54 protein-coding genes and 1 pseudogene (2 of these 55 running past the window's edge) are annotated in these 57,671 nt (G+C 41.3%); 27 read left to right on the top strand and 28 right to left on the bottom strand.

The window, feature by feature from the left end; all coding sequences use genetic code 11:
* The 4 genes from tamB to ABWV72_RS00800 all read right to left on the bottom strand — a co-directional run.
* Window positions 1–840 carry the beginning of an autotransporter assembly complex protein TamB gene (gene tamB / locus ABWV72_RS00815; RefSeq protein WP_353368342.1) on the bottom strand. The gene continues 2,907 nt to the left of window position 1, outside the view, so only the first 840 of its 3,747 coding nucleotides appear in the window; its start codon is at window positions 838–840; the stop codon falls past the left edge of the window.
* Window positions 837–2,585, bottom strand: coding sequence for an autotransporter assembly complex protein TamA (locus tag ABWV72_RS00810; RefSeq protein WP_342805369.1), 1,749 nt, complete (start codon window positions 2,583–2,585; stop codon window positions 837–839). The genes tamB and ABWV72_RS00810 overlap by 4 nt, the downstream gene beginning before the upstream one ends.
* A gap of 109 nt (window positions 2,586–2,694) precedes the next feature.
* Complete coding sequence (locus ABWV72_RS00805; protein ID WP_216049090.1) at window positions 2,695–4,032, bottom strand: magnesium transporter; 1,338 nt, start codon at window positions 4,030–4,032, stop codon at window positions 2,695–2,697.
* A 16-nt stretch (window positions 4,033–4,048) separates the two neighbouring features.
* Window positions 4,049–5,038 carry a zinc transporter ZntB gene (locus ABWV72_RS00800; RefSeq protein ID WP_342805367.1) on the bottom strand — a complete coding sequence of 330 codons (990 nt, stop codon included), beginning with the start codon at window positions 5,036–5,038 and terminating at the stop codon, window positions 4,049–4,051.
* A gap of 356 nt (window positions 5,039–5,394) precedes the next feature.
* On the opposite strand from ABWV72_RS00800, the gene ABWV72_RS00795 reads away from it, so the two are divergent.
* On the top strand, window positions 5,395–5,907 hold the full coding sequence (locus tag ABWV72_RS00795; protein ID WP_216049088.1) for a hypothetical protein: 513 nt from the start codon (window positions 5,395–5,397) through the stop codon (window positions 5,905–5,907).
* Between the two features lie 77 nt (window positions 5,908–5,984).
* Here ABWV72_RS00795 and ABWV72_RS00790 read toward each other — a convergent pair whose 3' ends face one another.
* Window positions 5,985–6,815, bottom strand: coding sequence for a mechanosensitive ion channel family protein (locus ABWV72_RS00790; protein WP_216049087.1), 831 nt, complete (start codon window positions 6,813–6,815; stop codon window positions 5,985–5,987).
* A gap of 289 nt (window positions 6,816–7,104) precedes the next feature.
* Here ABWV72_RS00790 and rimK point away from each other — a divergent pair, with 289 nt between their 5' ends.
* From rimK to ABWV72_RS00735, 11 genes and pseudogenes are all read left to right on the top strand, one after another.
* Window positions 7,105–8,010 carry a 30S ribosomal protein S6--L-glutamate ligase gene (rimK, locus tag ABWV72_RS00785; RefSeq protein WP_216049086.1) on the top strand — a complete coding sequence of 302 codons (906 nt, stop codon included), beginning with the start codon at window positions 7,105–7,107 and terminating at the stop codon, window positions 8,008–8,010.
* Entirely contained in the window at window positions 8,010–9,038 is a 1,029-nt protein-coding gene (locus ABWV72_RS00780; protein WP_216049085.1) for a succinylglutamate desuccinylase/aspartoacylase family protein, read from the top strand. The genes rimK and ABWV72_RS00780 overlap by 1 nt, the downstream gene beginning before the upstream one ends.
* Before the next feature lie 16 nt (window positions 9,039–9,054).
* On the top strand, window positions 9,055–9,498 hold the full coding sequence (locus ABWV72_RS00775; RefSeq protein WP_342805361.1) for an ATP-dependent zinc protease family protein: 444 nt from the start codon (window positions 9,055–9,057) through the stop codon (window positions 9,496–9,498).
* 171 nt (window positions 9,499–9,669) lie between these two features.
* Window positions 9,670–11,994 carry a bifunctional diguanylate cyclase/phosphodiesterase gene (locus ABWV72_RS00770; protein WP_342805357.1) on the top strand — a complete coding sequence of 775 codons (2,325 nt, stop codon included), beginning with the start codon at window positions 9,670–9,672 and terminating at the stop codon, window positions 11,992–11,994.
* Between the two features lie 148 nt (window positions 11,995–12,142).
* The gene (locus tag ABWV72_RS00765; RefSeq protein ID WP_353368341.1) at window positions 12,143–12,826 is read left to right on the top strand and encodes a spondin domain-containing protein; all 684 of its coding nucleotides are present in this window, start codon (window positions 12,143–12,145) and stop codon (window positions 12,824–12,826) included.
* Between the two features lie 9 nt (window positions 12,827–12,835).
* Entirely contained in the window at window positions 12,836–13,549 is a 714-nt protein-coding gene (locus tag ABWV72_RS00760) for a spondin domain-containing protein (protein WP_353368340.1), read from the top strand.
* An 89-nt stretch (window positions 13,550–13,638) separates the two neighbouring features.
* Entirely contained in the window at window positions 13,639–14,376 is a 738-nt protein-coding gene (locus ABWV72_RS00755; RefSeq protein WP_353368339.1) for a winged helix-turn-helix domain-containing protein, read from the top strand.
* Between the two features lie 175 nt (window positions 14,377–14,551).
* A complete protein-coding gene (locus tag ABWV72_RS00750) occupies window positions 14,552–14,743 on the top strand; it encodes a DUF2065 domain-containing protein (protein WP_216049079.1) in 192 nt (63 codons plus the stop codon).
* Between the two features lie 167 nt (window positions 14,744–14,910).
* Window positions 14,911–16,209 carry an adenylosuccinate synthase gene (locus tag ABWV72_RS00745; protein ID WP_216049078.1) on the top strand — a complete coding sequence of 433 codons (1,299 nt, stop codon included), beginning with the start codon at window positions 14,911–14,913 and terminating at the stop codon, window positions 16,207–16,209.
* Between the two features lie 144 nt (window positions 16,210–16,353).
* On the top strand, window positions 16,354–17,763 hold the full coding sequence (locus ABWV72_RS00740) for an aldehyde dehydrogenase family protein (protein WP_216049077.1): 1,410 nt from the start codon (window positions 16,354–16,356) through the stop codon (window positions 17,761–17,763).
* Window positions 17,763–18,192 (top strand): annotated as a pseudogene (locus tag ABWV72_RS00735) (VOC family protein). Before ABWV72_RS00740 ends, ABWV72_RS00735 begins: the two are co-directional and overlap by 1 nt.
* A 9-nt stretch (window positions 18,193–18,201) precedes the next feature.
* Here the strand turns inward: ABWV72_RS00735 and ABWV72_RS00730 are convergent.
* The 3 genes from ABWV72_RS00730 to ABWV72_RS00720 form a co-directional block, all read right to left on the bottom strand.
* Entirely contained in the window at window positions 18,202–18,882 is a 681-nt protein-coding gene (locus tag ABWV72_RS00730; protein WP_216049075.1) for a YitT family protein, read from the bottom strand.
* A 500-nt stretch (window positions 18,883–19,382) separates the two neighbouring features.
* Window positions 19,383–19,583 (bottom strand): helix-turn-helix transcriptional regulator, encoded by a 201-nt coding sequence (locus ABWV72_RS00725; protein ID WP_216049074.1) that lies wholly within the window; start codon window positions 19,581–19,583, stop codon window positions 19,383–19,385.
* The gene (locus tag ABWV72_RS00720) at window positions 19,580–20,002 is read right to left on the bottom strand and encodes a DUF2178 domain-containing protein (protein ID WP_353368338.1); all 423 of its coding nucleotides are present in this window, start codon (window positions 20,000–20,002) and stop codon (window positions 19,580–19,582) included. Before ABWV72_RS00720 ends, ABWV72_RS00725 begins: the two co-directional genes overlap by 4 nt.
* A gap of 276 nt (window positions 20,003–20,278) precedes the next feature.
* Here ABWV72_RS00720 and ABWV72_RS00715 point away from each other — a divergent pair, with 276 nt between their 5' ends.
* Entirely contained in the window at window positions 20,279–20,974 is a 696-nt protein-coding gene (locus ABWV72_RS00715) for an esterase/lipase family protein (protein ID WP_353368337.1), read from the top strand.
* Between the two features lie 115 nt (window positions 20,975–21,089).
* Here ABWV72_RS00715 and fadA read toward each other — a convergent pair whose 3' ends face one another.
* Together fadA and fadB are read right to left on the bottom strand one after the other, a co-directional pair.
* Window positions 21,090–22,250, bottom strand: a complete 1,161-nt coding sequence (gene fadA, locus ABWV72_RS00710; protein ID WP_216049071.1) for an acetyl-CoA C-acyltransferase FadA — start codon at window positions 22,248–22,250, stop codon at window positions 21,090–21,092.
* Window positions 22,251–22,271: 21 nt separating this feature from the next.
* Window positions 22,272–24,431: a fatty acid oxidation complex subunit alpha FadB gene (fadB, locus tag ABWV72_RS00705; protein WP_353368336.1), complete on the bottom strand. Its 2,160-nt coding sequence runs from the start codon at window positions 24,429–24,431 to the stop codon at window positions 22,272–22,274.
* Between the two features lie 292 nt (window positions 24,432–24,723).
* Here fadB and ABWV72_RS00700 point away from each other — a divergent pair, with 292 nt between their 5' ends.
* Window positions 24,724–26,688: a lytic transglycosylase domain-containing protein gene (locus tag ABWV72_RS00700; RefSeq protein WP_353368335.1), complete on the top strand. Its 1,965-nt coding sequence runs from the start codon at window positions 24,724–24,726 to the stop codon at window positions 26,686–26,688.
* A 119-nt stretch (window positions 26,689–26,807) separates the two neighbouring features.
* Window positions 26,808–28,127 carry a Xaa-Pro dipeptidase gene (gene pepQ, locus ABWV72_RS00695; RefSeq protein WP_353368334.1) on the top strand — a complete coding sequence of 440 codons (1,320 nt, stop codon included), beginning with the start codon at window positions 26,808–26,810 and terminating at the stop codon, window positions 28,125–28,127.
* A 35-nt stretch (window positions 28,128–28,162) separates the two neighbouring features.
* On the opposite strand, the gene ispB is transcribed toward pepQ, so the two are convergent.
* Window positions 28,163–29,134 carry an octaprenyl diphosphate synthase gene (gene ispB, locus ABWV72_RS00690; protein ID WP_216049067.1) on the bottom strand — a complete coding sequence of 324 codons (972 nt, stop codon included), beginning with the start codon at window positions 29,132–29,134 and terminating at the stop codon, window positions 28,163–28,165.
* A gap of 224 nt (window positions 29,135–29,358) precedes the next feature.
* Between ispB and rplU the strand changes: the two genes are divergently transcribed.
* From rplU to cgtA, 3 genes are all read left to right on the top strand, one after another.
* On the top strand, window positions 29,359–29,670 hold the full coding sequence (gene rplU, locus ABWV72_RS00685) for a 50S ribosomal protein L21 (protein ID WP_216049066.1): 312 nt from the start codon (window positions 29,359–29,361) through the stop codon (window positions 29,668–29,670).
* Window positions 29,671–29,685: 15 nt separating this feature from the next.
* The gene (rpmA, locus tag ABWV72_RS00680; RefSeq protein ID WP_216049065.1) at window positions 29,686–29,943 is read left to right on the top strand and encodes a 50S ribosomal protein L27; all 258 of its coding nucleotides are present in this window, start codon (window positions 29,686–29,688) and stop codon (window positions 29,941–29,943) included.
* A 119-nt stretch (window positions 29,944–30,062) separates the two neighbouring features.
* Window positions 30,063–31,244 carry an Obg family GTPase CgtA gene (gene cgtA, locus ABWV72_RS00675; RefSeq protein ID WP_353368333.1) on the top strand — a complete coding sequence of 394 codons (1,182 nt, stop codon included), beginning with the start codon at window positions 30,063–30,065 and terminating at the stop codon, window positions 31,242–31,244.
* A 6-nt stretch (window positions 31,245–31,250) separates the two neighbouring features.
* On the opposite strand, the gene ABWV72_RS00670 is transcribed toward cgtA, so the two are convergent.
* Complete coding sequence (locus ABWV72_RS00670; protein ID WP_353368332.1) at window positions 31,251–32,255, bottom strand: PA2778 family cysteine peptidase; 1,005 nt, start codon at window positions 32,253–32,255, stop codon at window positions 31,251–31,253.
* Window positions 32,256–32,270: 15 nt separating this feature from the next.
* Entirely contained in the window at window positions 32,271–32,648 is a 378-nt protein-coding gene (locus ABWV72_RS00665) for a PA2779 family protein (RefSeq protein WP_342805337.1), read from the bottom strand.
* Window positions 32,649–32,925: 277 nt separating this feature from the next.
* Between ABWV72_RS00665 and folA the strand changes: the two genes are divergently transcribed.
* From folA to ABWV72_RS00645, 4 genes are all read left to right on the top strand, one after another.
* On the top strand, window positions 32,926–33,420 hold the full coding sequence (gene folA / locus ABWV72_RS00660) for a type 3 dihydrofolate reductase (RefSeq protein ID WP_342805335.1): 495 nt from the start codon (window positions 32,926–32,928) through the stop codon (window positions 33,418–33,420).
* A 12-nt stretch (window positions 33,421–33,432) separates the two neighbouring features.
* Window positions 33,433–33,918, top strand: coding sequence for an AraC family transcriptional regulator (locus ABWV72_RS00655; protein WP_353368331.1), 486 nt, complete (start codon window positions 33,433–33,435; stop codon window positions 33,916–33,918).
* Window positions 33,919–34,011: 93 nt separating this feature from the next.
* The gene (gene efpL / locus ABWV72_RS00650; protein ID WP_216049059.1) at window positions 34,012–34,578 is read left to right on the top strand and encodes an elongation factor P-like protein EfpL; all 567 of its coding nucleotides are present in this window, start codon (window positions 34,012–34,014) and stop codon (window positions 34,576–34,578) included.
* Between the two features lie 27 nt (window positions 34,579–34,605).
* Window positions 34,606–35,736, top strand: coding sequence for a hypothetical protein (locus ABWV72_RS00645; protein WP_353368330.1), 1,131 nt, complete (start codon window positions 34,606–34,608; stop codon window positions 35,734–35,736).
* Between the two features lie 31 nt (window positions 35,737–35,767).
* On the opposite strand, the gene ABWV72_RS00640 is transcribed toward ABWV72_RS00645, so the two are convergent.
* Complete coding sequence (locus ABWV72_RS00640; protein ID WP_216049057.1) at window positions 35,768–36,343, bottom strand: TetR/AcrR family transcriptional regulator; 576 nt, start codon at window positions 36,341–36,343, stop codon at window positions 35,768–35,770.
* Between the two features lie 89 nt (window positions 36,344–36,432).
* Window positions 36,433–36,951 (bottom strand): hypothetical protein, encoded by a 519-nt coding sequence (locus tag ABWV72_RS00635; protein ID WP_216049056.1) that lies wholly within the window; start codon window positions 36,949–36,951, stop codon window positions 36,433–36,435.
* A 205-nt stretch (window positions 36,952–37,156) separates the two neighbouring features.
* Here ABWV72_RS00635 and tpx point away from each other — a divergent pair, with 205 nt between their 5' ends.
* The gene (gene tpx, locus ABWV72_RS00630) at window positions 37,157–37,651 is read left to right on the top strand and encodes a thiol peroxidase (protein ID WP_303500457.1); all 495 of its coding nucleotides are present in this window, start codon (window positions 37,157–37,159) and stop codon (window positions 37,649–37,651) included.
* Window positions 37,652–37,918: 267 nt separating this feature from the next.
* On the opposite strand, the gene rpoS is transcribed toward tpx, so the two are convergent.
* The 13 genes from rpoS to ABWV72_RS00565 all read right to left on the bottom strand — a co-directional run bounded on the left by rpoS (window position 37,919) and on the right by ABWV72_RS00565 (window position 51,993).
* A complete protein-coding gene (rpoS, locus tag ABWV72_RS00625; RefSeq protein ID WP_216049054.1) occupies window positions 37,919–38,905 on the bottom strand; it encodes an RNA polymerase sigma factor RpoS in 987 nt (328 codons plus the stop codon).
* A 73-nt stretch (window positions 38,906–38,978) separates the two neighbouring features.
* The gene (locus ABWV72_RS00620; RefSeq protein ID WP_353368329.1) at window positions 38,979–39,848 is read right to left on the bottom strand and encodes a peptidoglycan DD-metalloendopeptidase family protein; all 870 of its coding nucleotides are present in this window, start codon (window positions 39,846–39,848) and stop codon (window positions 38,979–38,981) included.
* Window positions 39,849–39,853: 5 nt separating this feature from the next.
* Window positions 39,854–40,795: a polyprenyl-phosphate transporter gene (locus tag ABWV72_RS00615; RefSeq protein ID WP_303500461.1), complete on the bottom strand. Its 942-nt coding sequence runs from the start codon at window positions 40,793–40,795 to the stop codon at window positions 39,854–39,856.
* A gap of 29 nt (window positions 40,796–40,824) precedes the next feature.
* A complete protein-coding gene (locus ABWV72_RS00610) occupies window positions 40,825–41,463 on the bottom strand; it encodes a protein-L-isoaspartate(D-aspartate) O-methyltransferase (RefSeq protein WP_216049052.1) in 639 nt (212 codons plus the stop codon).
* Window positions 41,464–41,489: 26 nt separating this feature from the next.
* Window positions 41,490–42,242, bottom strand: coding sequence for a 5'/3'-nucleotidase SurE (surE, locus tag ABWV72_RS00605; RefSeq protein WP_353368328.1), 753 nt, complete (start codon window positions 42,240–42,242; stop codon window positions 41,490–41,492).
* Complete coding sequence (gene truD, locus ABWV72_RS00600; RefSeq protein WP_353368327.1) at window positions 42,220–43,269, bottom strand: tRNA pseudouridine(13) synthase TruD; 1,050 nt, start codon at window positions 43,267–43,269, stop codon at window positions 42,220–42,222. Before truD ends, surE begins: the two co-directional genes overlap by 23 nt.
* On the bottom strand, window positions 43,266–43,745 hold the full coding sequence (gene ispF / locus ABWV72_RS00595; RefSeq protein ID WP_353368326.1) for a 2-C-methyl-D-erythritol 2,4-cyclodiphosphate synthase: 480 nt from the start codon (window positions 43,743–43,745) through the stop codon (window positions 43,266–43,268). The genes truD and ispF overlap by 4 nt, the downstream gene beginning before the upstream one ends.
* A 2-nt stretch (window positions 43,746–43,747) precedes the next feature.
* Window positions 43,748–44,446, bottom strand: a complete 699-nt coding sequence (ispD, locus tag ABWV72_RS00590; protein ID WP_353368325.1) for a 2-C-methyl-D-erythritol 4-phosphate cytidylyltransferase — start codon at window positions 44,444–44,446, stop codon at window positions 43,748–43,750.
* A gap of 119 nt (window positions 44,447–44,565) precedes the next feature.
* A complete protein-coding gene (gene ftsB, locus ABWV72_RS00585) occupies window positions 44,566–44,844 on the bottom strand; it encodes a cell division protein FtsB (RefSeq protein ID WP_216049047.1) in 279 nt (92 codons plus the stop codon).
* Window positions 44,845–44,932: 88 nt separating this feature from the next.
* A complete protein-coding gene (locus tag ABWV72_RS00580) occupies window positions 44,933–46,678 on the bottom strand; it encodes a TIGR03545 family protein (RefSeq protein WP_353368324.1) in 1,746 nt (581 codons plus the stop codon).
* A gap of 2 nt (window positions 46,679–46,680) precedes the next feature.
* Window positions 46,681–47,184: a TIGR03546 family protein gene (locus ABWV72_RS00575; RefSeq protein WP_353368323.1), complete on the bottom strand. Its 504-nt coding sequence runs from the start codon at window positions 47,182–47,184 to the stop codon at window positions 46,681–46,683.
* Window positions 47,185–47,377: 193 nt separating this feature from the next.
* Entirely contained in the window at window positions 47,378–51,178 is a 3,801-nt protein-coding gene (putA, locus tag ABWV72_RS00570) for a bifunctional proline dehydrogenase/L-glutamate gamma-semialdehyde dehydrogenase PutA (protein ID WP_353368322.1), read from the bottom strand.
* A 209-nt stretch (window positions 51,179–51,387) separates the two neighbouring features.
* Window positions 51,388–51,993 (bottom strand): TIGR04211 family SH3 domain-containing protein, encoded by a 606-nt coding sequence (locus ABWV72_RS00565; protein ID WP_216049043.1) that lies wholly within the window; start codon window positions 51,991–51,993, stop codon window positions 51,388–51,390.
* Between the two features lie 157 nt (window positions 51,994–52,150).
* On the opposite strand from ABWV72_RS00565, the gene ABWV72_RS00560 reads away from it, so the two are divergent.
* The 4 genes from ABWV72_RS00560 to ABWV72_RS00545 all read left to right on the top strand — a co-directional run.
* The gene (locus ABWV72_RS00560) at window positions 52,151–53,650 is read left to right on the top strand and encodes a CYTH domain-containing protein (protein WP_342805317.1); all 1,500 of its coding nucleotides are present in this window, start codon (window positions 52,151–52,153) and stop codon (window positions 53,648–53,650) included.
* Window positions 53,651–53,657: 7 nt separating this feature from the next.
* On the top strand, window positions 53,658–54,803 hold the full coding sequence (locus ABWV72_RS00555; RefSeq protein ID WP_216049041.1) for a helix-turn-helix transcriptional regulator: 1,146 nt from the start codon (window positions 53,658–53,660) through the stop codon (window positions 54,801–54,803).
* Between the two features lie 333 nt (window positions 54,804–55,136).
* Complete coding sequence (locus ABWV72_RS00550) at window positions 55,137–56,777, top strand: acetolactate synthase large subunit (protein ID WP_216049040.1); 1,641 nt, start codon at window positions 55,137–55,139, stop codon at window positions 56,775–56,777.
* A gap of 8 nt (window positions 56,778–56,785) precedes the next feature.
* A protein-coding gene (locus ABWV72_RS00545) for an aldehyde dehydrogenase family protein (protein WP_353368321.1) crosses the window boundary here: on the top strand, window positions 56,786–57,671 show its 5' portion. Its footprint extends 545 nt past the window's final position; only the first 886 of its 1,431 coding nucleotides appear in the window; its start codon is at window positions 56,786–56,788; its stop codon lies off the right edge, out of view.

Here is a 57,671-nt window from a genome sequence, read left to right as displayed (position 1 = left end):
AAGGGCCAACAGATAATTTTTGCTTAGCGCTAAATCGACTTGCACATTGATCAATTCATGTTCCAAGTCGAACTGTTCAATAGTAAGACTGCTGTCCTCAATAATTACTCCGGTTGATAAACGGTTGAATGCAAAAATTTCCTCATCTACTTGCATAATACGGGCATTGCGAATAACTATCTTTTTGCCATTAATATCAATGGGAATCATCAATGGTGGTAACTCAACGGGTTGATATTGCCAGTTAGAGATTTGCCCAATATTAATCGTGGGTTGTTGATCTGTAGCAGCTTGCTCAGGCGGTTCATTATTGGCTAAAACGATCTTTGGCTGGCGTATTTCCAATGATTCTATATTCAATACCTTGTGCATGTTTAGGTTGGCCAATAACGACTGCCAGGATATTTTGGCGACGTTTTCAATCTCTACTGAGAGATTATTGAGTTGGATGTTCGGTGCAATTACAGCCACGGGTAAGCTGATTTTTTGCAAGGCTTCTTGTGTCTCAGTTGGCTCAGACTCGCCCACAGTAATTGTGGTTTTGCCTAAGTAAAGTTCGCTCAAGCAGACTTGCATTAATAAGCTACATGACCAATCAATATTGGTTTTTAAATTGCTGGCATCAATATCTATAGTGCTAGATTGGAATTTGATTTTTTGAAACTCAAGCGTCCCTAGTAAACCACCTGATTTGTGCCTAATGTTCAGGCCATCAACGGAACTGTTGGCGATGGCTATGACGCTTGAGGTTCCCCATGGCGTGAATAAAAAGCCGATTAGACAAATTAAAATGATTAGTATGTATGCGGTCCATTTCCCCGTGCGCTTTAACCACATCATATAGAAGGCCCCATCGCTAAATGAAAACGTACTGAATTACCGTAATCACCATGTCCACTGGCAAGATAAAAGCGAATTGGACCTACCGGAGACATCCAACTTGCGCCGACACCTAGACTGTAGGCTAATTTCTCTAAAGGCTTGTTGCTTGCGCCCCCCACATCCGTGAATATTGCCGCTCGCCATTCATCTGAAACCGGGTAGCTGTATTCGATACTTGCCACATTCAAGTATTTTGCTCCAAGTAGCTCACCATCTTCACCATCATCATCGATTTGCCTAGGCGCAAGTGATTGATAGGCGAATCCTCTGACACTTTGGTCGCCACCGGTAAAATAGCGTAAATCTGATGGTACTTGGTCAAAGTCATTGGTTGATAGAGCGCCGACTTCGGCACGCATTAAGAACCGATGTTCCCCAATACTTCGTAACCACTTGGTTTGAAATGTCACTCTGGCCAAGTTGATATCTGAAACAACAGCGTCGCTTGCTGTTTCAATAGTTACCAACTGCAAATCTCCCCAATTCACATCTAAACCGCCTCTACTGCGATGACGGGATAGGGTGAAACCTGGAATTAACAGCGTGGTAGTTTGCAAAGGTGTTTCTGCTTGTTGGAAGCGAGATTGCTCTAAACGGACGAACGCAATTTTATTCCACTCATTATCTTCACCAGTCCAATGTCGCTGTAAAGCCAGTGAAATCGTGTCACTGTTAGTATCATTATCATATAGCGACTTCACACCAAGTTGGGCTGATACATAGTTATTTAACGGATCTTCAATGGGAATTTTATATTTCACACTAGCCGTTTGTTTGGGCTCAGAAACATAAATATTTGCGCTCATACTGTGCCCATCGCTATTTACCCATGGTCGCTGCCAACCCAATGTAACCCTAGGACCTGTATCCGTAGCGCCGCCTACTCCGACATTAAAAATATCTCTGGGACGACTTACTGCGACAACTTCAATTGGAATCTGATGTTGCTCAGCTTCGCCCAATAATGGACGGGCAACAACTTGCTGAAAGTACTCAGTTTGCCCCAAGCTTTGGTTAAATTCGCCTAGCTTAGACGCAAGATAGGGGTCACCCTCTTTAAATGGGAGAACTTGCATAATAAGTTCAGAGGCTCTTTGATCCTCAGGTATCTTTAATTTACCAAATTGATAACGTGGACCTGTCTGGTATTCGAGACGGATTTGCGCGCTGTTTTGTTCTACATCCACCTTTATTTCACTAATAATAAATTTACTATCAAAAAAGCCTCGGTTTAATGCAACGGAATCGAATCTAGACTTGGCAGATTTATATTTACCATGAATTAATGGCTCCCCTTTTTTGATTGGAAACTTATTGATAATACTTTTGAATCCTTCGTCTTCTTTACCATCACCAGTAACTATGACATCTAGTTGAGTAATTTTTACTTGTGGACCTGTTTTAAGTTTTAACTTGAGTGAGCTACATTTCTCGCTGGAATTGTAAGCAATCGAATCGATGGAGAGATTGTAATAGCCAAATGCGCGGCCAGCTTCAGTGACTTTGTTTTCAATGGTTATTTGCTCATCTACAGATAAATTGCAATCCGCTGGAGCTGAGAGCGTGCTTAGGTGTGCCGCAATATTGGTTTCCAAATCGCTATCATCTACGCCCTCTAAAGACACATCAATAGCAACAGCTTGGCGACAAGCCAAAACAAGCAAGAAGCTTAAAAACCAAGCATTTTTTAATTTCTTAAACACTAAATAAATAACCCTACTGATTAGACCCACATACTCGAAAACGGTTTTATATCACTGCAAAAATTATGATTAAGCAAAAACCATGACAACTTAATTAGATAGTGCGTGATTAGAGTAAGAAGAGTGCTCCTAAACCAAGAAAAGACACAAATCCGACAATGTCAGTGACAGTGGTCAAAATCACTGAGCCAGACAATGCAGGATCTAACTTTAGCTTATCTAACAGCACAGGAACCCCTACGCCAGCCAGAGCAGCGGCACATATATTGACTAAAATTGCACAACCTATTACCAGCCCTAACATTCCACTACCAAACCAATATGAAGCGACAGTGGCAATGACTATTGCCCAAATAACCCCATTTAAGCCGCCGACTTTTAGTTCTTTGATCAACAACGCTTTCAGGTTTGCAGCGTTTACTTGCTTAAGTGCTAATCCACGAATAATCAAAGTTAAAGTTTGACTACCTGCAATTCCACCCATACTTGCTACTACTGGCATTAAGACCGCAAGTGCCACTACTTGTTGCAAAGTGGCTTCAAATAAACCAATAAACCATGACGCTAAGAAGGCCGTAAGTAAATTAATGCCTAGCCACAATGCCCGATTTTTAGCGCTCTTTTTAACCGAAGAAAAAAGATCCTCATCTTCATCCATACCTGCGCCGGCCATTAATTGGCGCTCATATGATTCATTTAATAATTCACATGCTGAACCAATATCGACCCGCCCTAGAAACTTAAAGTTTTCATCTACCAATGGCAGGCTGGTAAAACCCGAACGTTGAACGCTAAGTGCGGCGCTATTACAATCATCACTGGCTTTAACAATGGTAATATCATCCTCGGCTATATCTGCCAAGGGAGTGTGCTCTGGAGTTGAGTAAATTTTGAAAAGCTTCACCGCTTCAGAATATTGCCCGGCTCTGTTTACCAAATAAATACAATCTGCATAATCAGGAATTTCTCTGCGTAAAAATCGTTTCGCATCGCTGACCTTTGCAGACAAGGGTAAAATCAAGTTTTCTGGGTTGCGCCAATGGCCTATTTGCTCTTCTGAATATTGATTTGCACCTTCGTATAATTGCCTTTGCTTCTTATCCATCGCCTCTAACGCGAGATCCAATAATCGGCTATGCAAAGAATCTGATAGCTCTAGTAGGGATTCAGCATCAACGTCGGTGAATAGTGCTTCTAATTCTTCATCAGGAGTGGCCGCGAGTAAGGTTTCCCTTGGATCGCCACGCATTTCTACCAATACATCGAGTTGCTTATGTCGGGGCAAAGCATGCCACGCGCTAATGCGTTGCTCCAGCGGCAAAGACTCCAATAGCAGTGCTATATCAGCCTCATCTTGAACTGCTATTTTACTATGTATTATCTCGCTATCGGATTCATCATCGAGATTGACGGCTTCGTGGATTAAATCGGAAATTTGATCTGCCATTTTACTTCACCTTAATTTATAACCATTTTTTCCACAGCATGGCTGCCAACATAATTATTGCGACTATCACCATTGACGACGCTAAATAATTAAACGCTTCTGGATTCTCAGTACCTGGTAACCCCGCTACATTCATACCAAATATCCCAGTTAAAAATGACAGCGGAAGAAAAATCGCAGTCACTAGGGATAAAACATACATACGCATTCCTTGCTGCTCAGCGATGCGGTTACGAAGCTCATCTTGCAGTACCATTGAACGTTCTTTAGCTAAATCGAGATCCTCAACATAGCGAGTCATGCGATCGGTCAAATCTCTTAGTTCATAGGCTTGCTCTTGACTAAAGAATTTGGCCATTCTGTATAAGTTGTCTAATGCGTCACGTTGTGGCGCTAGATAACGTCTTACGGCCGCTGATTTTCTGCGCACCATGCTCAGTGCATAACGGTCAGAACTTTCGAGTCCACCTTCCGCTTCAAATGCTGACAGCTCTTCGTCTAGCGCTTCAACGACCTCACTAATTCGACTGGCGATTTTACCTATGAGCAATAAAATAAAGTCAGCAGTATCGGTTGGCGCGTCGCCACTTTCAATCATACTCTTGGTATCTTGGACTGAATATAATATGCGGTCTCTGCGACGAGCCGTAACAACATGATGATCATTAAACCAAATGCGCAGTGACACCATGTCTTCTAATTCGGAATCTGGGTTGTAATTTATGCCACGTAGATAAATCAAAATACCATTGTCTTGTAACAACGCTCTTGGACGAGTTTCTAATGCAGACAATGAGTCACATATCACATCAGATAAGCCTAGCCCTTTCATGGTATCCCATGCGTCAGGGGTGTCAGCTTGGAGATGAACCCAGTTGTAACCAGCGCTGATCTCTGGCGTGAATATATCGGCAGTTTTCCCATCACTACTAACCCCTTTTTCATCAACAAATAGTGACCAAATGAGACTCGTTTGTGATGAATCAAGTTGACTGTGGTTAGACATCTTTATTTCTCCTTTTACAGCTTCTTCGCTACAACGTGATAGTGCCCACAATACAAACGTCCATTTGTGAGAAGGCTGTTTCAACCTTGTGCTGAATAAATATTTGTCGACATTAAATCGAACATGCTTTCTGCTTATCTACCTAGGTGATAAATAGTGGAGTTCAATAGGTTAATTATAGTCGCGCGATCATCTTCTATTAGGCATATAATAACAATATATTTTGTGGCTTTAGATGCAGTCTTACGAGACTATTTGATTGTGGATTAGGAATGCGCAATAAAATCGCCTAAAACAGCAAACAAAATTAACTTTTACTGTGCTCAAACAGAATAAAATAGGTTTAAGGAAAAGTCGTGAAATTAAGGTTGCTTGTGATACTGGGACTAATGATGTTTCTAACCTCGTTCAAAAGTTCCGCGTTTGTTTTTACCATTTCAGAAAAACAACTAAATGCAGTGCTTTTGCTGAGTTTCCCCATTGTTCGGGAATATCAGGGCGTGGAAGCAACGTTTTATGATCCTAGTGTAAAATTAGACGCACTGGACAAAACCGTCGATATCACTACCACAATAAAAGGCTTACAGGATGGTAAATTGTTTATTGCCCGTGGCACCATCGAGGGCCAGTTTGACTATGATCCGTTAAATCGACACCTCAGAATCGAAAAACCCATTCTCAAAGATTTCAAAATGATTGAAAATCAACTCGAAGATAGTGAGCATGCTGTGCGAACTATTAAACAAACTATTGGACGTAATTTACCAGAGATTATGCTGGTGGACTTCAACCAACTTAAAATGGGCTTTGGTGAGATAGCTCCAAAAGATGTTGATATTACCCCACAGGGATTAGCTATTACTTTTTAATCGCACAATCTGTGCAGTATTGACTGAATCAGATTGTTGCCTATAACGTCATATCGCGACGAATTTAGGCTCTTCAATTAACTGCTTGAAGGTTGAATTTTATTAAATTCAATAAACCATAATTCCATAAACTCTTGCATGATCTTTTGTTCGATTTCTATCGCTCTTTCTGTGGGACAAAAAATAGTACAGCGAATTTCAGTGTGACCAACATTGTTGGTAGACACTTCAATGACAGGTTCTGGCCCAGGTATTTTAACATCGAGTCTTCGCTCAATTATTTGATTGTAACGGGTTGCCACTTCGTAGAAATCTGCGCATTGTTGCTGAGCTTTTTCTCGCAAATTTTCAATGATTAAGTAAGGGTTAATGTCTTCATCACGGGTAATGGTAAAGTGGTGAGTAACATAGCGCTTTAAGAAGTTTAGGTTTTTGATAGGGCTGCTAATCAACCTATTGTTCGGTACAAACAAGGTTTTACCTGAGTATTGATAACGATCGATGTCCACTTCCAACATAGTGGTTTTAACCCAGTCGATGGCTGATACTTCACCAGCGAAACCGTCAACTTGAATCCAATCGCCAATCCTAAACGGACGCGTAGACATCACGTAAAAGAATCCAATAATACACTGAATAAATTCTCTCGTTGCAATCACAATTGCCACAGCAAATGCAGCGATGGAAAGAGCAAAATTTTGAATTTCATTTATCCAAAAGCTGAGTAGTAATACGATCAAAATGAAATTCAGTAAGTTTTTAATATTACTTACTAAATAGCGTTTATCTTGACGCTTTTTCTTGGCCCTAGAGCGCACTAAGCTAACTAACAGGTATTTGAGAGAAATCAACACAATGGCAACCGCCAAAGTGGAAATTAAACGATGTTGGTAAATCAATTCGATCATGTTGAGAATGAATTATCCTTGGTTTATGCAGTTTTATGGTTTGCAGGCGTACCGAAATTATAACTGCTAGGCTACATGACACTGCGGATTAGTACAAAACGTTTATTTATTGCACCTTCAAAGAGGAGAAATAGACATTCAAATTTAGAATGTTTTTATGCCTTTTAGAGACTATTCTTTTAATTCGTCAAAGGGGTGTTTAAATCACGCCATCAGCCCATTAAAAGTGCTTTGTAGTTTAGCTAAAGCTAAGTACTATAGGGCCCAGTTTATTATACGGAGTTTTACAATGCGTATCGCTATATTATCGCGAAATCCTAACCTTTATTCTACCAAAAGACTAAAGGAGGCCGGCGAATCGCGGGGACATACAGTTGATATTGTCGATACCATGCATTGTTATATGGATGTCACCAGTAGTCGACCATCAGTTCGTTATAAAGGTCGTGCTTTACCTAAGTATGATGCGGTTATTCCTCGAATTGGCGCGTCTGTTACTTTTTACGGTACTTCGGTTGTAAGACAATTTGAAATGATGGGCACGTTTTCCATAAACGAATCCGTTGCGATTAGTCGTTCTAGAGATAAATTACGCTCATTGCAATTGTTATCTCGCAAGGGTATTGGGATGCCAAGAACAGGTTTTGCTAATCATCCAGACCGGATCGACGATTTGATTAAAAACGTTGGTGGCGCACCAGTGGTCATTAAATTGCTAGAAGGAACCCAAGGTATTGGGGTGGTGCTAGCTGAAACTCAAAAAGCAGCGGAATCGATTATCGAAGCTTTTATGGGACTCAACGCCAGTATTTTAGTCCAAGAGTTTATTAAAGAGGCAGGCGGTTCAGATATTCGTTGTTTAGTGGTGGGTGGAAAAGTGATAGCCGCCATGAAACGTCAGGCGGCTGATGGCGAGTTTCGTTCAAATCTGCATCGTGGTGGAACAGCGAAAATAGTCAGATTATCTCCCGAAGAACGCAAAACAGCGGTAGATGCAGCTAAAACCATGGGATTGAATATGTGTGGCGTTGATTTGTTGCGTTCTAACAATGGCCCTGTTGTGATGGAAGTTAACTCGTCCCCAGGACTCGAAGGAATTGAAAAGGCAACCAACAAAGATATTGCTGGCATGATCATTGAGTTTCTCGAAACCAATGCCAAGCCCAATAGCACTAGAACTAAAGGTAAGGGCTAATGGAGCAACTCATTATAGGTGGCGTTGAAATTCTACCGGGTGAGAAAAAGCACGTACATATTGAAATGCCACCTCTTTATACCGATACCAATATGTCTATTCCCGTATATGTGCAAAGAGGAAGACGACCGGGACCAACTATTTTCGTCAGTGCCGCAATTCATGGTGACGAATTAAATGGGATTGAAATTGTTGGTCGCTTGATTCGCAATCGCTCAATAAAAAATTTACGCGGCACCTTAATTGCTGTGCCTATGGTGAATGTTTATGGCGTTTTGAATCAAAGCCGTTATTTACCCGATAGACGTGACTTGAACCGTAGTTTCCCCGGTAGCAAAAAAGGCTCTCTGGCCGGCCGAATCGCGCACACTTTTTTGAAAGAAGTAGTGGCAAAGTGCGATGTCGGGATAGACTTGCACACAGGGGCAATCCATCGCAGTAATTTACCCCAAGTTCGCGCTAATTTGGATGATGAAGACACGCTAAATATGTGTAAGGCATTTGGTTTACCAGTCATGCTCAATGCTGATATCCGCGATGGCTCATTGCGTCAAGCTGCCGCTGACTTAGGTGTAAAAGTGGTATTATACGAAGCTGGTCAGGCACTTAGATACGATGAGTTTTCTATTCGTGCGGGCGTCAAAGGTATTATCAATATAATGCGCGACATTGGCATGTTGAATAAAAGTAGCTCCAAAAAAGAACATGATATTGAGCCTTTTATAGCTCGCCAAAGTGGCTGGGTAAGAGCCCATGAAAGTGGCTTTGTACAGCACATTGCGCAGCTTGGTGATCATGTAGAAAAGGGCGACCCTTTAGCCAGAATTGCCGATCCCTTTGGCAATGAATTAGGCACGCTACTGTGCCCAGCTGAAGGCATTGTTATCGGTAAGCAAAATATTCCATTGGCCCAAGAAGGTGAAGCCATGTATCACGTTGCCTATTTTAAAAAGCCGGATACAGTCGCTGAAAATGTTGAATTGCTACAAGACAACTTAGTATTGAATGAAGCCCCAATGGTTTATTAAACGGGAACGTTAAAATATGCAGACATACCAAAATATGCCAGTAATTGGTGCTTTAGAGCTTTGTAACTTACCTGAATTAGCTATTCAGAATTTAAATATTCGAGTGGATACCGGCGCGACAACCTCTTCTTTGCATGTTGATGATATTGAAGAGTTTGAAAAAGACGGTGAAACCTGGGTGAGTTTTAACATTCATCCAGACATACACGATGTAAATGAAATTGTTAGGCGGGAAGCCAAAGTGGAGGCTGTGCGTAAAGTAAAAAGCTCTACTGCAACACGAGAACGTCGTTACTTAATTGAAACGCTTTTAGAAATAGCCGGTGCGTCTTGGAAAATTCATCTTAGCCTTACTGACCGTTCGGAGATGACCTATTTGATGTTGCTAGGCCGAGAAGCTATGAGTGGGCGATTAGTGGTAAATCCTGGGGAAGAGTATTTGCTTGGAACTAATCCGTAATGCAAACTGCCCGTCAGTTGGCGTTCAGTTTTGCGCTATGATGCACTGCAGGAATGGCTTTGGAAATTGCTGTTAGTGCTGAAAACACAATTGTTGCTATTTATTTATTAAGTAAACCGAGGGAGCCTCGCGTATATTTGGCGCTGGAAACTTTGGAAAAGTGGTTATTTGATGTCGGTTAAATCGTTAAAACAACATATTTTTAGGTTATCAAGTGGGTTGGTGTTGCTGTGTGCGATCGCCATTCTGACCAACGTTTGGATATCAACGATTGACCAAGCGAAGTTGCAATTAGCAAATAATCTTAAAGTCGCCGAATCAGTATTTACCCAAGTACTTGATGCCAGAGAGGACCTGTTGATTAGTTCAGCTGAGGTACTCACTTCTGATTATGGATTCAAAACTGCTATAGGTAGTCAAGATAGTCCAACCATTGATAGTGTTCTGAGTAATCATACAAAGCGTATTTCAGCAGATTTAATGGCCCTGATATCTCTTGACGGCACTGTTACCAACAGTACCTCTGGGCGTTTAATTGTAGGCAATGAATTTCCTTTTCCGCAATTTATAGAACAAGCTGTTTATGAAGGTGGTGCTAGCGAAATTTTGCTGATAAATGACAAATTATATCAAGCAATACTATTGCGGGTAAGAGTTCCTGGGGCACCAGCTGTCGCTCTGGTGGGCTTTGAAATAGATAGAAGTGTACTGGATTTGATGAAAAGTATTACCCAGTTAGATGCCACCATCAAAGTCTATCGTGACCAACAACAAGTGTTTGTCACCTCCACCTTAGCTAAAGAAGCTGTTGACGCTAGTGTAATGTTTGAAAACCAGGATATTTCTTGGTTTAAATTGTCTTTTATGCCAGAGCATCAAATTATATCTAAGTCATTTTTGCTGAAGGAACGAGAAAACGGTCAGATATGGGCCATGATGTCAGAAGATTCTGAACGATTGTTTGGCGAATTCAATCAATTGCAAATCAAAGTAAGCGTTATTGCATTGTTAAGTGTGCTTTTAGCTTTAATACTTGGTGCGCTGGTGGCACGAAAATTATCCAAGCCTTTGGGGCAGTTGTCTTTCGTGGCACACAAAATCGCGGCCGGAAATTATGAACAGCCCATTGATATAAAGGCTAACACCGTCGAAATTGATGAGTTGGCGTCTTCCTTTCAAACTATGCAAGCTAATATTCATGAACGGCAAAAACAAATCAGTTATCAAGCCAGCCATGACTTGCTGACAGATTTACAAAATAGGTACCAGATCAGAGATGTGATAGCTAAAAAGTTTGCGACCAATCAACAGTTTCAAGTTATTGGAGCCAACATTATAGGTTTTAGAGGTGTTAACGATATTTTCGGTTATCAAAGTGGCGACGACTGTCTACAGACCATTGCCAGTCGTTTTAAACAACTCGGTGGCGAAAGTGCAAGATTAAATGGTGGGGAGTTTTTGTGGATCCCTGAAACTCCTTTGTCACTGGAAAAACTAAAAGATATCCAAAAAGAAATCGAATTGCCGATCATAATTGATGAAGTTGTGATGAATATTAAATTGGCAATGGGCATGTTGTGTTGTCCCGAAAACTGTGACGATACCGAAAGTGTGTTTAAACGATTAAATATTTCATTGGATGAAGCGCGTATATCTCCTAGCTTACTCGTTAAGTACCAAGACGATTTTGAAAAACGTTATACCCGACGATTAGCCATAATATCAGAACTAAAATATGCACTGGTGTCGGCTAAATCTGAGTTAAACATGGTTTACCAACCAAAATTAGACTTAAAAACAGGTCAGGTAACCCACGCCGAAGCATTGATTCGCTGGAACAGCAAGTCGTTAGGATTTGTGCCGCCCGATGAATTCATTGGTATTGCAGAACAAGCTGGCCTTATTGGACAGGTAACCGACTACGTGATTCGCACGGCGATAATGGATGCAAAGCGGGTGTCTGAGAGTGGGCTGGATATTTGTATTGCCATTAATTTGTCTGCTAAAGATATCCTTAATCCAAATTTACTTGGTGCTGTTGAGCGTCATTTAAAACACTATAAAGTGGCAGCAAGCCAATTATCATTTGAAATCACAGAAAGTGATTTGGTCGCCGATCCACAAAAAGCAGTAATAGAATTAAATAAATTCAGAGAAGTCGGGTTTTCATTAGCGATCGACGATTTTGGTACTGGTTATTCTTCACTGGCCTATTTGAAACAATTGCCGGTTTCCGAACTCAAAATTGATAAGAGCTTTGTTTTAAACTTGGCAGATCAAAGCAGTGATCAACAAATTGTACAAACGATATTGGAATTGGCGCATAACTTTAACTTAGGTGTTATTGCCGAGGGAGTCGAAAACCAAGAAACCCTTAAATTATTAAGAAAGTGGGGCTGTGATTGGGTGCAGGGCTACCATGTTTGTAGGCCGATAGCGGTTGAAGATATGATTGAGTGGTGTTTGCAAAATAAACCAACTAACTGGTTTGAATAAAAACTGCTATTTGTAAAAAACCGTAATTCACTGGAAATTTCTCGCATTTGATGATGATTTGAAGGTTTCGTCATTCTTTCGTGATACTTTCGGGATAATTTCCATCCAGAATTCTTCTCGTCAACTAACTTATTGTCGAGGAAAATTTATGAAAACAAGTACTAAAATGCTTACCGCTAGCCTACTGACCGTTGCTATGCAACCTGCATGGTCTGCTGACCTTACCGTTGAAATCCAAAATCTTACCCAAGGTATCTATTTCACTCCTTTACTAGTAGCTGCGCATACGCCTGAAGCTAGTCTGTTTGAATTAGGTGAAACTGCTTCTGCTGAAATTGAAGCTATGGCTGAGATGGGAAGTTTAGACGGGCTAATGAGTATCGGGACTTCGGTTAATGCCAATATGGTAGCCGACCCCGCTGGTGGTTTACTCGCCCCATCATTATCTACAAGCACAGCTCTTACTACTGATGATTCCAATACAGTATTATCTATTACCGGAATGATTTTGCCATCCAATGATGGGTTTGTTGGACTCGATAATTGGTCAATTCCTAGCGAAGCTGGAACCTATACTTTCTACTTAAATGCTTATGATGCTGGTACAGAAGCAAATGACGAATTGCGTACTAGTATGCCTGTGCCTCCTCCACTTGACCCGCTATTAGGCAGCAATGGTTCTGGAGTGACGAGTGAAGAGTCGAACAGTACCGTTCACGTTCACCGAGGTAATATCGGGGATGCAGAAACGGATGGTGGTACAAGCGATATAGTGAATAGCATTCATCGTTGGTTAAACCCGGTTGCCAAAGTTACAGTAACCGTAAACTAGGAGGCTGTTATGTTGCAATTATTTAAAAACAAGCCGCTACGTTTGGCTATTCTTGCCTCTATTACTCTTGGTTTAGTTGCCTGTAATGACGACGATGATCCTGAAACCCCATTACCGCCTGTGGCCGTGGATGTGACTTATCAAGTTACGGTAACTAATCTAACCAATGGACAGCCACTATCACCGATTGCTGTAATACTGCACTCAGATGATAACCTTTGGATGATTGGTGATTCTGCGTCAGTTGAGTTAGAAACTATGGCTGAATCTGGTGACAACTCAAGCCTGCTTGGTTTACCCATGGTTTTAGCTTCTGCCTCTGGTGATGCACCTGTAGGTCCTGGTGTTAGCGAAACCTTTGAAGTGACTATAGAGGACGTCACCGATGCTAAACTAACCGTTGCGACAATGTTAGTGAATACAAATGATGCTTTTACCGGTCTTAATGCTTGGGATTTATCTCAATTAGCTGTTGGAGATACTTGGAAAGGCGCAATGGCTGCATATGACGCGGGCACTGAAGGTAATTCTGAAGCTGCTGGGACTATTCCTGGACCTGCTGATGGTGGTGTCGGTTTTGAAGATGCGCGCGACGATGTTGATTACGTAGCAATGCATCCTGGAGTGGTTACTTCAGCTGATAACTTAGCCACATCGGTGTTGGATTCTCAACATAAATTCGACAACCCTGTAATCAGTATTAGTGTGTCTCGAATCGAATAATAGGGCTACACTCAGTTAACTCTAGTCAATCGAGCTCTAGTAAATTGCAAGATGCTAGAGTTAACTTTGTATTTTTTAGGTAGTGTAAAATGACAGATAATGTGCTCTTGGTAGAAGACGATAACGATATTGCAAATTTGATTCGACTTAATTTATCCGAATTAGGCATTGAAACTACGCATATTGATAATGGTAAAGCTGCCTTAGAGTGTGCACTTAACGATGATTATTCGTTAATGATTTTAGATGTCATGCTGCCACAGATAAGTGGATTGGATATTTGTCGTCAGGTCAGAGATAAGAAACCTCAACAAGCGATTATCATGTTAACGGCAAAAAACTCAGAAACTGATCGTGTATTAGGGTTGGAGCTAGGTGCCGATGACTACATGACAAAACCTTTCAGCGTTAGGGAATTACAAGCAAGGGTGCGTTCGCAGCTCAGAAAAGTCGCACTGCTAGCTGATGCCGGTCGTAACATCGAACCTGAAACTGATAAACCATTGACCATAGGTAGTTTGGTGATTAATCAAAAAAATCACTTAGTACTGTTTGATAATGCAGCCCTGGATCTCACCGCTACAGAATTTGAGTTACTTTTTCATTTGGCCAGTCACCCAAATCAGGTTTTCAGTCGCAGTCAGTTACTTGAGTCAGTTTGGGGATACCATCACAGTGGTTATGAACATACAGTGAATTCCCACATAAACCGTCTTAGAGCTAAGATTGAAGAAGATGCCACTTCCCCACAAATTGTGCAAACTGTCTGGGGCGTTGGTTACAAATTTAACCCTGAAGGTGTCCATAAATATGCGACAAACAATTGATTTATAAATATAAGTAAATGTTTTTTAATTCCAATTTAATATGATTACGTCGTTTAATTTTAGTCAATATAAGGCATACTAGGTGTCGCAAATTATTGACACTGTTTACCTTTGACCCTTTTTTATCAGCGCAATGTCAATTCTTAAAGATTAACTAATTCATAGGGAAGTGACTTTGGGCAACACTATACTTATCGCTTTTTCGCTAGTCCTCGTGATAGAGGGTATTGGACCTATGTTGTTTCCTAAACGTTGGAAAAGTTATATCTATCAAATTGCCACTCAACCAAATGAACAACTTCGCACTATTGGTGGTGTGATGGTGACTATAGGTGTAGTCAGCTTGTTCTTCCTACTTGAAAAATAAAATGACGAAAAGTGTGTAAATTTGTTGTTTTTAGACGCTGCAAACATCTTTTTACTGAAAAATTACGATAAGTTAGCAATAAACCCCAGAGAAATTGAAAAAACGGATGATTTATCAGCACAAATTTTGGTAGAATCCACGCCTAATTTCCTGACAGTTTTTCTTCAATGGCTAAAAATGTTGTAGTGCTCGGTACCCAATGGGGTGACGAGGGTAAAGGTAAAGTAGTAGATTTACTCACAGATCAAGCGACCTATGTTGTCCGTTATCAAGGTGGACATAATGCAGGTCATACGCTCGTAATCGACGGCGAAAAAACCGTTCTTCACTTAATTCCTTCCGGTGTTTTACGCGACAATATTACCTGTGTCATAGGTAATGGTGTGGTGTTGAGTCCAGAAGCGTTATTTAAAGAAATGAAAATGCTTGAAGACCGAGGAATCCCGGTAAAAGAGCGTTTGGTTATCAGTGAAGCCTGCCCGTTAATTCTTCCCTACCATATAGCTGTAGATATGGCTCGAGAAGAAGCGCGCGGAGCTAAAGCAATAGGCACAACTGGTCGTGGTATAGGTCCAGCTTATGAAGATAAGGTTTCTCGTCGCGGCTTACGTGTGGGCGATTTGTTTAATGCTGAAGACTTCGCTGTTAAACTGAAAGAAATTCTTGAATATCACAACTTTGTACTGACTCAGTATTATAAAGCTGAACCTGTGGATTTTGATACCGTATTAAAAGATGCCCTAGCGGTAGCCGACGTATTAAAATCAATGGTTGTTGATGTCACTGACGTATTGGATAAAGCCAGATTGCGTGGTGATGCCATTATGTTTGAAGGGGCACAAGGAACTTTACTCGATATCGATCACGGTACCTATCCTTATGTGACTTCATCGAACACCACTGTCGGTGGTGTGGCAACCGGTTCTGGTTTTGGTCCTCTTAATCTAGATTATGTACTAGGTATCGTAAAAGCCTACACCACTCGAGTGGGTTCAGGGCCTTTTCCAACTGAATTAGATTGTGAAGTTGGTCAACATCTTGGTATCAAAGGCCACGAGTTTGGTGCGACTACAGGTCGTAAACGTCGTACGGGTTGGTTTGACGCTGTAGCCATGAAACGTGCCGTTCAAATTAACTCAATTACAGGTTTCTGTTTAACCAAACTAGATGTGCTTGATGGTTTAGAAGAGTTGAAGATTTGTATTGGTTACAAACAGGCTGATGGCTCAGTAAAAGACGTGCCTCCTATGGCTGCAGATGATTACGAATTGATCACACCTGTTTATGAATCTATGCCAGGTTGGAGCGAAAACTCCTATGGTGTAACCAACTATGATGATTTACCAGACGCTGCGCAAAAATACATTAAGCGTATTGAGGAAATCACTGGGGTACCAATAGATATTATTTCAACAGGCCCTGACAGAAACGAGACGATTATTTTACGTCATCCATTTTCTGCATAAACCTTGTTGTTCGCTATCATAAAGCCGCTTTTAAGCGGCTTTTTTTATGGCGCAATTATTAACAATAATTCATCATAACCATTGCATAATTCGGTTATAGCTATATGTGTAGTTATAGATACTTGAAAATTTTATGAGGTGCTTATGAATACTGCCAGTCAAGATACTGGAAAACCTGCGCAATCTAGCGATATTCAGGACTTAGTGTTGGGAATACGTGAAGTGTTTGCCAGTGGCTACAGTAAAGAGTATCAGTGGCGAGTAGAGCAGCTCAAGCAACTGGAGTTATTAATCCATGAGAAACAGGATGTTTTACTTGCAGCCCTAGAACAAGATTTGGGGAAATGTAAAACAGAAGCATGGATATCTGAATTAGGCTTTGTGCTAGGAGATATTCAACATACTCTTAAGCACTTAAAAAAATGGATGAAACCCCGAAAGAAATCTACTCCACTGGGGGCGCAACCGGGGAAAAGTTATATCTTGCCTGAACCCCTTGGAACTATTTTAATCATTGGTGCTTGGAATTATCCCTTTCAATTGCTTCTTGCACCTTTGGTGGCAGCGATAGCAGCGGGTAATTGTGCCGTTCTAAAACCTTCAGAGTTAGCCGCTAACATGTCTAAACTCTTAGCTGAACTCATTCCTGAATACCTTGATAATAATGCCTTTGCGGTGGTGGAAGGGGCTGTTGATGAAACCACAGAATTATTAGCCCAACGATTTGACCACATTTTTTATACCGGCGGTGAAGCGGTAGGGAAAATAGTAATGTCAGCTGCGGCTAAACACCTCACGCCAGTCACACTCGAACTGGGAGGGAAAAGTCCCTGCATTGTCGATAATTCGGCGAATATTGACGTTACTGCGGCGAGAATAGTTTGGAGTAAATGGATGAATGCCGGGCAAACCTGCGTGGCACCTGACTATGTTTTGGTTGATAAGAGCATAGCAGACCAATTGTTGGTGGCGATTGAGAGAAAAATAACGGCGTTTTATGGGGCGGCAGCTGAAACGAGTAAAGATTATGGCAAAATTATCAACCAACGACATTTTCAGCGTTTAGCTAATTATTTAGAAGGTCAAAATGTGGTTTTTGGTGGCAAGCAAAACATTCAAACGGGTTACTTCGAGCCGACTTTGGTTCTTAATCCGCCGTTAGACAGTGAGCTAATGCAACAAGAAATATTTGGACCAATCTTACCTATAGTCACATTAGATTCAATTGACCAAGCGATTCCTTTTGTTAACGAGCGATCTAAACCTCTGGCTTTGTACGTGTACACAAACAACGATGATTATGCGCAAAAAGTGTTGCATCAGACGTCAGCTGGCAATGTCTGTGTTAACGATGGATTTATGTTTATGACCAATCCTGACCTACCTTTTGGCGGTGTCGGTAATAGTGGGATGGGAAGTTATCATGGTCAATCTGGCTTTGACCGTTTAAGCCATTTGAAAACGGTGATGGAGCGTAGTTTTAAATTTGATGTTAGTTTGCGTTACCCACCTTTTAGTAAATTCAAATTATCAATTTTGAAAAGGATTTTATAATGAACGACAGTGATATCCGTCCCTTTCATTTAGCTATTCCGGTCGACGATTTGCAACAAGCTGAGCGTTTTTATGGGGAGGTCATTGGTTGCTCGAAAGGACGGCAAAGCGAACAATGGATAGATTGGAATTTTTTTTGGACATCAGTTGGTTACACATTTGGTTGAAAATATGCCCTCAGCAGCCAAACCCAATGAAGTGGATAATAAATCCGTTCCTGTACCGCACTTTGGCGTGGTGTTGAGTATGCAAGATTGGCACGCATTAGCTGAGCGAATGCAACAACACAATACCGATTTCGTTATTCAGCCATACGTGAGATTTGCCGGACAAGTTGGCGAACAAGCTACAATGTTCTTTCTTGATCCTAGCGGCAATGCTTTAGAATTTAAGGCGTTTAATGATTTACAACAATTGTTTGCGGTTTAAATAGTAAAACTAATTACCTGAAGACTGTATTGTCTCATCAAACATGAGTTCTTGCTGAGCAGTCGCTTCGGGTTGTTTCTTCTTTACCTTTTTAGTCGCAGTGTATCGACCTGGAATGTGGTTTACTGCGATTAAAATATTTAACGTAACTGCGCCTAAAACTGACAATACAACGATATTGAATTCAAACATCAACAGCGATGACAACAGAATAATACAATCAGCCACTAAACCAATGTGACCCGCTCGAAGATTAAATTTATTTTGCAGATAAAGAGCTAAAATTCCCAGCCCACCTAGGCTTGATTTATGTCTAAACATGATCAACATGCCAATACCGATGAGCATGCCGCCTACAGTTGCCGCAAACACTGGGTTAAGATCAGAAATGACAATAAAGTGATCCATATATTCTGTCATTAGCGACACCAAAGTTACCGAGATAAAGGTATTGACGGTGAAACGTTTACTGAGCTTTGTCCATGCTAAAAAATAAAAAGGGATGTTGACGACAAAGAACACAACACCAAAACTAAAGGGTACAAAATGTGTTCCTATGATTGCGATTCCCGCACTACCACCCGTTAAAATTCCCTGAGTTCCGAAAAATACAACGCCTAAGGATACGAATATACCTGCACTGAAAAGTGCCAAAACATCTTCGTAGAATCGGTGTGTAGGGAATGGCATAGCTGATGTTTTTCCTTTTCTCAATGGGGGGTCTGGAATTTGCCGCAAGTGTACCGCAATTAGCTCAGCTTAAAAGCTTGAAGAGATTATGATGCGGTGGAATTTTGACCGTTTAAGTATCGCTTTCTTTACGACTCTTTACACTAGGGTAAACGGACTGTATATAAGATGTAACTATGCATTGGCAAACGCTAATAATGTCCCAGAATTACAATTTTTTGTCCCAATTTTAATACTTTGCTTGTCCCAAAATTATAAGTTCATGTCCCAAAATTATAAATTGGTGCTCCAATTCTCATGGTGTCGCTTAAGTAAAATACATGGATAAATACGACTAAGTGCTTTTCCATCTTTGGAAAATATCGTTTCTTTTCAAAAATTGCGTATCAAAGGTATTTTATAGGTATGTAAGCACTAACTTTTTAGTGCTTCATTTATCTAAAAGGTGCAGCTAAATTACCTATATTAAACCCTAAGTTAACTGGCAGCACCTAGCAGCGTTAATCTGAATATTCATCATCAAATATTTCTTCAATGGGCATACTAAAAAGCCTCGCAGCTTTAAACGCCAAAGGTAAACTGGGATCAAATTTACCTTTCTCAATAGCATTTATAGTCTGCCTAGATACATCTAATGCGTCGGCTAAATCAGCTTGTGTCCAGTCACGCTCAGCCCGCAATACTTTTAGGCGATTTTTCACATGTATCTCCTATAACCAATGCCCACTGCAATGCCGTAACTTATCCCCATGACAAATAAAATATTAGACGGGTTAGGTTCGTGAGCGACTAGGCGTGTCGCTTCTAACAATCCGTACAGGGCTCCAAAGACCATACTTACACCCAATGAGATTGCCATCGCCTCCAATTGTATCTTCCTTTGCATTTCATCCATACAGATTAAATGTTGTTTATTTGCGATTATCATTTTGAATCCAAATCCAAGGTTGATGAAAATAGCAATAAGCGTGAAAGTAGAAGCATAATCCCAAAAAAATTTGGGGCCAAATGCTACTAACGCCAAGCTTAATACCCAACAAGATGTCCAAACGAAAAGTTGCTTTGTCGCTGATTTCCCACGTAGTTTAATATTTTGAGAGTCGTTTTTTATGGTATTCATATGTATGCCTCATTTGATATATAGTAAATAACACTTTACTTTTAGACAAGCTTAGGTGTCCTTTATGCAAAAGTCAAGCATGCTTTACAAAATGTTTGGCATTATTGATATTTATCGGCGCGCAGCACACTCTTAAACTAAGTTGCGCGCTCTTTGCCTGCAACAAATGAGACTTTATATTTTATAAAGTTTTTCCTGCGCTGCACTAAAGTACTATAGCCAATTAACATTTCATTAACTAAAAATAGAAGCTCTACTAACTCACGAGTTCTAACTATGAAAATTTATTTTACGTTGTTCGTAATGTTAATGTCGTTTGCCACTTTTAATACATTTGCAAGCAGTTGCAAAGATGCTGTTGTGCTAGTGCATGGAAATACTGCGTCTCCGGATAGCTGGGACAATACCTATGATCTGTTGCTCGATGCTGGTTATTCATCGTCAGAAATATTTCGCCCAGATTGGGGATCAAAATCCTGTGCAGTTTGTAATAATCACTCTGGGAGTGAAGAAACACCAGTGAATCAAGCCATCACCAATGCCATAGCAAGTTCTTGTACGGGGAAAATTGATGTTATTGGCCATTCCATGGGAGTCACATTAGCAGCTCAACAGATTTCTAAATTAACGGTATCGAGCAGTGTAGATACATTTGTTGGTATTGCAGGAGCTGTGCGTGGACTTTGGTCATGCGGCGTTTATCCATTTAATGTTTGGAATTCTACTTGCGGATATTATGGGTTGTCGGTGCAAAGTCCGTTTTTGGATAGTATTTACGGCGCGCCATTAGCCAGTAAAGTGTATTCAATTAAAAGCAATATAGATCAAATCGTGTGTAGCACAGGTGTTTGTTCTGTGGGGGGCGTTCATAGCAGCAGTATTTGGAATGAAGACGCAAGTTATACCTATGTGTTAGGGCATTTTGGATTACAAACTGATACGGCTAATCAACAAGTAAACTTGATTCAGTAATTGAGTTTGTACAATTCCAACAAACCAAAGGGTTGAAGTGACATAAAAAAAACACCTAATGGGCCGAACCCATTAGGTGTTTTTTAATCAATACTAAGGTTTGTTTATTAGGGTGTTAAACCCGTTCAAACACAGTAGCTATACCTTGACCAAGGCCAATACACATAGTGGCTAGACCAACAGACTTGTCGTTAGCTTCCATTAGATTAAGCAAGGTTGTGGAAATACGTGAACCGGAGCAACCAAGAGGGTGACCTAGTGCGATTGCACCACCATTAAGGTTAACTTTGTCTTCGTAAGTATCGATCCAACCCAACTGTTTAATACATGACAGTGCTTGGGCTGCAAAGGCTTCATTAAATTCAGCCAATTCAATATCGTCCATGGTCATACCGGCACGCTGAAGTGCTTTTTTGGTTGCCGGAACTGGACCAAAGCCCATAATCGCTGCATCACAGCCAGCTACTGCCATCGAACGAATTTTAGCTCTAGGTGTTAAACCAAGGGCTTTAGCGCGTTCGGCAGACATAAGTAACATCGCAGAGGCCCCATCCGATATCGCTGATGAAGTACCAGCTGTAACGGTTCCATTTACGGGATCAAATACCGGGCGAAGTGCCGCCATAGTTTCGATAGTGGAATCTGGACGAATCACTTCATCAGCCTCAATGAGTTTCAATACTCCATTAGCGTCATGGCCTTCAGTTGCCACAATTTCATTCCAGCGACCTTCTAAGTGCGCTTTATGTGCTAACTGATGCGAACGAGCACCAAAGGCATCTTGCATTTCACGGGTAATGCCGTTTTGTCTACCTAGTAATTCAGCTGTCATACCCATGTTGCCAGATGCTTTGGCAGTATATTTGGCTAAGCCAGGGTGAAAATCTAGGTTGAAGTTCATGGGTACATGACCCATGTGTTCAACACCACCAATCATGTATACATCGCCCATGCCAGTCATGATACCTTTAGCGGCATCGTGAAGAGCTTGCATCGATGAACCACATAAACGGTTTACTGTCACAGCAGCCGTTGTGCGTGGTATTTGGGTCAATAGTTGCGCGTTACGAGCAACGTTAAAACCTTGTTCTTTGGTTTGCTGTACGCATCCCCAAATGATGTCTTCAATTTCACTTGGGTCAACACCAGGGTTGCGCTCCAATAATTTCGTCATCAAATGAGCAGATAAAGTTTCTGCTCTTACGTTACGGAAAATACCGCCTTTAGAACGACCCATAGGGGTACGAATGCAATCAATAACAACAACGTCTTTCATGTTAAGTCTCCTTGGGTCAGTTTAGGCTGAAAGTTGAAAGTAAGATTTACCAGAAGCGGCCATTTCGCGAACGCCGTCAGTGATTTGGTAAATCGGCCCTAAATGCGCGTATTTATCCGCTAAGGCAACAAAATTACTCAATCCCATTGTTTCAATGTAGCGGAACACGCCACCTCTAAACGGTGGGAAGCCCAAGCCGTAAAGTAGTGCCATATCAGCCTCAGCTGCACTGCCTACTATGCCTTCTTCTAGACAACGAATCATTTCATTGGCCATTGGAATCATTAAGCGCGCAATGATCTCATCTTTGTCGAAGTCTTTTGTTTCGGCACAAATAGGTTTGATTAACTCATAGGCTTCTGGTGCTGCTGTTTTACTAGGGCGACCACGTTTATCTACGCCAAAGTTATAGAAACCTTTGCCGTTCTTTTGCCCAAGTCGCTCAGCTTTATACATAACAGTGACTGGATCATCGCCAATTTTCTGCATACGTTCAGGTATACCGTCTGACATCACACTTGAGGCGTGGTCAGCAGTGTCCATACCAACAACGTCCAACAAATATGCTGGACCCATTGGCCAACCGAAGATTTTTTCCATTACTTTATCAACGGCAACAAAATCAGCCCCATCGAGGACAATTTTGCTGAAACCTGCGAAGTACGGGAATAAAACACGATTGACTAAAAATCCTGGACAATCATTAACCACAATGGGTGTTTTACCCATTTTTAGAGTGGCAGCTACAACTGTATTAATGGTTTCTTCAGAGGTTTTTTCGCCACGAATGATCTCAACCAATGGCATTTTGTGCACTGGATTAAAGAAATGCATGCCACAAAAGCGTTCAGGCTTGTCTAAGCTCTTGGCTAATTGGTTGATGGAAATTGTTGAAGTGTTAGAACAAATGATCGCATCGTCTGCTACTGCTTGCTCTGTTTCTTTCAATACAATGCCTTTGATCTTAGGGTTCTCAACAACGGCTTCTATTACCAAGTCCACGTCTTTAATGGCTGAGTATTCTAGTGTAGGCACGATATTGTTTAAGGTTGAGGCCATCTTGGCAGCATCGACTTTGCCACGTTGCATACCTTTACCTAAGATTTTGGCTGCTTCATTTAAGCCTAGATCCAGTGCCGGTTGGGCGATGTCTTTCATGATCACAGGCGTGCCTTTAACTGCAGATTGGTAAGCTATTCCGCCACCCATGATACCTGCACCTAATACCGCTGTTCGTTTAATTTCTTTAGTAGAAGCTTTTGCTTGTTTTTTGCCTTTACTTTTTACTAACTGATCGGCAAGGAAAATTCCAACTTGTGCTTTTGCTTCATCAGATTTTGCTAACTGAGTGAAACCTTCATTTTCAAGCTTCAACGCACCTTCGCGGTCAAGGCCTGCGGCTTTAGTTACCGTATCAACCATCATATGAGGTGCAGGATAATGTTTCCCTGCTTGGGCGGCGACCATAGCTTTAGCCGTTGAGAAGCTCATTAGGGCTTCATTTTTACCAAGTGTAAGTGGTGCTTTCTTTTGAGCTCGTCGTGCTTGCCAGTCAAATTTGCCAGCAATCGCATCTAATAAAATGCTTTTACCTGCTTCAATTAAATGCTCTGGTGCCACTACGCTATCAACAGCTCCCTCAGCTAAGGCTTTCGCTGCTTTTCTGTCGCGACCTGTGGTCATCCATTCAAGGGCGTTATCTGAGCCTATCAGACGTGGCAGGCGAACCGTGCCACCAAAACCCGGCATTAACCCTAATTTTACTTCTGGTAAACCTATGCTGGCTGTGGTGTCGGCAACACGTAAGTCACAAGCTAACGTCATTTCACAACCGCCACCTAGTGCGAAACCATTTATTGCTGCGACTGTAGGGAAAGGTAAATCTTCAAATCGATCAAATACTTGAGAAGTTTTAGCTACCCAATCAAGCACTTTTTCTTGGGGCATATCAAATAAACTAGTAAATTCGGTGATGTCTGCACCAACGATAAAAGTAGATTTGGCTGAACGAACTAGAAGACCTTTAATATCACTATTTTTAGCTAATGCTTGGGTTGCTTGATCTAATTCATTTACGGTTTGCTGGTCAAACTTGTTCACAGAACCTTGTGCATCAAACACCAGTTCTGCGAGGCCATTTTCCAGTAATTTCGCGCAAAGGCTTTTGCCTTCAAAAATCATCGTTATCTCCTTCAGTTTAAGGCAGAATAAATGGCTTTCGTTAAGTAGAATAAATCGTCTAAAATACTTAAAGCCATTTAGTAGGGTTTTTAAATCTAATTATAATTGTGTAATTTATTGCACTTAAGCAGTAAATTGTTGTCGAAGATCTAGTTATTCTCAACTCTAATCTGAGCTCATAATAACATGTGGTCGGATCTCTATTATTCAATTTATTTATGTATTAATATTTTTTGAACAAAGCATGTTAGTACTTGCCATGCTTTGTACAGGTAATTTATTGTTCGGAGTTATGACAACTGTTATGAACTATTTTTTCCGAAATGTCTTTTTAGTGCTCGCCGTTTTTTGGGTTTTCAGCACTCACCTGCAAGCACAAACGTCGGCGTCTGCCGTTGACGATGCTTTAGCGCATCAACGAAACGTGTTTAAAGCGCTAGAAAATATGGTGGCCAAACCTAACTCTGCGGAATATCGCCGTTTAAGGGAACAATTAAAAGGCTATCCGTTAGAACCTTACATTGAGCAGCAAACTCTCAAAGCCCATCCATATTTAGCTAATCAAGACAAAATAGATACTTTTTTAGCCCAATATGAAGGTTCTCCTTTAGACCGATCGTTGCGTTATAAATGGTTAACTTATTTAAAAAATAAAAATTATGCTGATTTATACATGCAGTATTTTCGACCCACCTCGAATGTGGAGCTCACCTGTCAGTATTTAACGTATCAATTAGCCGATCCTGCGAATCGTGAAAGCGTATTTAAAAAAGCATCTGAACTTTGGGTAGTGGGTAAATCACAGCCAAATGAATGTGATAAGGTTTTTGCTGCTTGGACGCAAGCTGGTTTTAGAACCCAAGAACGGGTTTTGAAGCGGTTGGCGTTGGCTGGAAATGGCGGTAGTCATACCCTGATTCCTTACTTAAAGACGCTGTTACCGGTTGAACAGCAATATTTAGCTGACTTGTGGTTACGGGTCCGTCGCTCGCCCAACTATGTTAGCCATTTATCTAAATTCCCTAAAAAACACCCAGAATTAGAACTGGATATTATTCAGTATGGTTTAGGACGCCTAATTTGGCGAGATGAAGAACTTGCGATTAAAACTTGGCAATCGGTACTCAAAAAATTCGATGTTGAGCAAAGTCGGCAGTATGATCTTGCTGGCAAATTTGCGGTGGCTTTAGCGATTTCTGAACATCAAAAAGCCGATGAGTGGCTCGAAAAAGCCAGCCGTGAAAATGCCGACGAACAGTTATTTCGCTGGCACTTAGCGCACGTGTTGAAAACCGGAAATTGGCAACATGCATTGGAAGTGATAGAACAGATGCCGGAAAAAAATAGCACTGAACTGAGTGCTAGATATTGGCAGGCCCGAGCTTTGGAAAAAATGAATGCCCTTGAAAGTGCGAATCAAAATTACCAATGGTTGGCAAAGCAACGCCATTATTACGGTTTTTTAGCTAGTGGTAAGTTAGCGCAAACACCGCAAATTATAGATCGTCCGTTGGAATTTGATAAACAAACCTTAAACCATATTGCCAATATGGATTCGGCGAAACGGGCTTACGAGTTTCTTCAATTGGAACGCTTTACTTCTGCACGTCGAGAATGGTTTCATCTGCAATCGCAGCTAAATCAACAGCAAAAACTGGTATCTGCGGTTTTAGCCGATAGTTGGGGCTGGCATGACCGGGCCATTTATGGTTTTTCTAATACCGGGTATTTAGATGATATTAAACGACGTTTTCCAATGGCCTATCGCGAGGAGTTAGTTAATCATTCTGAGGCCAATCAAGTTGATCCTGCTTGGGCGTTTGCCGTTGCCCGCAGAGAAAGTTCGTTTATGGCAGACGCGAACTCCAGTGCTGGCGCAAAAGGACTGATGCAACTATTACCTGGTACGGCTCGTTATTTGGCAAAAAAACAACTCAAAACCAACGTGCTTTTTGATCCTGATATTAACGCCGGCTATGGCACTCAGTATTTACGTTACTTAATGGACAAAATGGATAATAATCCGGTGCTTGCCACAGCGTCTTACAATGCTGGCTGGCGACGAGTGCAGAAATGGATCCCCAAAGATCACAGTGTAGATATGGATGTTTGGATTGAAACCATACCTTATAAAGAAACCCGCAACTATGTGAAAGCAGTTTTAGCTTATCAGCAAATTTATGCAATGCAGTTAGGTAAAAAGTCACCATTATTCAATGAACTAGCGAATATGCAACTGGGTGGGCAAACGTTATAAATGTGTAAATTGATTTACATTTTAGAGATTAACTTTCGCCGCCTTTGTTGACCAGTTCCCTTTGGTATATGTTAATCTAGCTGCATTGAATCTAATCTATATGAAGTCCGATAAATACTATGCATACACTTTCTGAATTATATCCCAGCCACATTATTGAAATGCAAAAGCGAACTAAAGAAGCTTTGCTGCGTGAGGGCATAGATGGCTTGATTATCCACTCTGGTCAAAGCAAGCGAATGTTTTTGGATGATAATCATTACCCATTTCATGTTAACCCTCAATTTAAAGCTTGGGTGCCGATAATTGATAATCCAAACTGTTGGTTGGTCGTAAATGGTGTTGATAAGCCCAAGTTGATTTTTTATCGACCTAAAGATTTCTGGCATAAGGTGCCGCCAGAACCTACTGACTTTTGGGCGTCTGAATTTGATATAGTGTTATTGACTCAGGCGGATGCCGTAGAAAAACATCTGCCGTACGACAAGAAGAAGTATGCTTACATTGGGGAGTATTTAGAGGTCGCCAGAGCGTTAGGCTTTGATATGGTAAACCCTGATAGAGTCTTACATTATTTACATTATTATCGTGCTTATAAAACAGATTATGAATTGCTGTGTATGCGTGAGGCAAATCAATTAGCAGTTAAAGGACATTTAGCTGCTGAACAGGCGTTTAGAGCTGGCATGTCTGAGTTTAATATTAATCAAGCTTACTTAAAGGCGGTGAAGCAAGGCGACAATCAAGTGCCATATAACAACATAGTCGCGCTAAATGAAAACGCCGCGATATTGCATTATATGGAGCAAGAAACCGCTGCCCCCACTAAATCTCGTTCATTTTTAATTGATGCGGGTGCAAGTTTCCATGGGTACGCTGCAGATATTACACGTACTTACAGTCAGCAAGATGATCGTTTTGCCGAGTTAGTCGCTGCAATGGATGAGGTTACTCTCAAATTGGTTGACCTATTAAAGCCAGGTGTGGCTTATACTGAAGTGCACTTAGCTGCCCACAAGTACATTGCTGAGTTGTTGAACCGTTTTAATATTGTTAACTTGTCTGCAGACGATATTTTGCAAAATGGCATAACCAAGACCTTTTTCCCCCACGGTATTGGCCACTTTTTGGGGTTACAAGTTCATGATGTAGCTGGACATGTAGCGGATGATCGCGGTACGCCTAATCCTCCTCCTGAAACGCATCCATTCCTACGTACTACTCGTATTATCGAATCAAGACAAGTCTTCACAATTGAACCTGGTTTATATTTCATAGATAGCTTGTTGGCAGATTTACGTGCTACTGAACAGTCCAAATACCTAAATTGGGATGTGATTGATGCTTTTAGACCCTTCGGTGGAATTCGTATTGAGGACAATATAATTGTGCATCGCGACCGGAATGAAAATATGACCAGAGAAATGGGCTTAAATTAGTCTTTAAATCTTTGTTAGAGCAAACGCCGCTATTGTTAAGCGGCGCGTTCTACAGATATATTTGCCAAACCAATAAGTGCTTTTTTGTAATCTGAATCAGGCAATGGCGCTAAGGCTTCAATTGCTTGATTAGCTGCTTGCAGCGCTTTTTGTTTGGTGTAAACCAATGAACCAGTTTGTTCCATGGCGGCTAGAATCTCGTCTAGACTTTCCATGCCGTTGTTTAGTTCAATTGCTTCTTTGATAAGGGCTTTTTGTTTCTCATTACCGTTCCACATAGCATAAAGCAGAGGTAAAGTGGGTTTGCCTTCTGCCAAATCATCCCCTACATTTTTACCCATTTCGTCGCTATCAGCGGCATAATCAAGAATATCATCAACTAACTGGAATGCTGTGCCTAAGTAGCGCCCGTAATCTTGCATAGCTTGCTCAATTTCAGGCGTTTGATCGGTGATCACGGCAGCTAAAAGAGTAGCAGCTTCAAATAAGCGTGCAGTTTTACTATAAATGACTTCCATGTAGCTTTCTTCACTGGTGTTGGGATCATTGCAATTCATCAATTGCATGACTTCACCTTCAGCGATAACATTTGTCGCAGATGAAAGAATCTCCATCACTCGCATACGCTTTAAGTCGACCATCATTTGAAATGAACGGGTGTACAAAAAGTCACCTACCAACACACTGGCTTGATTGCCAAAAAGTTCGTTCGCTGTTTCTCTTCCTCTTCGCATCGTGGACTCATCTACTACATCGTCGTGTAATAGAGTCGCAGTATGAATAAATTCAATAATCGCTGCTAGTGTGTGATGCTGCTGGTTTTCAATGCCTACTGCACGGGCGGCAAGCACCGTAATAAGTGGACGTATTCTTTTACCGCCACTGTTAACAATGTAGAATCCCAATTGATTTATTAATGCCACATCTGAATTCACTTGGGATTGGATTAAGGCGTTAACAGCTTGCATGTCAGGATCAGCAAGACGGCGTATGTTATTTAAGTCCATTATTAATTAATTGGCTCATTTTTACGGTATGTTAATATGCGTGCAATTCTACATAAAAACACAGATCTATCTAGTCAAGTAACCGAATATTATGGCTGTTCACGGAAAAAGCTGAGCTTTTACCAAAATAATTACGATTTAGGCTTGCTACGATAGTTCAGTTCACGTACAATTCGCGCCCTGTTTTTGAATTGTAGCGCCGTGGGCGCAGAGCGGAGTTAAATATGTACGCGGTTTTCCAAAGTGGTGGTAAACAACACCGTGTGGCCGAAGGCCAAACCGTTCGTCTTGAGAAAATCGAAGTCGCACCGGGTGAAGCGGTTGAGTTCGATAATGTCTTGATGGTTAGTAATGGTGATGATGTAAAAATTGGTATGCCTTATGTTGATGGCGGCAAAGTAACTGCTGAAGTAGTTTCTCATGGTCGTGGTGACAAGATTAAAATTGTCAAATTCCGTCGTCGTAAGCATTCTCGTAAGACCCAAGGTCATCGTCAGTGGTTCACGGAAGTGAAAATCACTGGTATAAACGCTTAATAGGAGTACGAACTAATGGCACATAAAAAGGCGGGTGGTAGTACTAATAACGGTCGTGACTCAGAAAGTAAACGTTTAGGTGTTAAGCGTTTCGGTGGCGAGTCAGTATTAGCTGGTAATATCATTGTTCGTCAGCGTGGAACTCGTTTCCACCCTGGAGATAATATGGGTATCGGTAAAGACCACACTCTTTTCGCATTGTCTGATGGCAAAGTTGAATTTGGTGTTAAAGGTCCTAAGAACCGCAAATATGTAAGCATCGTTGCAGAGTAAGACGAGCTAACAAGTAAATTGAAAAAGCCCCGCTCTTGCGGGGCTTTTTATTGCTAGAGAAAAAAGTTGGGGCGGAGTAATATATTACTTGGCCCGTGTAAGCTTAATTGAGGTGTGAGATGAAATTTGTAGATGAAGCTGAAATACGTGTTGAAGCTGGAGACGGCGGCAATGGCGTTATCGGTTTTCGCCGCGAAAAATACGTTCCTAGGGGTGGCCCTGATGGAGGCGATGGTGGTGATGGCGGCAGCGTTTATCTGGTAGCAGATGAAAACCTTAACACCTTAATTGATTTTCGCTTTGAACGTTTTCACCGTGCTGAACGTGGCAAAAATGGCCAAGGCAGTGATTGTACAGGGCGTGCAGGCGAAGACTTAGAGCTTAAAGTACCCGTAGGTACCAGAGCCACCGATAAAGATACTGGTGAGGCTTTAGGTGACTTGACCAAACACGGTATGCGTTTGAAAGTGGCGCAAGGCGGTTTCCATGGCCTTGGTAATGCGCGTTTTAAAAGTAGTACCAACCGTGCCCCAAGACAAAAATCTAACGGTTCTCCAGGAGAGATTCGTTGGTTAAGTCTAGAATTGATGTTGCTTGCCGATGTTGGTTTATTAGGGTTACCTAATGCCGGTAAATCGACCTTTATTCGTTCGGTATCGTCTGCAAAACCTAAAGTTGCTGATTACCCTTTTACTACTCTTGTACCTAATTTGGGGGTAGTAAGACAGGATTCTCAACGTAGCTTCGTGATAGCGGATATTCCTGGATTAATCGAGGGAGCTGCAGATGGAGCTGGCTTAGGCATACGCTTTTTGAAACACCTAGAGCGTTGTCGGGTACTGTTACATTTGATTGATTTATTACCCGCTGATGAATCTGATCCGGTTGAAAATGCCAAAGCAATTATTGCTGAATTAGACAAATACAGTCCTAAATTGGCGGCTAAACCACGTTGGTTAGTCTTCAATAAGATCGATTTGTTGCTCGAAGAAGAAGCCAAAGAAATCTGCGATAAGATCATTGAAGCATTAGATTGGGATGGCCCAAGTTTCCAAATCTCAGCATTCCAGAAGAAAAACACCGACGAAGTTTGTCGCGAAGTCATGAATTACTTAGATACACTGCCAAATGAAATGGATAGTTTGGAAGAGTCTGAGGAAGAAGTTAACTTCAAATGGGATGCGTACCACAGTCAGACACAACAAGGTGATCACTTTGAAGATGATGAAGATGATGATGATGATGATTTTGATGACGACGATGACGATTACGATGTAGAAGTGGTTTACACTAGAGAGTAGATTTTTTTAATCGACTAAGCTAGGTAATTGACACTGAGCGCCTGAAGTATTTTCAGGCGTTTTTGTTTCTGTTGTTTCTGTTAAGAGTTCAGCATAGCTGCGCTTTAGCAAATCATCATCTGGAAATTTGTCTAAGGCATATTCCATCAGTTGCCGCGTTTGTACAGGGCATCCTTGATTGGCAAGAGAGTAAGCGTAATTGTTTAGGTAAGCACCCTGATCTTTACCATACTGCCAACCTTTGAAAAACCATTGATTAGCCTGTTGATAATCGAACTCGGCGAAATGATTAGCAAGCAAAAAGTAGCCTAGCCATTGTTCAGGCCACTGTTTAGTCGCAGCAACTAAGTTTGTTAAACCTGCTTCCACTTGGCCGGTTTGTAGCATGTCAAACGCTGCACTAGTGTATTTAAATGCGTCCAAATTATTATGGGTTAATCCCGCAGGTAAGGGCATCAAATACCAATAATTCCCCCTTTGCCATAGGCGCTCAAAAAGCTCAAATGACATAGTATGGCTTTCGGTGACCCCTGTGTGGAGCTGAATAGTTTGACTATCGAGATCATATCCAGTGACCAATGCATAATGCCACATAGGCAACCAAGAAATTGATTGGTTTTGAAAAACGATGACAGGCACATCATGCTCAATTGAATAAAGTAATTGTTCCAAATTTCCGCGTCCAGAATAGGCTAAATAGCCATACTGCCGAGCAGCTGAAACCATTTCCAATTGCAAGCTGCCTTCTTTTTCAGGAATAAATAGCTTAGGCGCAATATCTTCAGCGGAGACTTGCTCTCCATAATAGGTGAACACCTCCGATAAGGTTGTTGGCCCACAGTAAAATTCTTGCTGAGGATAAAAAGGAACGTCATCGAGATTCTTTTGACTCGGTATATCCGTTGGCGCAGACGCCTGCAAGGCGTCCGCTTGTGGCGTCGATTGACATCCGGTTAGCCAGAAAGCGCCAACCAATAGCAGCCACTGCACAACCAAGGTGATATTTTTCATCCGGTAAATATTATGTTAGCTGTTGATTGGACGAATGAACGGATAAACATCGGTAATTCCCAACACATCTAATACCGCAATAACCACAAGCACAGTCACAATAGTTCCTACAATACCACCTGCTGGAGCTTCGTTAAGCTGGGCATTCAGTTGATTAATTTCACTGTCCGTCATTGCATTAATTCTGGCTAGCGCGTCTTTTTTTTCAACGCCTAAATCGACGAGTTTATTCTGCACTTCTTCTCGATCAAACATAGAAATAATTTGTTGTTTGTTATATTGAGTTGATTGAGTTTGCATTACGCTTGAAGAGCTAATTGCTTCGGCATGAACCAAACCGCTGAAAAGCGTTAACGCCATTATGTTTGCAATCAATAGTTTTGTGAGTTTCATAATTACTTCCTTCAAATGGTTTATAAGAATCACGATATCTATGTCAGTAAAGCAAAAACTGAACCAAAATTGGAAAATGCTGGTATAGCATAGACTGCAGGTGGCTTAGGGGCTTTTAGATTAAAAAACTACAGAGAGTTGTTCTGAAAATTTTACCTAAGTTGTAACTATTACACGACACATTTAGATATTTAAAAGTGTTAGAATGAAGCAAGTTAACACAACCAATGCGCTACGCATTTTTTAAATTTGTATTGTTTAAAGGCTGTAAATTTATATGTTGATATCAATGATTGCTGCGATGGCAAAGAATCGTGTGATTGGGGCTGATAACAGTATGCCTTGGCACCTTCCGGCAGACTTAGGTCACTTCAAGCGTACGACTTTGGGTAAGCCCGTAGTGATGGGGAGGAAAACCTATGAGTCCATCGGTAAAGCCCTTCCCGGTAGATTAAACATCGTCATTAGCCGTGATTCTGAGTACCAGCTCGAAGATGCTATCGTTGTGTCGAGTTGTGAGGACGCTGTCAAAGCCGCTGGCGATATAGACGAACTGATGATAATTGGTGGCGGCACAATTTACAGTCATTTTTTACCATTATGCCATCGCCTGTATTTGACTCAAATTGACTTGGCCGTGGCAGGAGATACGTATTTCCCTGATTATAATCAGTCAGCTAATTGGGAAGTTATAGAAACGGAGTCTCACTTAGCCGATGAGAAAAATAAGTATAACTATCAATTTCTTACCTTAAATCGTGTAGAGAGTTAATTAGAAGATTATATGCGCCCAGAACTTAATCTCAGTGATGTGGAAATTGTTGAATTTGCCGAGTTGGATATCGCCATTTTAAGCCATCGAGGCTCACCGCGAACTTTACCGCTGAGTATTCAAAACTTCGTTGCGTGGCGAAAAGCCAACCAGCTTTCGCCTGTCAACAGTCGTACATTTAATATTATTTATGATGATCCTAGGCAGGCTACTGAAACTGAATACCGTTTCGGATTAGGCGTAGAAATTAAATCGAATTCCTATGCTCTGGCTGAAAATACGCATTTTGAAACCATTCCTAGTTGTCGATGTGCCTATTTTAGACACATAGGGTCAGAACATTTATTGTCCCATAGCTTAGAGTTTTTGTTCACCCACTGGCTCAATGCTACGCAAAATCTCCCAGGGAAATTCCCGCTATTTTTCGAACGTGTCAGCTTTGGACCCCAAGTGTTAGAAACAGAAATGATCACAGATATATATTTACCCTTAAATTAGCCTTAAAAATCGTATTTTAGCGCGCTAATTACTTCTGTGTTTTTACACTTCGTGATACTTTAATAGTAAGCAATTTTTAAGTTGAGCAAAATAATGCCAAAAGCGAGTGAAGTAAAAAAGAATGCCGCAATTGAACATAATGGTAAAGTCTATCTTGTAAAAGATATCAACAAACTTACCCCTAGTGGCCGAGCTGGTGCGAGTTTATACCGTATGCGTTTGTATGAGGTTTCTACAGGGGCAAAAGCAGATGAAAGTTTTAAAGCGGATGAGATGATCAATACCGCTGAGTTCTTCCGTCGTAAAGTCATGTTTTCTTACGTTGACGGTACAGAATACGTGTTTATGGACAGTGAAGATTACACACCATTTTCATTAGACAAAGATACTATTGCTGAAGAGTTGCTGTTTTTTACAGAGGAAACTGAAGGTCTACAGATATTGATTGTAGATGGTAAACCTGTAGGGATAGAACTACCTGCGTCTGTTGAGCTAGTCATTACTGAAACTGACCCGTCGATTAAAGGCGCATCGGCAAGTGCGAGAACTAAGCCAGCGACACTTTCAACTGGGCTAGTCGTTCAAGTACCAGAATATATTGCAGCAGGTGAAAAAATTAAAATTAATACGGCTGAACAAAAATTTACCAGTCGCGCGTAATTTTGGGTCATAAGCCATTATAATTCGATGAAAAAGATAACCAAAATAGCCTCACTTATCGGTGGGGTTATTTTGTGTTTTTTTCTGTTTAATTTCATTACAAATAAGCAAATCCAAAAAAATGACGAGGTTACTTCGTCACTCAATCCTGAAATTGCCTTTACTACTTCCTCTAATGCTACCCCGTTGAAAAAAAACACTCAGCAAGTTGCCGAACAGCAAATTGCTTCAATCGAGTCTGGGCCCGAAGCCGATCCCAACTATATTGTTGAATGCGATGTGGAGCAAATCACCGACTATCAAGGCATGAGCAATGGGGAAATATTTGCCAGTTTTGACAGTTCATTGTCAGAACACAAGCAGTTGGCTTATGCGTTATTCTCTGATTTGTCAGAACAAGCCAGTCGACTAGATAAGTTATTCTCGTTCAATCATCGTTTCCCCAATAATTCCCTAGCACTGGAACAAATTCTAGGTTTATGTACAGAAAATAAAGGTCATCAAGGTTGCAATCAGCAACTGGTTGAACAGGCGATTTCTGTTGGAGGGGATAACGCTGCAATGTGGTTCGCTGTTGCTAATTTTCACGCAAGTAGAAATGCTCTTGATTTGGTTAAAGATGCGCTTCGCCAAGTTAATAGCGCTCCGCTATTCGAAGAAAGTTTCGCAGATTATATCGGACTTTATATAGATAGCTTACAAGGTCGCCCAAATGAAAATTTTACACGAAATGCGCTTTCTGCTTTTGGGGCCGCTGCAACGCAACCGAGTTTTTTCAATATTATATCTAAGCTGTGTACCGACAAACCTAAACAGGATGTTGAGTTTTTACAACTTTGTTTATCCTTAGGGCAGACGATGGAATTTCAAGGAAAAACTAATATTACGCAAAATATCGGCATGGCTTATCAAGAAGTGATTTACGAACTTGAGGGTAATGATTTGGCACTAAAGGAGCTAGAGCTAAGAAGGGAAAAACATTTTGAACATTCGATTATTCTTTTTCATAAGGCGACAAATTTAGCGTTATTTGATCAACGTTTGTTTCGTAGTTGGTTAGAAAATCTGCGAAACTTAGGTGAGCAAGCTGCTGCGCGTTTAGTGATTGAAGAAGCAATTGAGCTATCAAAAAATACCTTCTATCAACCCTGTCCTTAAGGTTGTTGATTCGCCATTTTGGGGATTGACGTTAGCCTGCTTTGACCATGTGTAACGCCGCCGCTTTGCATGCTTCAAATTCATATCTAGATTGAGATACCCTGGAGGACACCAAACCTCCTTGCAACAAAGCAAATGCTATTATGGCTAACTCTTCAGCAGACTTATTCGTTATAGCAAATACGCCTTTGTCTCTGCCATTTTGAATCATTTTGGCTAAGGAATGTTGATGCAGATTATATAACTCTTGTACTTTTGATTTTGTCCGTTCGGGAACCGCGTCCCAAGTCGCAGCAAAACTGGCTGCAGGGCATAGTTTTTGTGCCGCTCCAATATGGTTTTCAAACCAATTAACGTAGATGCTTAGTTGATTTTCTACCGGTTCATTTTGAATCTCGAGCAAACTTTGTTGCAGCATTTTCATTAAGCGATCAATGATAGCTTCACTCAGATCTTCTTTGGTTTGAAAGTGATAATAAACACTGCCTTTTTTAATCCCTACACCTAAGGCAAGCGTTTGAAAGGAGACACTAGAAAATGACTTGGTTTGCAATATCTCTTGCGCCAAGTCCATTAAGGCAACTTTTGTCGGATTTATAGTATTCATTCGACTACCTTACGTCAGCTTTTCAGCTGGTTCAACTTTTGTTCGACGAATACTTTAACTGCTTATCACCCGCACAGTAGCAGTGGATTTTAGACGGAAGCTTCTCTGTCTTTTAGTAACGTGAAGGTATAAACGTAACCATATACACCAGTAAAAAAAATACTTGGGGCAACGGTTAACCACAGGTTGGGAGTTTGATTCAACCAATTTACTGTTATAGCAATAGTGGCCTGAACCAATAAGGGAAGAATAGGTGCTAAAAGTGTACCTGGTACCATAGTACCACTGGCTTTTTGCGCAGATAGATTCAATGCAGCGTTAAAGGTCTTAAAGATAGCAATGTTCTGGGTTGTTTTAGAATGTACTGTACAGATAATTGGTACAACAAAAATAAGCGAAAAACTACTTTGTCCAAATTTCTGCACTGATTTTTCTAATGCAAAGGTGAAAAGTAAGGTGATAGTCGCGCTCAGCGTGCCCTGAACGATAGCCGACCTTAATACTAAACTAGAATCCTCAGAGACCATATTGTTGGCCCAATAGGTCCAAGCAAAATAAAACACAAAAGAGATGAGTGCAGATAAAACTAAACGTAAATTTGATGACATAGGTAACCTTTGTTTGTGCGAAACCAAAGAATGAGTCCTTAGTCACGTATAAATTCGACTGTGCATTACTAACTGTATTATCGGCTAGTTGGAATCTTAGACCTGCAAAATCATATTTCTATTTCATAGCAATGATCTTTTGCCTCAATAGATGACTATACTGTAGTCTATTGTGAAATAAATCCTCAATAAAATGGAGAGTTAGATGGCAACTGTTACATTACAAGGCAATTCTTTTGAAACTGTTGGTGAATTACCAGCAGTAGGAAGCAAAGCACCAGATTTCAACTTAGTTAAAGTTGATTTATCATCTGCTACCTTAGCGGATTACGCGGGTAGTAAAGTTATTCTAAATATATTTCCGTCTGTCGATACTGGCACATGTGCTACCTCTGTTCGCAAATTTAATGAAAAAGCTGCTGATCTGGATAACACCAAAGTGATTTGTGTTTCTGCAGATTTACCCTTTGCTGCGGCTAGATTCTGTGGTGCAGAAGGTATTGAAAATGTTATTACCGGTTCTAGTTTCCGTGGTTCTTTTGGCGATGATTATGGTGTCGCATTTAAAACGGGTCCACTAGCGGGTTTATTATCTCGTTCAGTAGTGGTTATCGATGCTGATGGTACGGTAATGTTTACTCAACAAGTAGCTGAAACAACTGACGAGCCTGATTACGACGCGGCATTAGCTGCACTATAGTTTGGTTAATTGACCAACCCCTAAGCCGGTGTTTAAGGGCAGGTTAAGCGAAAAATTTCGGCCTGAAACAAATCGTTGCAGGCCGCATCTTTAGCTCTAAGGTTAATTTGTAGGTTATTACGAATAAACCCCCGCAATACAGAATGTCCTTATAGGCAGTTGCTTTGGCGTCGTATAATGGCTAAGTAGCTGCAGTGAAATACAGCGAAGAGACAGAAAACAAAAAAGACGTCAATTTTGACGTCTTTTTAATTACTATTTTGATGTTTAATCATCTTTGTTAAACAGCGCTTCTAGATTTAATCCTTGGTGTCCTAACATATCCCGTAAGCGTCGTAATGCTTCAACTTGGATTTGTCTTACCCTTTCTCTGGTGAGACCAATTTCAGCGCCAACATCCTCTAATGTAGAAGGTTCGTATCCCATCAATCCAAAGCGTCTAGCTAAGACTTCACGTTGTTTGGGGTTCAGTTCTTCTAACCAACGAATGATGCTACATTTGATATCTTTATCTTGTAAATCTTCTTCTGGACCGTAACCTTTTTCATCAGCAATGATATCTAGTAGTGCTTTATCATTCTCACTTCCAATTGGTGTATCAACAGATGTGATTCTTTCGTTTAATCGCAACATTTTAGTTACGTCTTCAACGGGTTTGCCAAGTGAATCTGCAATTTCATCTGCAGTAGGTTCATGATCTAGTTTCTGAGCGAGCTCCCGTGATGCTCTGAGATAAACATTTAATTCTTTTACCACATGGATAGGTAATCGGATAGTTCTGGTTTGGTTCATGATCGCTCTTTCGATGGTTTGTCTTATCCACCAAGTAGCGTAGGTTGAGAAGCGGAAACCGCGTTCAGGATCAAATTTTTCTACAGCTCGAATTAGTCCTAGATTACCTTCTTCAATTAAATCTAATAAAGCCAATCCACGATTGTTGTAACGTCTTGCTATTTTGACGACCAAACGTAAATTACTCACAATCATGCGTTTGCGAGAGGCTTCGTCTCCCTTTAAAGCGCGTCGTGCAAAATACACTTCTTCTTCTGCTGACAACAGAGGTGAAAAACCTATTTCACCCAAATACAACTGCGTGGCGTCCAAGTTTTTCTGGATTTCTTCTTGGCCAGCCAGTATTTCTTCCATGGGATCTTTCTCATCATCGGCTTCAATTTCTGCTAATTCCGAGTCGATTTCTTTTTCGTTTACAATCGGCTCAGCCAAATTTACAACGATGGTATTTTTGTCACCCATATACAATTCTCCTAAAAGATTTTATTTAGTCCACATTTCTCCTATAGGCCTTTCTAATTATTATTTATTGTTATTATCTACTAGGTAAATACTTCAATGGGTCAACAGACTTGCCCCTGTACCTAACTTCAAAACGAAGCTTAACTTTATCGGTACCTGTACTTCCCATGGAGGCTATTTTTTGCCCCGCCTTAATCCACTGTTGTTCTTTTACAAATACAGCATCATTGTGCGCATAAGCACTCAAAAAAGACTCAGAATGCTTAATTATGATCAACTGACCATAACCTCTCAAAGCGTTCCCAGTGTATACAACTTTGCCATCAGCGGCGGCAACGACTTGGTCACCTTTAGAACCCCTGATTTCAATACCCCGACTGCCTTGCTCTGAAAGCGAAAATTTAGTTGCTAATTTCCCTTTTGCAGGCCAAATCCATTTTTCTATTCTACTAGGGAATTCAATGGTTTCTGACCGCTTGTAAGGTTTGTTAACATCTTTGTTACTTTCACCATACGCTTGCTTTCGTGGTGGGTCAACTGTCCTGTTTGTTTTTGTTTTGGTGGTCTGACCAGGTTGGTTATTTACTCTTTTTTGAACTGCTTTAGGTGGCGTTTTTAAGACTAATTCTTGTCCTGGATAAATTGCATAGGGCTTTCTTATGTTGTTTTGTGAGGCGATATCTCGGTAGTCATTTCCGGAAAACCAAGCGATTGAAAATAAAGTATCGCCTTTTTGGACAATATACTTGCTGCCTGTGAATCCGTTCTTTTCAAAGTCGCGATAATCTTTCCCTTGGTAGAGTTCGATCACTGGGGCAGGGGTAGAGCGGTTGGAGCAGGCGGATAGAAAGACAATTGTTAGACTAAGAGGTAAGATGAAAGCTAGCGCTGAGAAATGTTCTCGCCTTATGTTATTTGCCCATAAACTCGCCAGCTTCTGCATCTGAATTAATCCGGTTTGGTCCCCAACTTTTCTAGAAAAACAACCATAATAGCGCCGATAAGCATCAAAGAGATTGCAGGTATCAGTTGCGCTGGTAGTCCACTGGCAGCCTCATAAGTGGCGGGTAACACGTTGTTCTCTACTAAAGGAATAACTTTTCCGTGACGATTGACCACGCTCTCCACAACTAGTTTCCATGGCCATACTTTGTTTAAAGAACCTAACATAAAGCCCCCAAGTAAGGCCAATGTCATCGTTTTATGTTTTTCAAACATCCAGTGTAAAACTCGAGAAAATGACAATAGACCAACCACACAGCCGCCAGCAAACAGGGCTAGGGTACCAATTTGAAAGGACTTTACGGCAGAAAGAATGGGCATGTACATGCCTAACAATAATAGAATAAAGCTGCCCGATATGCCTGGAAGTATCATTGCACAAATTGCGATCATGCCTGATAGGAATACCATAAGACTGGTAGCTTCAACATGTGTTGGGGTTATAGTAGTGATGTAAAAAGCCGAGATAGCCCCGCAAAGAAAAGCAACTAATATGCTAGCACGCCATTTGTCGATATGTCGCACTACCGACCAAACTGCGGCCAAAATTAAGCCAAAGAAAAATGACCAGAGTAAACTAGGGTAGCTATCGAGTAAAAATATAACAAGGTGTGAGGCGCTAATCACGCTGACTAGAATGCCACCAAAAACACACGCTAGAAAAGCGCCATTGATATGTTGCCAAGCGGCTAAGATTCCTTGTTTAAATAAGATGCTTAGCGCTTCAGGTCCACATTGCTTCAAAGAATAGATTAATTCTTCATAAATGCCTGTCATAAAAGCGATAGTTCCGCCAGACACGCCTGGAATAGCGTCTGCAGCTCCCATCAGAGCACCTTTTAACCCTAGGCCAACAAACTGCTTAGTGTTTCTACTAATTGGTTTCACTAATTTACTTCCTTGGTAATTGACAAACCTTAAATGATATCGCCGGCGACGAGTGGAACAAAACGCACAGATTCCACAATCGTGGTATTGAACTCATCTTTATCACGCACGACCACATGTAGTTTTTGATCGTCGGTTCCAACGGGAATCACTAACATGCCGCCATCATTCAGTTGTTGATAAAGTTCCGTCGGCATATGACTAGCCGCTGCGGTAACGATAATTCCGTCAAAAGGACCTTTATTTGCCCAGCCTTTCCAGCCGTCACCATGTTTCATCGATACGTTGTGTAAATCCAATTGATTCATTCTGCGTTTAGCTTGGAACTGTAAGGCTTTAATTCGTTCAACACTAAACACTTTATTGAACAATTGCGCCAAAATAGCGGTTTGATATCCTGAGCCTGTGCCAATTTCTAATACTGAATGGTTTTGAGCATCAGAACTAAGCAAAAGTTCGGTCATTTTAGCGACTATGTAGGGTTGTGAAATGGTTTGCCCTTGGCCAATCGGTAATGCCGTGTTTTCATAGGCTTTATGATGCAATGCATCTGGCAGAAACAATTCTCGAGGTGTTGCGGCAACGGCCTGCAATACTCGTTGTTCCTGTATTCCTTCAGCATGTATCAATTGAGCTAAAGATTGACCTTTTCTAGTGGCGCGTTTCATGTGATTCCTTGTACTTCATCTTATTGTTATGTGATTTCTATATCTAACCATTTTTTCATGTCATTTAGACTATTGTAAGCTGTCATATCTACACTCAAGGGAGTGACAGAGCAACGGTTCTGCGCCACAGCGTAAAAATCGGTTCCCGGGCCTGCGTCTTGTTCTTGGCCTATTGCGCCATACCAATAAACGTCCTGACCCTGAGGGTCTTTATCTTTTACCATGCTTTCAGCCCGATGGCGACGCCCTTGACGAGTCACTTCGATGCCTTGCAGATCTTGGTAGGGAACATCGGGTACATTAATATTAAGAATTTGGTCTGCCGGCAATGGATGTTTGTGCAAACGCTGAATAATTTCTACTACTACTTTGGCTGCTGTTTCAAAGTGTTTACATTCGTGACTTGCTAGTGACACTGCGATAGCAGGTAAACCCATGAATCGCCCTTCTGTTGCCGCCGCGACTGTGCCGGAATAGATAACGTCATCACCTAAATTGGGGCCATGGTTGATCCCAGAAACAACCAAGGTGGGGTCTTTTGCTAGAAACTGGTTTATGCCCAAATGCACACAGTCAGAAGGAGTTCCGTTAACTGCGTAAAATCCGTTATTTTGTTTTTCGATTCGCAACGGTTTTCGTATCGATAGGGCATTACTAAAAGCGCTGCAATTTTCCTCCGGCGCGATCACTGTTACATCATAGAGTTCACTTAAATGGGCGTATAAGGTTTCTAAGCCTTCGGCAAAAAAACCATCATCATTGCTCAGCAGTACTTGCATTTATTAACTCTCTTAATACTGACGTTGCAAAGCATCCTGCAGGCAACGAAAATTGTATATTCAGCGTATCTGAGCTAATTTGCCACTGTAAATCTTGTGGTTTCAAGCAAATAGCTCGACGCTCCTGTTTTAAGCCCAATGCCGCAAGTAATTGACATACGTTGAGTTGTTGCTTTGCGACTTGTTGCTCAAATTCTTTTACTTGACCTTCGGTGGTTAGCTCACCGGTTCCCCACATTGGCGCAGATAATACAATATCATTTTTTTCTAAGCGCAACCGCGTCTCGTGATCTATTTGTTGGGCAATAAAAAAACTATTGCTGCCAGTTAAAATACAGGCCTCGCCAGGTAGTGGTGTAGCATAGGTTTTTTGCAATAACCGTTGGTGTATAAATTCGTTGAATAACCAAGAACGTAACGCTGAAATTGCCATTGAGCGCTTATTTCGATTGCGAATGGTTTCACCGTTTAGCATCGTTTGTGCTAATAATAAGTTTCCCCCCGCCTGATGATGGCGAGATTCACCAAAACGCTGGGCGCCAAAATAATTCGGTACACCATTTTGCTGAATATACTCTAATCTTTGGGTTAACTGTGAAGTATCTGTTATCTCGCGTACAACTAGTTCAAAGCGATTACCTTTTAACGCCCCAACTCGCAGCTTCTTGTTGTGTCGTTTAGATTCAAGGATACGCAAACCATCTAATTGTAAGTCTTGCCATTCAAAGGTTTGTTTCCCTGGGGCGTGAACACCGAACCATTGCTGGGTTAATGCGTGTTTGTCTTTGCGCCCAGCATAAGTAATAGCGCGCAAAGGAAGACCGCAAAATTTGGCTAACTGTTCCGCGACAAAAGCGGTGTTTAAACCTTCTTTTTGCACCCACAAATGAATATGCTCACCTTCACCTGTCAGTTCGTATCCGAGTTCTTCACGTACTACAAAATCAGCGAAACTCGATTTAATTGTACCCGATGCGGTTGGCGCCGATTGTTGATGCAGCCAGTGCTCAGTGCCCAAAGCAATCATGTATTGGCTACTTGCAATAACACTACAGCGTGGCAGGCTATGCCTTCTTTTCGACCAGCAAACCCGAGTTTTTCAGTGGTTGTGGCTTTCACATTCACTTGTTCAATATCCACTTGCAAATCGCTACAAATATTCTGCCTCATGGCGGAAATATGCGGCGCCATTTTGGGTGCTTGTGCCACAATCGTCATATCTAAATTAGCCAATTGATAGCCTTTTTGGCGAATCAGGTCATATACATGTTTTAGTAATTCTCGGCTATCTGCACCTGCATAAGCTGAGTCTGTGTCGGGGAAATGCTTGCCAATATCACCTAAGGCGCAGGCCCCTAATAAAGCATCACACAAAGCGTGTAGCGCAACATCACCGTCGGAGTGTGCGACCAAGCCCATTTCATAATCGATGAATTCACCACAAATGACTATGGGGCCTTCATCACCAAATTTATGTACGTCGTAACCATGACCAATTCGCATTGCTATTTTTCCTGAGATAAATAAAACCTCGCCAATGCTAAATCATTGGGACGGGTTATTTTAATATTGCGTTCGCTTCCCTCAACTAAATTAACCGGCCATCCAGCCCATTCCATCGCCGACGCTTCATCGGTGATAGTCACACCTTGCTCTAGTGCTTCAGTGAGTGATTGTCTAAGTTGCTTAAGTGCAAAAAACTGCGGTGTTAAAGCATGCCATAGCCCATCTCTATCGACGGTTTTAGCGACACGATTTGGATGCGCTTGTTGAGCACGTTTCATCGTATCTTTAACCGTATTCGCGAGTATGCCTCCACCATTATTCTTCTCGTAAAGACTGAAAAGTTGGTCCAAATCAGCATGACTGACACAAGGGCGAGCGGCATCGTGAACGGCAATCCAATCTGCATTATTGACTGCGCATAAACCGGCCAACACTGAATCTGCACGCTCTGAACCTCCGTCCACTCTCGTTATCCATTCTTGCTGACTTAAGGGTAGCAAGTCAAAATAAGGATCCTGCGGATCCAGTGCGATAACAATATGGGAGACTCTAGGATGGGTAATTAACTTTTCAACAGTGTGTTCCAACACAGTTTTATCGCCAATTTTCAAATACTGCTTGGGTTTGTCTGCCTGCATGCGTTTACCGACTCCTGCTGCAGGAACAATTACGCTAAAACTGGGGAAATGTTGAGTCATGGATTCATAAGTCGTTTGCAGTTTAAGTTCGCACCAGTTTGAAATCTATTATGTAGATTTCAAACCAACAAATTTTATATTTTCAATAAATTAGAGTCGGCAGCTTTGCTTTAACTCATTTAATCTTGAGCTGGCAGAATGCGGTAAAATGTCTCACCTTGTTTAATCAATCCTAGCTCATTTCTGGCCCGCTCTTCCATCGCATCGACACCTATTTTAAGGTCGTGAATGTCGGCTAAAAGCAAATTGTTGCGCTGGATTAAATCAGCATTTCTGGCTTGTTGTTCTTCGACTAACTGTTTAATTTCAATATAATCGGGAATACTGTTTTTACCGAACCAAAGACGATATTGCAGTAATAAACATAAACTCACGAGAATTAACGTGATCCATTTCATATTTGTCTGCCCTCGCCACTGCAATAATGTCAATATTATGCCGAGAATCCACAGCCAAAGCCAGCACTAACCCACCATGGAATGATAACTAGTTGCCGAATAATTTATCTTTTAGTTTATCTTTGAGCTTATCTTTTTGTTTTTCAAGGACGTTATTAAACTGCGCGTTTAACATTTCTTCCATGCTGCCCAAATCGCCATCCACCGCACTCTGCCAATCAATCCATTGAGTTAATTGGGCATTTTTGTCGCCTAAAACATTTTGCGCTTTACTATCAAGTTTAGTGCGCAATTCTCCTAGTTTAGAGGTTTGATCAGCAGTCAGGTTGGTTAACATGGTTTTGCCAATTTGCTGATCTAAATCGGAACTAAAGGAAACATCGGGATGCTCGAAACTGCCAGCAATCTTGGTATTAATGTTAAGGTTGCTCAAGCCGGTTAGGGTTTCTGCGATCACTTTTGTTAGGTTATTGGTGCCTGTTGCGGCCATGCTCAATTGCTTGAAGTCAATGTTACCCGTGCCTTTCATTATGCCATTGGCAACGGCTAAATTACCGCTACTGCCCATTAACGCACTTTCAACTTTGGTTGATAGCTTTTGTTCTTCTAGCAGCGCAATTTCCTGCAGTTTAATGCCTTTTAGATCCCACTCCTGACGTGCAACCATACCGAGATCTGAAAATTCAAAATCTCCGTCTACTTTCAACGATTGCCATAACGAACTCGTGCTTGAATCAATCTTAAAAGTAGTTGGTTGGCCTATTCTGTTATGTTGGTGGGTGATGTTTAACCACTTAGAAGCAATGGTTTCTTGTTGCCATGTAAGGGAAATGTCTGCTTTCTTAACCCAGATGTCTGGGAGTTCAGCGGCATCAGCAAATTCAATCCACTTACCTTCGGCGCGCTGTTGCTGCTGTTCGCTTTGAGCATTGCCCATTAATGGCGCGGCGATTTGGTATGCACTTAATAGATAGTTGCTCCAAACGGCGGCTTTATCGCCAAGGATCATTCGAGTAACGTCTTGAATTGCGCCTTGCTCACCGGCAATCAAATTTTGTAATTGCTTATAATCTTGTTCTGGAGCAGATTTCAGTTCGGCTAACTTGGGAGATAAATCTTTTTGTGCAGCTTTTACTGCCTCGTTGAAGGCCTCAATCTTTTGTTTATCTAGGTTGATTTCTTCCCGTAGGGCATCGAATTGTTTTTTAGCGGCAGCAAGTTTAATTGGATCTTTATAATCTGTTTGGGTAAGAGACTCTATTTCAGTTTTGTAATCTTGAAGTTTCTCTTTACTAGGAAGTTCAGCATATTTTGCTTTTACGTTTTCACTGTGTAGAGCGTATGAGTTCTGAACTTCTTCTATAGCTTTGTCTGTTTTCAAAGGTGAACGGGCTAATATTTCGTCGACACTGGGAATATTTTGCGGATCAACAATCGATTTGGCTCCCGCTTCAATACGTGAAACGTTATAAACACTACCTTCAGTTTCTCGTGGTTGACTAAAAGCCACTCCAGAGATAGTCATATCGTCGATGATAATTTTGTTTAATAACAGCGGCGCTAACTCGATTTGTGCGGTTAGTTTGTCTGCTTGAACTTGGTTATGAGTAGGTTGATTCGGATCGGTTAATTGTATATTTTCAAAAGTAACCCCAAATGGCGAAAAGCTGTGAGATACAGATTCGATATTCACTTCTGCACCTGTGACTTCTTCCAAACCAATGGTCGTTGCCAGTTTTATCCATGTATCTAAAAAAAGAATCAAAATAGCGCTTATTAAGCCTACTATCGCTATAAAGCCTACCAGTCCTTGCCAACGAATAATTTTATTCATGATTAACCTCCAAAGCGCTGATACATTTGATACACACGGCTACCTTTGATGATTTGTAATATTCGCCATTGTTCGACCCATGCTAAAAAGTGTTCACGGTATTTGACGACTAATATACGACTCACAATAAGTACCAAAGGTGATAATGCCAAACTCAGCGCCAGACTGCCCATGGTCAAGGTGTTGTAGAACTGACTTAGCCGGCCAAATCCAGTGTTATAAAAACTCGTCCATATGCTCTGTAAATTTTCGCTGGTTAAAATGGCTTCACCGATGATCATCATCATCGGATCAAGTATTAGCGCTAATGCTGAAAACACGCCCCAGGAAAGGATAAATGTGGAAAGGTTGACTCGACAAAATAACACCACAAATAAAATGATCAGATTGTGCAGTTTAATCAGTGGGGTTAGACCGAAAATCATTCCTAACATAATGCCAAAGGCTAGGGACCAAGGGCCGGCATCTGAATGTAAAGCCTTCAATAATTTTGCGAAAACAAACACGTGCAAACTCCTTGTATGAATAATAATTTTCGATTGAAAGTGCAATCACACAAACTAGGCTGTCACTAGAGTGAATATAGCAGCCAAGCTAAAAATGCATTAACTGAGTAAACATACCCCAGAAAACCTGTGAGACAGGGCTCACAGGTTTGGGTTCATTGTTTTTTGTGATAATTATGCCGCAAATAGCAAATTAATCATCTGACTCTTCTAAGGTCATTAGCTTAGTGTTACCGCCAGATGCAGTGGTATCGATACTAATGGTTTTTTCAGTTAATAACCGTTGAATAAGATTGTCAGAATACTCAGAAGTGATGACAGGTAAAATAGCGCCTTCACGCTGAGCCAATTTTTGCGCCAAATACGCCTTGCTATGACTTTGACTATCTATTACCACACCGGCAAGTTGCGGCGCATCTAATAGCGCTTGCAAATGGGATAATTTAGCTACCTGAAGTACCGCTTCTGGTGCGCCAATTGAACGCCATTTGTTAACGAATTCGGTGGCTTCATCGTAAAACAAATCAGAAACAACCGCGATTACTACGTTACCTGTAGCCAACGCCGTTACAATAGATAATGCCCAATATTCAAATGTTACCTGCTCATCGGCATAACATAACAGCACTCCTCTTGGTTCTAGATAGAGGGTATTGGATTCACCTGTTGGTCCTGGCAACTCAGTAGGCGCTTTGAGCATTTTTTGAATTTTAATCAGTTGAGCTCTAGAAACCGCTAAAGTTTGATCTAAATCTTCAGCCAAATCATCGAGAATATCGACTCTTGCTAGCTTAGCAAGTAGCTGTCGAACCCAAGAAATACGAGAAGTAAGATTAGTCGAACGCCAATCAAATTCTGCCTCTGCGGCATTATTCATTATTTTCAGCGCACCGCTTTCATCAATCCCTGATGCTTCAAAAACTTGTTGAATTTGTAATTCATCTTTGACTTCACTCTTCAACGGAGTGGCTTTTTCGATCATCAATCTAGGTAGATAATTAGGGCCACCTGCTTTAGGTCCAGTGCCGGACAGTCCTCTGCCGCCAAAAGGTTGAACACCAACAATCGCACCAATCATATTGCGGTTGATGTACACATTACCTGCACGGGACAAGCGACCTAATTCCATGGCCTTTTCATCAATTCTTGAGTGCACGCCCATGGTTAAGCCAAAGCCTGTTCCATTAATTTGTTGAATGACATTAAGGGTGTCTTTTTCTTTAAAGCGAACAATGTGCACACAAGGACCAAACACTTCTCGGGTTAACACATCGATGTGATCAATTTCATATAATTTAGGTGTGAAATAGAAACCGTTTTTACAATCTTCCGGCAAAGGTGCGTCGTAAAGTAACTTCGCTTTTCCTTGCATATCAGTAACATGCTGCTGCAGACTGTTTAGCGCTTTTTGGTCAATAACAGGACCAATATCCGTAGATAGCATGGATGGGTCGCCGACTCTTAGCTCTTGCATGGCACCAATTAACATTTCAATAATGGTATCGGCAATGTCTTCTTGTAAAAATAATACTCGCAATGCGGAACAACGTTGTCCGGCACTTTGAAATCCAGATGCGATAACATCATCAATAACTTGTTCTGGCAGCGCTGTTGAATCAACAATCATGCAGTTTTGACCACCAGTTTCTGCAATCAGTGGCACCTGTTCAGTGCCTCTGTTAGCCAGTTCTTTGGCGATTAAGCTACCGGTTTGCGTTGAGCCGGTAAATATCACTGCTTTAATCCGTGAATCAGGGAGTAGCGCATCGCCAATAACCGGACCTTTATTCACAAGGGTTTGCAATGTACCTTTTGGAAGTCCAACGTTTTCCATCAGTTCCACCGCTCGAATGGCGATCAAACTGGTTTGTTCTGCAGGTTTGGCGAGTACCGTATTTCCTGTAACCAAAGCCGCAACTACTTGCCCTAAGAAAATGGCTAACGGGAAGTTCCAAGGGCTTATGCACAGCACTACACCCCGAGGGCTAAGTCGATTATCTTCAGATAACTCTTCAGCTCTTGCTGCATAATAGCGACAAAAATCAACGGCTTCACGAATCTCATCGATTGCGTCTTGGGCTATTTTCCCCGCTTCTTTTAAGCATAATGCCATTAATTCATCGGAGTTACGCTCAAGTGCGTCAGCAGTGCGTCTTAATATTTCTGCTCTGGTTTCGACGGGCGTGTTTGACCACTTTTGAAAAGCGCGTTCGGCTAATTCCAACTTATGTTTTATTTGCTCAGGTGAGTCATACACCAAGTGGCCGATAGCTTCATCTTGCTTGGCTGGATTTCGAACCACATGGATGGTCTCATTTTCTTCTGGCTGAGCAACACAATTTTCTGACTGCCAACGATCAAGGGCTAATTTAAGCGGCGCAATATGATTGATATCGGTTAAATCTAGGCCTTTCGAATTAGCCCGTTCAGCACCGTATAAATCTATCGGTTTAAGAATTTGCTGGTTATATTTGAATTTTAATCGTTGGGTTTTTTCAACCGGATCTTCGAGCAAGTCTTCAACCGGTTTGCTGTCATCTACAATGGCGTTTACAAACGATGAGTTAGCCCCATTTTCCAATAGTCTTCTGACTAAATAGGCTAACAAATCTTCATGTTCACCCACGGGAGCGTAAACACGACATTGTACTTTTTCTTCAACCACAATTTGGTCATATAAACTATCGCCCATGCCATGAAGACATTGGAACTCGAAACCTTCTTTATCGTCTCCAGCCAGTTCTAGAATAACCGAAGCTGTGTATGCGTTATGCGTAGCAAATTGCGGGTATATGGTGTCTTTGTAAGCTAACAAGCGGTTTGCACAGGCGTGGTATGAAACATCTGTGGATGATTTACGAGTAAAGACCGGAAAGTGTTCCAAACCAGCTTGTTGGGCATTTTTTATTTCCGTATCCCAATAGGCACCCTTCACTAGTCGTACCATCATAGTGCGACCCGTTTTTAAGGTTAAGTCTCTGAGCCAATCAAGTACATATAAAGAGCGTTTCTGGTATGCCTGAACAGCTAAACCGAAGCCGCTCCAATCACCTAAATCTGGATCTGAAAATACTTTTTCAATGATATCTAACGAGATATCTAAACGATCTGCTTCTTCTGCATCTACCGTTAAACCAATGTCATAATCTTTGCACAACATACATAGTTGTTTTAAAAGTTTAGGAATGACCTCCAACACTTCTTCACGATTGGTAAATTCATAACGAGGATGAATGGCTGATAATTTTACTGAAATACCCGGGCTGCGCTTAGGCCCCTTTTTGTTGGCAGCTTTACCAATTGCATGAATAGCTTCTTCATAAGCATCGTAATATGCCTGAGCGTCCTTAGCGGTGCGCGCCCCTTCACCAAGCATGTCATATGAATACACATAACCTTGTTGTTCTTTTTCGGCGGCCCGTTTCAATGCATCATCAATGTTTTCACCCATGACGAACTGTTTGCCCATTACCTTCATCGCAATGTTCATGGCTTTACGAATTACCGGCTCACCCATTTTTCCAAGGGTTTTTTTCAATAGACCGATGCTGTTGCGTTTACGATGATCGGTATATGAGACCATGTTGCCCGTTAGCAACAAGCCCCAAGAAGAAGCGTTCACAAAAATCGAATCACTGGTGCCTAAGTGTGAACTCCAAGCACCTTTTGAAAGTTTGTCACGGATTAACGCATCTTGTGATTTTTTATCGGGCACCCGCAATAGTGCTTCTGCTAAACACATCAGCACGACGCCTTCAGCCGTCGACAATGAATATTCATTTAGCAGCGCATCTACACCGCCGTGTCCCTCTTGTTCACGGCGTATACGCAAAACCATTTTTCGAGCACGTTCCCAAGCCCGACTGCGGGCTCCGACAGATACTTCTGCATCAGGCAGAATATGATCCACAGCCAAATTTTCGTCTATACGATAAAAATCTCTTATCTTTTGTCGAATTGGACAACTAGTAACCAAATTACCTTGAAAAAGCATACTGTACCTCCGTTAAGGGATTAGCGATTAATAATCGGGCGAGTGTATAGATTGATAGAGTGTAAATACAGTCAAAATGTAGACGTGTTTATACCACTTTGGAAGAAGAAGCGTCGGTTCGATACTAAAAGGATATTACGCTGAAGATTGGCGTTGGGATCAAACATCAATGCACTCCGTTTAAGGAGTGCATTTTTCATACTAAATAATTACATCCATTGGTCACTGCGTTTACGCTTTTTCGGTAAATAGGCAATGATTACACCCAGCAGAATACTCACTAACGCGATAATGCCGCCTCGAGTGAACCACTTCATTTGGGCACTTTGATCTAGCATATCTAGTTCTCTTTGCAGTTTCTGAGTTTCTTTCTTTTGACTTTCTAAGTCTTTAACTAACACCTTGTTTTGGCTAGTTAAATCAGAAAGCTGCTGACTCAATAAATCATTTGATTTGTTAAGTTGCGCAATTTGAGAGGTAGATTGTTTGGCACTCTGTTGCAGTCCGGGAACGAGTTCACGAATGCTTTGTTCATTGCTAACATACTGAGATTCTACCCACCCAGTGCGCTGTTTATCATCGATCACTTCGGTGAATCCAGTCTCTTTATTCTCTTGTAAAACCGTAATACGTGTACCGGCTGTAATCGAGCCTAGAATACGGTAATTCCTAGTCGGACCGGTATGCATAAATGCAGATAGGTCGTCAGTGATATAGCGAATATCACCAGAGCTGTCGTTAGGTTCTTGCTGTGCACTTACGTTGCTAATTGCCAACGTGAAAATAATAAAAATTGTGGTTGAAAGCTTGCCCATAATTCATCAATGTTAAATATAAATTTAGACAAATGGTATGGTCTTGTATTCCCAAAGGCAAGTCATGGTTTGATTGATTGCCTTGGTTTGTTGTTCGGAGTATTGTTTATGCCATTGATTACCCGCTAATTTATCCTCTCATTGGACATGTGTTTTAATGGAAAAAGAAATTGAATTAAAGTTGTTATTGCCCGATGGCATTGACGAATCTGACTTATTATCGACCTTGGGACAGTTTTCAGCGAATATTGAAACGTCCGAATTTACCTTGTTTAATCAATACTTTGATACTCCTGAATGGTTGTTAAGTGCGAATGGCATAGGGTTACGGGTTCGAAGTAGTGATAAAGGTATTGAACAAACGGTTAAGACTGCTGGCAAAAGTATCGGCGGTTTGCATCAGCGCCCTGAATATAATGTTTCCATAGATTCATTGTCTCCCTCTTTAGAATTATTTGATCCCAGTATTTGGCCTCGAGATATTTCAGTTGCTGAACTACAAGAAAAGATCATCCAGATTTTTCACACTGACTTTAAACGTAAAGCCTATTTACTGCGGTTATCCGACGGCACTGATGTAGAATTGGTGTTGGATAAAGGCTCAGTAAGCACTGCCGATAATAGCGCCGACATTTGTGAAATAGAGTTGGAACTGAAAAGTGGTGATGTTGCCGTGCTATTTGATATCGCAGAAAAAATGGCAACTTTAGCACCTAGTCAATTGTGTAATTTAAGTAAAGCAGGGCGCGGCTTTACCCTTGCCCGTAATGCTCTTGCGCCAGAACCTCAAAAAATTAGCAGTGTCACTTTATCAGATTCGGATGATTGTGAAAGCGGCTTTATTAAAGGCTTAGGCTACGCGTTGTCGTTCTGGCAAAAAGCTGAATATCGCTACATGCAAACCAAAAAAGTCACTGATTTAATTGATATATACGTAGGTTTGCGATTAACCAGAGATTGTGTGCACATATATTCCAAAGCGCTCCAATGCAAAGCCATAGAAGATCTCAGCAGAGCGCTTAACTTGCGGTTGAATAAGTGGGCTTGGATTGAACAGTTAAAAAGTATTCGAGCGTTACGTTCAAAACGCGGAATGTATAGTAAACGTTTAGCTCAGCATGATGCATTGGTCAGTTATTTACGAGGATTACAAGATGGAACACTAAATCTATCTCGTCCCCATTATTTAATTACCCACCAAGATAATTCGTTATTGCAACTTGGTTTATCGCGACTACTTGTGACTTGTCCTTGGCGACAAAAATCTGATGCCCACACTAAACCGCTAAAAGAACATGCAGAGGCAGTTTTGCAGCAAAAATGGCAGAGCGTATTGGCTGGTATCAACGCCGATGTTGGCAGCATGGAAGAGTATCTGCAACATTATGAACAGTTACTTAGTGCGTTAAACACGGATTTGCTGTTAGGGTCGTGTTTGGATAACTATCGACGCCAGCCATTTCTTGATCCTTGGAGCGATGTGTTGGAGGGCATACAGGAATTACGCAAACTCAATGTGTTTCAAACCAAGCTATTGGATTCAGATGTGGAAGATAAATCTGAGCTTTTGCAATGGAGTGAGGTTAAGAAAAACAGTCTTCTGACCGTTATAGAGTTAAGTAAAGGAGTGGCAATGTCTATGGAAACATATTGGTGAATACGTAATGGGTGATATGAGTCTCTATCAAATCGCGATTAGCTCAATGCTAGTTGGCTGGTTTATTGGGCTTATTTTAGTCTGGGTTCGTTACGAGCAATTTCCCCACGCCAAATTAATTTTAACCGCCATCTTGGTGTGGCCATTGCTACTTTTAGACGAGTGGTTAAAGTTATCAGGATATCAATCTCAACTTAATTTTTTGGTAGGCTCCTCGCCATTCTTTTCGGCGTTAATCATTGCCTGTTTAGTACTGAGTATCCGACAACTTACGTTGGCAAAGTTTGCCAATAATAATGTCCTATTTTTTATACCCACAGTGCTGCTTTTAGCTGGCCAGTTACCACTTTGGTTAGCACCAACGGAGCTCAGAATTGGGATGCTACAGTCGCCGCCGATGGGTGACATATTGCTAAATTGGCCGTTCTATGCGACCTATTTATTCAGCGCCTTCGTGACATTAAGTTTTGCGGTACACGCCGCTGAATACCTTGCTTCTTATCATTATTACTTATCAGATCAAGTAGTTGATATCGATATTTTCGAAATGCGTTTTACCAGCAACGGCTGTTATGTATTAATGTTTACCGCATTTTTATCTATTTGTGTCATCGGCTTAGCCGCCTTTGATTTGTTGCCTATCATTGTGCAATGGCAAACCTTAGTGAATATGCTAAATGCGACTGGATGTTTGTATTTGATATTACTTCTGGTGCAAAACCGAAAATACTCTCCCACACCTTTTGCCTATTCACAAATGGATAAAGGGAACTACTCTGAGGATCAGCTCAGGCATACTTTAAAACAAGCGGAAAAAGCGATCATTCAGCATAAAGCCTATAAACGCAAAGGACTTCGTATTAAACAGGTTGCAGACGCAGCACAAGTAGAACCCGCTGCCTTAGCATTGGCCACCAGATTCGTGTTGAAACGAAATTTTCGTGCATTTGTCTATCATTATCGATTGGAATACGCGAAAAAGGTGCTTATGCGCACTGATCAAAAGGTGACTAGTGTGGCCAAGCGACTAGGATTTAATTCCGAAAAGTACTTGAGCAATGTATTTGTTAGATACATAGGCTTAATGGGCAATCGAGATAAAAACAAAAGTGCAGGACCTGTCAAAGTTAATCCACCTAAGACCGCAAAGTAACTCGCCTGACAATCTGTTTTGTGGTTTTTTTCGTTTGATATAATTAATCGATTAAAGTAATCACATTTAAACATTTAAGTTCAATCAGTTCTGTGTGTACACTCAATCTTGTTTTTGAGAATAATTACGAAAACCAACATTTAATGAGATCTACTACAAAATAACGAGTAGTCGTTCGAGTGACAATCAATCAGCTATGCTGAACAATCTCGAACCCTTAAAGCGTTAAATCTGAATGGCTGGAAAATATCTGTTATTTAGCTTGATGGGAATGATGGACTATCTTTAAAGATTTACACTAGTAGTTCTTGCCAATAATCTAATGGGAAAAATATGAAAGCATCAGATTTATTTGTACAAGCATTAGAAGCGGAAGGGGTCGAATACGTATTCGGTATCCCTGGCGAAGAAAACCTCGATTTATTAGAATCCTTAAGAAAGTCACCTATCAAACTAATTCTTACCAGACATGAGCAAGGTGCAGGCTTCATGGCCGCAACATATGGCCGTTTAACTGGAAAAGTCGGTGTGTGTTTATCCACCCTTGGCCCTGGTGCGACTAACCTAGTGACACCAGCAGCTTATGCGCAACTTGGTGCTATGCCGATGTTGATGATTACTGGCCAAAAACCAATTAAAACCAGTAAACAAGGTCGCTTTCAGGTAATAGACGCGGTTGATATGATGCGTCCTTTAACCAAATACACCACCCAAGTGGTGAGTGGTGATCGCATTCCATCCATAGTTCGTGAAGCATTTCGATTGGCCCATGAAGAGCGTCCTGGTGCTGTTCACATTGAATTGCCGGAAGATATTGCCGCTGAAAAAACCAACGCAAAATTAATCAAAGCTAGCGCCGTAAGACGTCCCATCGCTGAAGATAAGTCGATTGACGGTGCGGTTAACATGATAGAGACAGCTAAGTCACCGGTTTTACTCATTGGTGCTGCTGCAAACCGTAAACTCACCGCTAAGATGCTCAAAGAGTTTGTTGAAAAAACCGGTATTCCTTACATCACCACACAGATGGGGAAAGGGGTTTTAGATGAAAGCGGTAAATTGTTCATGGGCAATACCGCATTATCCGATGGTGACTTTGTACACCGAGTGATTTCACGCGCTGATTTGATCATTAACGTCGGTCATGACGTGGTAGAGAAGCCGCCATTTTTCATGGGTAATGATGGCAAAAAAGTCATTCATATTAATTTCGCCTCCGCTGCGGTTGATCCTGTGTATTTCCCTCAATTGGAAGTGGTCGGTGATATTGCCAATAGCATTTGGCAAATTAAACAAAAAATTACGCCATCCAATAATTGGAAACTTGATTTTTATAGCGATGTTCATGATGCATACATTGCTCATCGTAAAGTGTCAGAAGATGATGACCGTTTCCCTATATTGCCGGAACGTTTTGTACGAGATATTCGTACCGCAATGCCAAAAGACGGCATAGTGACCCTCGATAACGGCGTATATAAAATTTGGTTTGCTAGGAACTATCCTGCTTATCTACCCAATACATTGTTGCTTGATAATGCTTTGGCAACAATGGGGGCAGGGCTGCCGTCAGCTATGGCGGCTAAGATTGTAAACCCCGATAAATCGGTTATTACCGTGTGTGGTGATGGTGGTTTCATGATGAATAGTCAAGAAATGGAAACCGCAGTGCGCCTTAAATTGCATATAGTGGTGATTATTTTACGTGACGATGCGTATGGAATGATCAAATGGAAACAAGCGCATATGGAGTTTGATAATTTTGGTTTGGATTACGGTAATCCCGATTTTGTTAAATACGCTCAAAGCTATGGTGCCAAAGGCTGGCGGATTGATTCAGCCGAAGAATTGTTACCAAGAGTACAGGCTTGTTTAGCTGAGCCAGCTGTACATCTAATTGATGTGCCTGTTGACTATTCTTTGAATGACCAAACATTAAATAAAACCATTCGCGAACTTAGCCAAAAACTATAGGAACAACCATGTTACAAAAAGCTTATCCTTATTATTTAGCGAATAAAGCCGTTTATGCCAATCAAGATTTAGTTGTAACTAACAAGTACACAGGCGAAGCTGCTACTACAGTGGCAATGGCCAAAGCTGATGTGATTGACCAAGCAATTGAAGCTGCAGATAAAAGCCAAGCTGCGTTAACGGTAATGAAGCCATACGAGCGTCAAGCGATATTAAATCACTGTATAAAACGTTTTGAAGAGCGCTTTGAAGAGCTGGCATATGCTTTGTGTATTGAAGCCGGTAAGCCAATTAAAGATGCTCGAGGCGAAGTGACGCGCTTAATTGATACTTTCCGTATTGCGGCTGAAGAATCCGTCAGAATCAGTGGCGAAGTGATGAATTTGGAAATTACCCCTCGCGCCAAAGGCTATCAGGGGATGTATAAAAAAGTTCCGATTGGTCCATGTTCATTTATTTCCCCGTTTAACTTTCCGTTGAATTTAGCGGCTCACAAAGTTGCTCCTGCATTGGCTGTTGGTTGTGCTTTTGTGTTGAAACCAGCAAGTCGCACGCCATTAGGTGCATTGATTATTGGCGAAATCTTGGCTGAAACTGATTTGCCAGAAGGTGCGTTTTCAATCTTGCCTTGTAGTCGTGACGGAGCTGATCTGTTTACAACCGATGACAGATTTAAGTTACTTAGTTTCACCGGTTCTCCTGATGTGGGTTGGGATCTTAAAGCTCGCGCAGGCAAGAAGCCGGTAATACTTGAACTAGGTGGTAACGCTGGTTGTATTGTTGATCATGATACTGATTTAGATGATGCCATTGAACGCATTGTATTTGGAGCTTATTACCAGTCTGGTCAAAGTTGTATTAGTGTGCAGCGAGTATTAGTGCATGAATCTATTT

Source organism: Aliiglaciecola sp. NS0011-25, from assembly GCF_040370605.1.
In the GTDB taxonomy this organism is placed as follows: Bacteria; Pseudomonadota; Gammaproteobacteria; order Enterobacterales; family Alteromonadaceae; genus Aliiglaciecola; species Aliiglaciecola lipolytica_A.
Note: the sequence above shows the minus strand (reverse complement) of the source record. Positions and strands in the feature narration are given on the sequence as shown.

Bases quoted from the DNA above. Each gene is read 5' to 3' on its own strand.
- ABWV72_RS00805 (WP_216049090.1), bottom strand. From the start codon at position 4,032: ATGGCAGATCAAATTTCCGATTTAATCCACGAAGCCGTCAATCTCGAT.
- ABWV72_RS00800 (WP_342805367.1), bottom strand. From the start codon at position 5,038: ATGTCTAACCACAGTCAACTTGATTCATCACAAACGAGTCTCATTTGG.
- ABWV72_RS00790 (WP_216049087.1), bottom strand. From the start codon at position 6,815: ATGATCGAATTGATTTACCAACATCGTTTAATTTCCACTTTGGCGGTT.
- rimK (WP_216049086.1), top strand. From the start codon at position 7,105: ATGCGTATCGCTATATTATCGCGAAATCCTAACCTTTATTCTACCAAA.
- ABWV72_RS00780 (WP_216049085.1), top strand. From the start codon at position 8,010: ATGGAGCAACTCATTATAGGTGGCGTTGAAATTCTACCGGGTGAGAAA.
- ABWV72_RS00775 (WP_342805361.1), top strand. From the start codon at position 9,055: ATGCAGACATACCAAAATATGCCAGTAATTGGTGCTTTAGAGCTTTGT.
- ABWV72_RS00770 (WP_342805357.1), top strand. From the start codon at position 9,670: ATGTCGGTTAAATCGTTAAAACAACATATTTTTAGGTTATCAAGTGGG.
- ABWV72_RS00765 (WP_353368341.1), top strand. From the start codon at position 12,143: ATGAAAACAAGTACTAAAATGCTTACCGCTAGCCTACTGACCGTTGCT.
- ABWV72_RS00760 (WP_353368340.1), top strand. From the start codon at position 12,836: ATGTTGCAATTATTTAAAAACAAGCCGCTACGTTTGGCTATTCTTGCC.
- ABWV72_RS00755 (WP_353368339.1), top strand. From the start codon at position 13,639: ATGACAGATAATGTGCTCTTGGTAGAAGACGATAACGATATTGCAAAT.
- ABWV72_RS00745 (WP_216049078.1), top strand. From the start codon at position 14,911: ATGGCTAAAAATGTTGTAGTGCTCGGTACCCAATGGGGTGACGAGGGT.
- ABWV72_RS00740 (WP_216049077.1), top strand. From the start codon at position 16,354: ATGAATACTGCCAGTCAAGATACTGGAAAACCTGCGCAATCTAGCGAT.
- ABWV72_RS00730 (WP_216049075.1), bottom strand. From the start codon at position 18,882: ATGCCATTCCCTACACACCGATTCTACGAAGATGTTTTGGCACTTTTC.
- ABWV72_RS00720 (WP_353368338.1), bottom strand. From the start codon at position 20,002: ATGAATACCATAAAAAACGACTCTCAAAATATTAAACTACGTGGGAAA.
- ABWV72_RS00715 (WP_353368337.1), top strand. From the start codon at position 20,279: ATGAAAATTTATTTTACGTTGTTCGTAATGTTAATGTCGTTTGCCACT.
- fadA (WP_216049071.1), bottom strand. From the start codon at position 22,250: ATGAAAGACGTTGTTGTTATTGATTGCATTCGTACCCCTATGGGTCGT.
- fadB (WP_353368336.1), bottom strand. From the start codon at position 24,431: ATGATTTTTGAAGGCAAAAGCCTTTGCGCGAAATTACTGGAAAATGGC.
- ABWV72_RS00700 (WP_353368335.1), top strand. From the start codon at position 24,724: ATGACAACTGTTATGAACTATTTTTTCCGAAATGTCTTTTTAGTGCTC.
- pepQ (WP_353368334.1), top strand. From the start codon at position 26,808: ATGCATACACTTTCTGAATTATATCCCAGCCACATTATTGAAATGCAA.
- ispB (WP_216049067.1), bottom strand. From the start codon at position 29,134: ATGGACTTAAATAACATACGCCGTCTTGCTGATCCTGACATGCAAGCT.
- rplU (WP_216049066.1), top strand. From the start codon at position 29,359: ATGTACGCGGTTTTCCAAAGTGGTGGTAAACAACACCGTGTGGCCGAA.
- rpmA (WP_216049065.1), top strand. From the start codon at position 29,686: ATGGCACATAAAAAGGCGGGTGGTAGTACTAATAACGGTCGTGACTCA.
- cgtA (WP_353368333.1), top strand. From the start codon at position 30,063: ATGAAATTTGTAGATGAAGCTGAAATACGTGTTGAAGCTGGAGACGGC.
- ABWV72_RS00670 (WP_353368332.1), bottom strand. From the start codon at position 32,255: ATGAAAAATATCACCTTGGTTGTGCAGTGGCTGCTATTGGTTGGCGCT.
- ABWV72_RS00665 (WP_342805337.1), bottom strand. From the start codon at position 32,648: ATGAAACTCACAAAACTATTGATTGCAAACATAATGGCGTTAACGCTT.
- folA (WP_342805335.1), top strand. From the start codon at position 32,926: ATGTTGATATCAATGATTGCTGCGATGGCAAAGAATCGTGTGATTGGG.
- ABWV72_RS00655 (WP_353368331.1), top strand. From the start codon at position 33,433: ATGCGCCCAGAACTTAATCTCAGTGATGTGGAAATTGTTGAATTTGCC.
- efpL (WP_216049059.1), top strand. From the start codon at position 34,012: ATGCCAAAAGCGAGTGAAGTAAAAAAGAATGCCGCAATTGAACATAAT.
- ABWV72_RS00645 (WP_353368330.1), top strand. From the start codon at position 34,606: ATGAAAAAGATAACCAAAATAGCCTCACTTATCGGTGGGGTTATTTTG.
- ABWV72_RS00640 (WP_216049057.1), bottom strand. From the start codon at position 36,343: ATGAATACTATAAATCCGACAAAAGTTGCCTTAATGGACTTGGCGCAA.
- ABWV72_RS00635 (WP_216049056.1), bottom strand. From the start codon at position 36,951: ATGTCATCAAATTTACGTTTAGTTTTATCTGCACTCATCTCTTTTGTG.
- tpx (WP_303500457.1), top strand. From the start codon at position 37,157: ATGGCAACTGTTACATTACAAGGCAATTCTTTTGAAACTGTTGGTGAA.
- rpoS (WP_216049054.1), bottom strand. From the start codon at position 38,905: ATGGGTGACAAAAATACCATCGTTGTAAATTTGGCTGAGCCGATTGTA.
- ABWV72_RS00620 (WP_353368329.1), bottom strand. From the start codon at position 39,848: ATGCAGAAGCTGGCGAGTTTATGGGCAAATAACATAAGGCGAGAACAT.
- ABWV72_RS00610 (WP_216049052.1), bottom strand. From the start codon at position 41,463: ATGAAACGCGCCACTAGAAAAGGTCAATCTTTAGCTCAATTGATACAT.
- surE (WP_353368328.1), bottom strand. From the start codon at position 42,242: ATGCAAGTACTGCTGAGCAATGATGATGGTTTTTTTGCCGAAGGCTTA.
- truD (WP_353368327.1), bottom strand. From the start codon at position 43,269: ATGATTGCTTTGGGCACTGAGCACTGGCTGCATCAACAATCGGCGCCA.
- ispF (WP_353368326.1), bottom strand. From the start codon at position 43,745: ATGCGAATTGGTCATGGTTACGACGTACATAAATTTGGTGATGAAGGC.
- ispD (WP_353368325.1), bottom strand. From the start codon at position 44,446: ATGACTCAACATTTCCCCAGTTTTAGCGTAATTGTTCCTGCAGCAGGA.
- ftsB (WP_216049047.1), bottom strand. From the start codon at position 44,844: ATGAAATGGATCACGTTAATTCTCGTGAGTTTATGTTTATTACTGCAA.
- ABWV72_RS00580 (WP_353368324.1), bottom strand. From the start codon at position 46,678: ATGAATAAAATTATTCGTTGGCAAGGACTGGTAGGCTTTATAGCGATA.
- putA (WP_353368322.1), bottom strand. From the start codon at position 51,178: ATGCTTTTTCAAGGTAATTTGGTTACTAGTTGTCCAATTCGACAAAAG.
- ABWV72_RS00565 (WP_216049043.1), bottom strand. From the start codon at position 51,993: ATGGGCAAGCTTTCAACCACAATTTTTATTATTTTCACGTTGGCAATT.
- ABWV72_RS00560 (WP_342805317.1), top strand. From the start codon at position 52,151: ATGGAAAAAGAAATTGAATTAAAGTTGTTATTGCCCGATGGCATTGAC.
- ABWV72_RS00555 (WP_216049041.1), top strand. From the start codon at position 53,658: ATGGGTGATATGAGTCTCTATCAAATCGCGATTAGCTCAATGCTAGTT.
- ABWV72_RS00550 (WP_216049040.1), top strand. From the start codon at position 55,137: ATGAAAGCATCAGATTTATTTGTACAAGCATTAGAAGCGGAAGGGGTC.